Origin of the sequence: Streptomyces sp. NPDC018833, assembly GCF_044390825.1 — a bacterium.
Lineage (GTDB): Bacteria > Actinomycetota > Actinomycetes > Streptomycetales > Streptomycetaceae > Streptomyces.
On the sequence record NZ_JBIRZM010000010.1, the window covers coordinates 1 to 55,367 of the forward strand.

49 protein-coding genes and 6 pseudogenes are annotated in these 55,367 nt (G+C 71.9%); 19 read left to right on the forward strand and 36 right to left on the reverse strand.

The features are described from left to right. Nucleotides 1–173: 173 nt before the first annotated feature. Nucleotides 174–1,070, forward strand: coding sequence for a hypothetical protein (locus ACH5AF_RS20520; protein ID WP_398903290.1), 897 nt, complete (start codon nt 174–176; stop codon nt 1,068–1,070). Beyond that, a pseudogene (locus ACH5AF_RS20525) lies at nt 1,037–1,498 on the forward strand (MFS transporter); the annotation flags it as partial. The gene ACH5AF_RS20520 and the pseudogene ACH5AF_RS20525, both read left to right, overlap by 34 nt. Nucleotides 1,499–1,618: 120 nt before the next feature. Here the strand turns inward: ACH5AF_RS20525 and ACH5AF_RS20530 are convergent. After that, nucleotides 1,619–2,023, reverse strand: a pseudogene (locus ACH5AF_RS20530) (PP2C family protein-serine/threonine phosphatase); the annotation flags it as partial. A gap of 353 nt (nt 2,024–2,376) precedes the next feature. On the opposite strand from ACH5AF_RS20530, the pseudogene ACH5AF_RS20535 reads away from it, so the two are divergent. Then, a pseudogene (locus ACH5AF_RS20535) lies at nt 2,377–3,680 on the forward strand (MFS transporter). 14 nt (nt 3,681–3,694) lie between these two features. On the opposite strand, the gene ACH5AF_RS20540 reads toward ACH5AF_RS20535, so the two are convergent. Then, nucleotides 3,695–4,690 (reverse strand): DUF3048 domain-containing protein, encoded by a 996-nt coding sequence (locus ACH5AF_RS20540; RefSeq protein WP_398903048.1) that lies wholly within the window; start codon nt 4,688–4,690, stop codon nt 3,695–3,697. A 541-nt stretch (nt 4,691–5,231) separates the two neighbouring features. Further along, nucleotides 5,232–5,390 carry a hypothetical protein gene (locus ACH5AF_RS20545; protein WP_398903049.1) on the reverse strand — a complete coding sequence of 53 codons (159 nt, stop codon included), beginning with the start codon at nt 5,388–5,390 and terminating at the stop codon, nt 5,232–5,234. A gap of 713 nt (nt 5,391–6,103) precedes the next feature. Here ACH5AF_RS20545 and ACH5AF_RS20550 point away from each other — a divergent pair. After that, a complete protein-coding gene (locus tag ACH5AF_RS20550) occupies nt 6,104–6,916 on the forward strand; it encodes an SAM-dependent methyltransferase (protein WP_398903050.1) in 813 nt (270 codons plus the stop codon). Between the two features lie 43 nt (nt 6,917–6,959). On the opposite strand, the gene ACH5AF_RS20555 is transcribed toward ACH5AF_RS20550, so the two are convergent. The 4 genes from ACH5AF_RS20555 to ACH5AF_RS20570 form a co-directional block, all read right to left on the reverse strand. After that, nucleotides 6,960–7,862, reverse strand: coding sequence for a helix-turn-helix domain-containing protein (locus tag ACH5AF_RS20555; RefSeq protein WP_398903051.1), 903 nt, complete (start codon nt 7,860–7,862; stop codon nt 6,960–6,962). A gap of 88 nt (nt 7,863–7,950) precedes the next feature. Next, on the reverse strand, nt 7,951–8,214 hold the full coding sequence (locus tag ACH5AF_RS20560; RefSeq protein WP_398903052.1) for a DUF397 domain-containing protein: 264 nt from the start codon (nt 8,212–8,214) through the stop codon (nt 7,951–7,953). 560 nt (nt 8,215–8,774) lie between these two features. Further along, the gene (locus tag ACH5AF_RS20565) at nt 8,775–9,221 is read right to left on the reverse strand and encodes a VOC family protein (protein ID WP_398903053.1); all 447 of its coding nucleotides are present in this window, start codon (nt 9,219–9,221) and stop codon (nt 8,775–8,777) included. 60 nt (nt 9,222–9,281) lie between these two features. Next, entirely contained in the window at nt 9,282–9,746 is a 465-nt protein-coding gene (locus ACH5AF_RS20570; protein WP_398903054.1) for a helix-turn-helix transcriptional regulator, read from the reverse strand. 188 nt (nt 9,747–9,934) lie between these two features. On the opposite strand from ACH5AF_RS20570, the gene ACH5AF_RS20575 reads away from it, so the two are divergent. Further along, nucleotides 9,935–10,702: a class E sortase gene (locus ACH5AF_RS20575; protein WP_398903055.1), complete on the forward strand. Its 768-nt coding sequence runs from the start codon at nt 9,935–9,937 to the stop codon at nt 10,700–10,702. Between the two features lie 105 nt (nt 10,703–10,807). On the opposite strand, the gene ACH5AF_RS20580 is transcribed toward ACH5AF_RS20575, so the two are convergent. Next, nucleotides 10,808–11,536, reverse strand: coding sequence for an SDR family NAD(P)-dependent oxidoreductase (locus ACH5AF_RS20580; RefSeq protein WP_398903056.1), 729 nt, complete (start codon nt 11,534–11,536; stop codon nt 10,808–10,810). A gap of 241 nt (nt 11,537–11,777) precedes the next feature. Next, complete coding sequence (locus ACH5AF_RS20585; protein WP_398903057.1) at nt 11,778–11,993, reverse strand: hypothetical protein; 216 nt, start codon at nt 11,991–11,993, stop codon at nt 11,778–11,780. Between the two features lie 174 nt (nt 11,994–12,167). Between ACH5AF_RS20585 and ACH5AF_RS20590 the strand changes: the two genes are divergently transcribed. Then, on the forward strand, nt 12,168–13,040 hold the full coding sequence (locus tag ACH5AF_RS20590) for an LLM class flavin-dependent oxidoreductase (protein WP_398903058.1): 873 nt from the start codon (nt 12,168–12,170) through the stop codon (nt 13,038–13,040). Between the two features lie 41 nt (nt 13,041–13,081). On the opposite strand, the gene ACH5AF_RS20595 is transcribed toward ACH5AF_RS20590, so the two are convergent. Further along, a complete protein-coding gene (locus tag ACH5AF_RS20595) occupies nt 13,082–13,468 on the reverse strand; it encodes a VOC family protein (RefSeq protein WP_398903059.1) in 387 nt (128 codons plus the stop codon). Between the two features lie 179 nt (nt 13,469–13,647). Between ACH5AF_RS20595 and ACH5AF_RS20600 the strand changes: the two are divergent. Then, a pseudogene (locus ACH5AF_RS20600) lies at nt 13,648–13,959 on the forward strand (PRC-barrel domain-containing protein); the annotation flags it as partial. 190 nt (nt 13,960–14,149) lie between these two features. On the opposite strand, the gene ACH5AF_RS20605 reads toward ACH5AF_RS20600, so the two are convergent. Both ACH5AF_RS20605 and ACH5AF_RS20610 read right to left on the reverse strand, forming a co-directional pair. Further along, nucleotides 14,150–15,625, reverse strand: coding sequence for a hypothetical protein (locus ACH5AF_RS20605; RefSeq protein WP_398903060.1), 1,476 nt, complete (start codon nt 15,623–15,625; stop codon nt 14,150–14,152). An 81-nt stretch (nt 15,626–15,706) separates the two neighbouring features. Then, the gene (locus ACH5AF_RS20610; RefSeq protein ID WP_398903061.1) at nt 15,707–16,324 is read right to left on the reverse strand and encodes a dihydrofolate reductase family protein; all 618 of its coding nucleotides are present in this window, start codon (nt 16,322–16,324) and stop codon (nt 15,707–15,709) included. Between the two features lie 259 nt (nt 16,325–16,583). On the opposite strand from ACH5AF_RS20610, the gene ACH5AF_RS20615 reads away from it, so the two are divergent. After that, complete coding sequence (locus ACH5AF_RS20615; protein ID WP_398903062.1) at nt 16,584–18,050, forward strand: aminotransferase class I/II-fold pyridoxal phosphate-dependent enzyme; 1,467 nt, start codon at nt 16,584–16,586, stop codon at nt 18,048–18,050. 745 nt (nt 18,051–18,795) lie between these two features. Here ACH5AF_RS20615 and ACH5AF_RS20620 read toward each other — a convergent pair. From ACH5AF_RS20620 to ACH5AF_RS20630, 3 genes are all read right to left on the reverse strand, one after another. Beyond that, nucleotides 18,796–20,397 carry an alpha-amylase family glycosyl hydrolase gene (locus ACH5AF_RS20620; RefSeq protein ID WP_398903064.1) on the reverse strand — a complete coding sequence of 534 codons (1,602 nt, stop codon included), beginning with the start codon at nt 20,395–20,397 and terminating at the stop codon, nt 18,796–18,798. Between the two features lie 54 nt (nt 20,398–20,451). Next, the gene (locus ACH5AF_RS20625; RefSeq protein WP_398903065.1) at nt 20,452–20,604 is read right to left on the reverse strand and encodes a hypothetical protein; all 153 of its coding nucleotides are present in this window, start codon (nt 20,602–20,604) and stop codon (nt 20,452–20,454) included. Between the two features lie 606 nt (nt 20,605–21,210). Then, a complete protein-coding gene (locus tag ACH5AF_RS20630) occupies nt 21,211–22,347 on the reverse strand; it encodes a S1 family peptidase (RefSeq protein WP_398903275.1) in 1,137 nt (378 codons plus the stop codon). 320 nt (nt 22,348–22,667) lie between these two features. On the opposite strand from ACH5AF_RS20630, the gene ACH5AF_RS20635 reads away from it, so the two are divergent. From ACH5AF_RS20635 to ACH5AF_RS20645, 3 genes are all read left to right on the forward strand, one after another. Beyond that, a complete protein-coding gene (locus tag ACH5AF_RS20635; protein ID WP_398903066.1) occupies nt 22,668–24,317 on the forward strand; it encodes a protein kinase in 1,650 nt (549 codons plus the stop codon). Then, entirely contained in the window at nt 24,314–25,192 is an 879-nt protein-coding gene (locus ACH5AF_RS20640; RefSeq protein ID WP_398903067.1) for a hypothetical protein, read from the forward strand. The genes ACH5AF_RS20635 and ACH5AF_RS20640 overlap by 4 nt, the downstream gene beginning before the upstream one ends. 153 nt (nt 25,193–25,345) lie before the next feature. Further along, nucleotides 25,346–26,848, forward strand: coding sequence for a DUF6056 family protein (locus tag ACH5AF_RS20645; protein WP_398903068.1), 1,503 nt, complete (start codon nt 25,346–25,348; stop codon nt 26,846–26,848). Here ACH5AF_RS20645 and ACH5AF_RS20650 read toward each other — a convergent pair. From ACH5AF_RS20650 to ACH5AF_RS20670, 5 genes are all read right to left on the reverse strand, one after another. Further along, nucleotides 26,823–27,812, reverse strand: coding sequence for a glycosyltransferase family 2 protein (locus ACH5AF_RS20650; protein WP_398903070.1), 990 nt, complete (start codon nt 27,810–27,812; stop codon nt 26,823–26,825). The two genes, ACH5AF_RS20645 and ACH5AF_RS20650, sit on opposite strands and share 26 nt — an antisense overlap. Before the next feature lie 185 nt (nt 27,813–27,997). Continuing rightward, nucleotides 27,998–28,990, reverse strand: coding sequence for a lytic polysaccharide monooxygenase (locus ACH5AF_RS20655; protein ID WP_398903071.1), 993 nt, complete (start codon nt 28,988–28,990; stop codon nt 27,998–28,000). 325 nt (nt 28,991–29,315) lie between these two features. Next, entirely contained in the window at nt 29,316–29,876 is a 561-nt protein-coding gene (tpg, locus tag ACH5AF_RS20660; protein ID WP_398903072.1) for a telomere-protecting terminal protein Tpg, read from the reverse strand. Nucleotides 29,877–29,885: 9 nt separating this feature from the next. Continuing rightward, nucleotides 29,886–32,471, reverse strand: coding sequence for a telomere-associated protein Tap (tap, locus tag ACH5AF_RS20665; protein WP_398903073.1), 2,586 nt, complete (start codon nt 32,469–32,471; stop codon nt 29,886–29,888). An 89-nt stretch (nt 32,472–32,560) separates the two neighbouring features. Beyond that, a complete protein-coding gene (locus ACH5AF_RS20670; protein ID WP_398903074.1) occupies nt 32,561–33,292 on the reverse strand; it encodes a hypothetical protein in 732 nt (243 codons plus the stop codon). A 77-nt stretch (nt 33,293–33,369) separates the two neighbouring features. On the opposite strand from ACH5AF_RS20670, the gene ACH5AF_RS20675 reads away from it, so the two are divergent. Continuing rightward, nucleotides 33,370–34,290, forward strand: coding sequence for a LysR family transcriptional regulator (locus tag ACH5AF_RS20675; RefSeq protein WP_398903075.1), 921 nt, complete (start codon nt 33,370–33,372; stop codon nt 34,288–34,290). Here ACH5AF_RS20675 and ACH5AF_RS20680 read toward each other — a convergent pair. Then, nucleotides 34,280–35,290 (reverse strand): endonuclease/exonuclease/phosphatase family protein, encoded by a 1,011-nt coding sequence (locus ACH5AF_RS20680; protein WP_398903076.1) that lies wholly within the window; start codon nt 35,288–35,290, stop codon nt 34,280–34,282. The genes ACH5AF_RS20675 and ACH5AF_RS20680 overlap by 11 nt on opposite strands. Continuing rightward, nucleotides 35,283–35,975 carry a hypothetical protein gene (locus ACH5AF_RS20685; RefSeq protein WP_398903077.1) on the reverse strand — a complete coding sequence of 231 codons (693 nt, stop codon included), beginning with the start codon at nt 35,973–35,975 and terminating at the stop codon, nt 35,283–35,285. Before ACH5AF_RS20685 ends, ACH5AF_RS20680 begins: the two co-directional genes overlap by 8 nt. Nucleotides 35,976–36,144: 169 nt before the next feature. On the opposite strand from ACH5AF_RS20685, the gene dnaN reads away from it, so the two are divergent. Together dnaN and ACH5AF_RS20695 are read left to right on the forward strand one after the other, a co-directional pair. Continuing rightward, a complete protein-coding gene (gene dnaN, locus ACH5AF_RS20690) occupies nt 36,145–37,263 on the forward strand; it encodes a DNA polymerase III subunit beta (protein WP_398903078.1) in 1,119 nt (372 codons plus the stop codon). A gap of 186 nt (nt 37,264–37,449) precedes the next feature. After that, entirely contained in the window at nt 37,450–38,178 is a 729-nt protein-coding gene (locus tag ACH5AF_RS20695) for a carbonic anhydrase (protein WP_398903276.1), read from the forward strand. 48 nt (nt 38,179–38,226) lie between these two features. Here the strand turns inward: ACH5AF_RS20695 and ACH5AF_RS20700 are convergent, their stop codons facing one another. After that, nucleotides 38,227–38,952 carry a class I SAM-dependent methyltransferase gene (locus tag ACH5AF_RS20700; RefSeq protein WP_398903079.1) on the reverse strand — a complete coding sequence of 242 codons (726 nt, stop codon included), beginning with the start codon at nt 38,950–38,952 and terminating at the stop codon, nt 38,227–38,229. Nucleotides 38,953–39,445: 493 nt separating this feature from the next. Between ACH5AF_RS20700 and ACH5AF_RS20705 the strand changes: the two genes are divergently transcribed. Then, nucleotides 39,446–40,096, forward strand: a complete 651-nt coding sequence (locus ACH5AF_RS20705) for a DUF4360 domain-containing protein (protein ID WP_398903080.1) — start codon at nt 39,446–39,448, stop codon at nt 40,094–40,096. 162 nt (nt 40,097–40,258) lie between these two features. Here ACH5AF_RS20705 and ACH5AF_RS20710 read toward each other — a convergent pair whose 3' ends face one another. Genes ACH5AF_RS20710 through ACH5AF_RS20720 form a run of 3 tightly spaced genes read right to left on the reverse strand, consistent with a single transcriptional unit; the run spans nt 40,259 to nt 42,766 of the window. Then, a complete protein-coding gene (locus ACH5AF_RS20710; RefSeq protein WP_398903081.1) occupies nt 40,259–41,068 on the reverse strand; it encodes an amino acid ABC transporter ATP-binding protein in 810 nt (269 codons plus the stop codon). A 43-nt stretch (nt 41,069–41,111) separates the two neighbouring features. Beyond that, nucleotides 41,112–41,942 (reverse strand): amino acid ABC transporter permease, encoded by an 831-nt coding sequence (locus ACH5AF_RS20715; protein ID WP_398903082.1) that lies wholly within the window; start codon nt 41,940–41,942, stop codon nt 41,112–41,114. Next, on the reverse strand, nt 41,909–42,766 hold the full coding sequence (locus tag ACH5AF_RS20720; RefSeq protein ID WP_398903083.1) for an ABC transporter substrate-binding protein: 858 nt from the start codon (nt 42,764–42,766) through the stop codon (nt 41,909–41,911). The genes ACH5AF_RS20715 and ACH5AF_RS20720 overlap by 34 nt, the downstream gene beginning before the upstream one ends. A 303-nt stretch (nt 42,767–43,069) precedes the next feature. On the opposite strand from ACH5AF_RS20720, the pseudogene ACH5AF_RS20725 reads away from it, so the two are divergent. Next, nucleotides 43,070–43,651 (forward strand): annotated as a pseudogene (locus ACH5AF_RS20725) (SecDF P1 head subdomain-containing protein); the annotation flags it as partial. Nucleotides 43,652–43,688: 37 nt separating this feature from the next. On the opposite strand, the gene ACH5AF_RS20730 reads toward ACH5AF_RS20725, so the two are convergent. The 7 genes and pseudogenes from ACH5AF_RS20730 to ACH5AF_RS20760 all read right to left on the reverse strand — a co-directional run. Further along, a complete protein-coding gene (locus ACH5AF_RS20730; RefSeq protein WP_398903084.1) occupies nt 43,689–44,603 on the reverse strand; it encodes a LysR substrate-binding domain-containing protein in 915 nt (304 codons plus the stop codon). 37 nt (nt 44,604–44,640) lie between these two features. Next, the gene (locus ACH5AF_RS20735; RefSeq protein WP_398903085.1) at nt 44,641–45,840 is read right to left on the reverse strand and encodes a glycine C-acetyltransferase; all 1,200 of its coding nucleotides are present in this window, start codon (nt 45,838–45,840) and stop codon (nt 44,641–44,643) included. A gap of 42 nt (nt 45,841–45,882) precedes the next feature. Continuing rightward, nucleotides 45,883–46,911: an L-threonine 3-dehydrogenase gene (tdh, locus tag ACH5AF_RS20740; protein WP_398903086.1), complete on the reverse strand. Its 1,029-nt coding sequence runs from the start codon at nt 46,909–46,911 to the stop codon at nt 45,883–45,885. 319 nt (nt 46,912–47,230) lie between these two features. Beyond that, entirely contained in the window at nt 47,231–48,256 is a 1,026-nt protein-coding gene (locus ACH5AF_RS20745) for a dipeptidase (protein WP_398903087.1), read from the reverse strand. A gap of 427 nt (nt 48,257–48,683) precedes the next feature. Beyond that, the gene (locus tag ACH5AF_RS20750) at nt 48,684–49,685 is read right to left on the reverse strand and encodes a DUF6397 family protein (protein WP_398903088.1); all 1,002 of its coding nucleotides are present in this window, start codon (nt 49,683–49,685) and stop codon (nt 48,684–48,686) included. 98 nt (nt 49,686–49,783) lie between these two features. Beyond that, entirely contained in the window at nt 49,784–50,185 is a 402-nt protein-coding gene (locus ACH5AF_RS20755) for a roadblock/LC7 domain-containing protein (RefSeq protein ID WP_398903089.1), read from the reverse strand. A 120-nt stretch (nt 50,186–50,305) separates the two neighbouring features. Next, nucleotides 50,306–50,482 (reverse strand): annotated as a pseudogene (locus ACH5AF_RS20760) (ATP-binding protein); the annotation flags it as partial. Between the two features lie 133 nt (nt 50,483–50,615). Between ACH5AF_RS20760 and ACH5AF_RS20765 the strand changes: the two are divergent. From ACH5AF_RS20765 to ACH5AF_RS20775, 3 genes are all read left to right on the forward strand, one after another. Continuing rightward, entirely contained in the window at nt 50,616–51,221 is a 606-nt protein-coding gene (locus ACH5AF_RS20765) for a class I SAM-dependent methyltransferase (RefSeq protein WP_398903090.1), read from the forward strand. Nucleotides 51,222–51,487: 266 nt separating this feature from the next. Then, nucleotides 51,488–51,751 (forward strand): hypothetical protein, encoded by a 264-nt coding sequence (locus tag ACH5AF_RS20770; protein WP_398903278.1) that lies wholly within the window; start codon nt 51,488–51,490, stop codon nt 51,749–51,751. A gap of 74 nt (nt 51,752–51,825) precedes the next feature. Beyond that, nucleotides 51,826–52,662, forward strand: a complete 837-nt coding sequence (locus tag ACH5AF_RS20775; protein WP_398903091.1) for a hypothetical protein — start codon at nt 51,826–51,828, stop codon at nt 52,660–52,662. 233 nt (nt 52,663–52,895) lie between these two features. Here the strand turns inward: ACH5AF_RS20775 and ACH5AF_RS20780 are convergent, their stop codons facing one another. The 3 genes from ACH5AF_RS20780 to ACH5AF_RS20790 all read right to left on the reverse strand — a co-directional run bounded on the left by ACH5AF_RS20780 (nt 52,896) and on the right by ACH5AF_RS20790 (nt 54,989). Next, a complete protein-coding gene (locus tag ACH5AF_RS20780) occupies nt 52,896–53,438 on the reverse strand; it encodes an MOSC domain-containing protein (RefSeq protein WP_398903092.1) in 543 nt (180 codons plus the stop codon). Nucleotides 53,439–53,605: 167 nt separating this feature from the next. Further along, entirely contained in the window at nt 53,606–53,788 is a 183-nt protein-coding gene (locus tag ACH5AF_RS20785) for a hypothetical protein (protein WP_398903093.1), read from the reverse strand. Nucleotides 53,789–53,834: 46 nt separating this feature from the next. Further along, complete coding sequence (locus ACH5AF_RS20790) at nt 53,835–54,989, reverse strand: fatty acid desaturase family protein (RefSeq protein ID WP_398903094.1); 1,155 nt, start codon at nt 54,987–54,989, stop codon at nt 53,835–53,837. Nucleotides 54,990–55,367: the final 378 nt, after the last annotated feature.

The window sequence follows — 55,367 nt, forward strand, 5'->3', positions numbered from 1 at the left end:
CACCCCCAAGGACGTCGAGCTCGCCGCATAACCCCAGCGAGCCCGAACCGCCCCAAACCCGACAGGGGCGCCTTGACGCAGGACATAGAGGCACCCCGCCTTCGGCCCCCTGTGATCGCAAGCGCGGCTTCATTACGCTTCCCCGGACCGAAGTCCCCGAAGGAGGAGTGTCCGTGGAACTGCTGCGCCGTGAGCCGTTCGTGCTCGACCCCCAGGCCGACCCCGTCGCACAGGCCGGCGAACTGCGCGCTCTGGGCCCGCTCGTCGCCGTCGAACTGCCCGGCGGTGTCGTTGCCTGGACCGCGACCGACCTGGTCACCGCGCAGCAGGTGCTGGGCCACGAGGATCTGACGAAGGACGCGGCGCTCTGGCCCGACCTCGCCGAGGGCCGCATACCCGATGACTGGGAGCTCATCGCCCTGGTCCGCGGTGCCGCGATGCTCCACCAGGGTGGTGCCGACCACCGCCGGCTGCGACACCTGGTCAGCTCCGCGTTCTCGCGGGCGCCGATCGAGGCGCTGCGGCCGCGCGTCGAGGAGATCGCCGACGAGCTGCTGGACCGGGCGGAGGCCGGGGGCGACGGCGAGGTGGTGGACCTGTGGGAGCAGTTGCGGCTGGCCGGTCCCGGCGCAGCACGTCGTACAGGGCGTAGGGCGTGTCCGCCTCCGGCCCGTACAGCCGCCGCCGCCCCATCCCGCCGGACGCGTGCGCCGGACATCCCACGGGAGGAACGGCCTCAGGCGCACCCGACGAGTCGGAGAAAGGAGTGGTCACCACAACCTCCAGAGAAACAAGGAAGGAAACAACAAAGCCGAGACCCGCCCCGTCAAGCCCCGCAGCATACCCACGTGATCAACCGGCCCCGGCAGACAGCCCCGTCTCCAACCCGGCACCGGTCAAGGCCCGTTCGGGGTCGTCCGGCGCAAGGCCTTTGCCGGTGGACGCCGTTGCCGTACGAGCAGCCGTCCGGCGCACGCGCCGTCCGCGGAACTGCCCGGCCTTGCACCGGTCCGGCACAAAAACCTATGGTGGTCCAGACCTCCACGGCTCGGCGTCGTACGGGCTGCTGATGGCGGTGAACGGGGCGGGCAGCGCGGTCGGCGGTCTGCTGGCGCTGCGCACGCGTCCGGCCCGGCCACTCGCGGCAGGTGCGGTGGCGTTGCTCGGGGTGCCGGTGAACCTCGCCCTGCTGGCAGCCGGTGTCGGCGTCGCCGCGCTGGGGGTCGGCCAGTTCGTGGTGGGAGTCGCGTTCGCCTACTGGCTGGTGATGTGGTCGGCCTCGGTGCAGACCCATGTGCCGCAGCAGGCGCTGAACCGTCTGCACGCCTACGACGTCGCCGGCTCTCTGCTGATGCTGGCGGCGGGCAGGGCGCTCGCCGGTCCGGCGGCCGAGCTGCTCGGTGCACGGCAGGTGCTGCTGGGCGGCGTGGTGCTCGGGGCGGTGGCGGTGGGCGTGCTGCTCGTCATCCCCTCGGTGAGGAGGCTGCCGAGGGCGTAGTCGAAGGCGGCCCGGGTCATTACGGCGCTTCGCCGCCCCCCCTCCCGACTCGTCCGCGCCTGGCGGTGGCGGCGCGAGCACCTCGTGGGCCCGGGCGGAAGGGCGGCGGCGGACGCGGGCGGCGAGGACCGCGACGTCGTCCTCGGCGTGGTGGGCGTCGAAGCGGTCGATCACCGTGTCGAGGAGTTCCTCCACGCCGGCGCCGGGCCTGAGCCATGATCCGGCGAGGCGCGCCAGCGAGACGTCGATGTCCTCTCCCCTGCGCTCGACCAGGCCATCGGTGAACAGCAGCAGCGTCTGTCCCGGGACCATGGGGCGGGTGATGAGTTCGTATCCGCCGACGCCCGTGCCGAGGGGCGGGCCCACCGGCACGGGCACGATCTCGGCGGTGTCGTCGGCGGTGAACAGGACGGGCGGCAGATGGCCCGCACTGGCGAACGCGGCCACGCGCCGGGCCGGATCGACGCGGATGAGCAGGCACGTGGCCGGGCGGCGGTCTGCGCTGGTGGCGACGGTGGCGTCCAGTTGGCGGCCGGTCCGCGGCGATGTCCTCCGGGAGGAGGTCGACCGCCGCGGCGTCGCACAGGGACGGGCACAGGAACTGGGCGAGCTCGATGCAGATGGTCCGCTCGTCGAGCGTGGTGCCGATGGCCTCGAGGACTCGTTCGACCGCCTGAAGCCGTGCCCGTACCCGTTCCGGCCATTGCTGTTCTTCGGACAAGCCCACCTCCGTGCCCCCGATGCCGTGCCGCGCTACGCACGTCATCACATCAGCGAATCGACTGCGGGGAGGGCAACGACGCAGCACGGCGAACGGGTGTGCGCCGCAGGCCGGGGCCCGCGGTCCGGCGGATGTGTGCGCGGGGGCCGGGCCGGGGATGGTCGCGATCATGACAGAATCCGCACCCGTCCGGACCCTCGCTCCCCCTCCCCGGCGTCCGGTCCGGCAGTTGCTCGCGGCCTCGGTCGGCAACGCGGTGGAATGGTACGACTGGTACGCGTACACCTTCCTCGCCGCCTATATCGCCGATCAGGTGTTCCCCCGGAGTTCCGGCAACTCTCTGGTGCCCCTGCTGTCCGCGTTCGCGGTCTTCGCCGTGGGCTTCTTCATGCGCCCGGTCGGCGGGCTGCTCATGGGCGCGCTCGCGGACCGGCACGGCAGACGTGCCGCTCTCACCGTCACGATCCTGCTGATGGGCGGCAGCAGCCTGCTGGTGGGCCTGACCCCGACGTACGCGGCCGCGGGGACCTCGCCCCCGTGGTACTGGTCGCGGCCCGGCTGCTGCAGGGACTGTCCGTGGGCGGCGAGTTCGCCGCCTCGACCACGTTCCTCGTGGAGTCGGCCGGCCCGGGGCGGCGCGGCCTGTTCTCCTCATTCCAGTACGTCTCCACGTCCATCGGGCAGCTCGCGGCCTCCGGTGTCGCGGCCCTGCTGGTGAGCCGGCTCGGTGAGGGTCAGATGGAGGGCTGGGGCTGGCGGGTGCCGTTCGTGCTGGGGGCGCTGCTCAGCCTCGTGGGCTTCTGGATCAGGCGCAGCGCCCACGAGACCCGCAGCGCCGAACAGCAACGCGCCGAGCGGCCCGGGCTGTTCGACGCCCTGCGCCATCATCCGCGCGAGTCCCTGCTGATCTGCGGCATCACCGCAGGCGGCACGCTCGCCTACTACACCTGGACCTCGTACCTGCCGACGTACGCGGAGCTCAACACCGGCATGGACAAGGCCGACGCGCTGGTCGCGAGCACCCTGTCGCTGGCAGTCTTCACCGTGCTGCAACCGGTGGGCGGGCTGCTCTCCGACCGCTTCGGGCGCAAGCCGGCGCTGCTGTTCTTCGGGCTGGGGTTCGCGGTGCTGAGCGTTCCGCTGCTGAAGGCGGTGAACGGGTCCTTCGTGTCGCTGCTGCTCGTGCAGTGCGCGGGCATGGTGCTGTTGACCGGGTTCACCGCCGTCTCCGCGGCGGTGAACGCGGAGGTGTTCCCGGCCCGGGCACGAGCGGCGGGCATCGGCTTTCCGTACTCGCTCACGGTTGCCCTCTTCGGCGGCACGGCACCCTATGTAGGCACGCTCTTCAAGGAGTGGGACCGCCCGGAGCTGTTCCCGTGGTACGTCGCGGTCCTGTGCCTGGCGTCGTCGGCCGTGTACCTGCGGCTCCCCGAGAGCGCGCACAAGGAGCTCGAACGCTGAGCGCCGCCGGGTAGTCAGCGGCCGGTGAGGAGCAGCCACACCTGGCCGCGGGCGAAGTTCAGGCGCTCCCCCGCGGCAGTGGTGAACACCGTGTCGCCCGTCGCCGTCCGCCGCTCCCAGCGGGCGTCGAACGCGCGGCCGTCACGCAGCACGAGGGCGCTGCCCGAGCCGACCGTCTCGGTGTACGGGGACACGCTGCCCGACCGGTCGCGGAACTTCGAGGGGCGTACGTCGGTGTACTGGACGACCACCGTCGCCGGGGTGAGCGGCCCGCCGTCCGTCGTCCGGGCCGCGGTGCCGTCCATGGCGACGCGCCATCTCTTCTCGGCGGCGGACCAGGTGAAGGTGTAGCGGGCCGACGGGTAGCGCACGGTCCGCTCGGCGGCCGGCCGCCCGCCCTCGGGAGCGGGGCCGAAGCGCAGCCCTATGTCGGAGGCGTCGCTCGCGTCACGGGCGGCGGCCAGCGCCTGCCGGGGCCGCAGGTAGAGGTTGTGGGGAGCCGGACGGTCGTCGCCGCGTATGTACGCACCCGGTGCCTTGCCGGGCGGCAGGGCGATGACGGGGGCCGCGTCGATCAGCGGTCCGAGCGCGGACTGCGCCCCGGAGTAGGCGAGCGCGGGCCGGCCGAACTGGCGCAGCAGTTCGAGGTCGGACTCGCGGGCGCTGCGCACCGGGCCCACCTGCGCCGGCAGCCGGGACGAGAACACGGCGAGGATGCGGCTCAGGCCCGACTCGACCTGCTCGACATAGATCAGGTCGGCCGCGCCGAGCCCCGTGTGCGGGCGTGCGGGCCGCACGTTGTCGATCTTGACGGCGAGCACCGGGGCCGGGCCGCCCGGCAGACCGGTGAAATAGGAGGTGCGCTGCGGTGCGGAAGTGGTCGGGCGGGTCGGCCCGCCGCCGTCGCCCCCGCCCGAGCAGCCGACGAGCCCCATCGCGAGGGAGGCCGCGGTGAGCGCGGCGACGGCTGTGCCGCCCCGTCTCGGCTGCCGTCGTCGTCGCGTCGTCATCGCTCAGCTCCCCTGCGGCAGGTGGGCGCGGGTGGTCTCGTCGGACAGACCCTGTTCCCGCAGGTCCTCCACCTGGTACGTACACTCTGCGCCGCCCCCGGGAGAGGGGCAAGGCGAGGACGAGGAACCCCGTCGCGGCGGGCACGGTGGGGCCACTACAGCGTGGTCATCGTGGTGCGTTGTGTGGGACCGGCGGCCAACGGCACAGCTTGTGCCCACTCGCGCCGCGCGCCCGTGCCTCACGACGGCGGGGGCATTCCGTGATCTTCACTGTCACGTGGCCGTCGCCGCCGGAGCCGGGCGTGCAGCCCCATGAACGCCTGGCAGTACGAGCTGCGGCTCGGCGCCCCGGACCGGCTGGATGTGCGGCCGGCATGACCCAGCTGAAGGGGGGCGGACGGTGCGGGGTGCCCGTACGAGGAGCTCGACGGTGACGGGATCGTCACGCAGGGCGACGATGTACTGGTGGCGAGCCGGCAGATCTCGTGCCGCTGGCCGAGGGGGCCGTCGTCGTGGACCGCTGAAGCGGGTCCTCGGGAGGCTAGCCGCGCGCCGCGAAGCGCTGCAGCTCGAAGTCCAGCGTGCGCCCGACCTCGCGCAGCGTCGCCTCGGCCGTCTGCCGGACATCCGCGGGGACGTCGCCCCGCTCCTCGACCAGGCCGTCGTAGATCGGTGCGTCAGCCCTGTCTGCGGAGCTCACGATAAGTCCCTTCGTTCGGTTGCACGGGGCTTCACGCCCTTGCACAGTCCATGCGCGGCACGGGCTTCAAGCGGTTCTGACGGAAGCAGGGGCCGAGTGTACGGGGTGGGCCGGCCGCCCCTTTCCGGCGGGACCCCGCCCCGGCGCACCCCGTGAGCACGCCGGGGCGCGGCCGTACGTGCCCCTGTGGCCCGTGTCAGGGGGCAGTACGCGAGCCGTGCGCCGTACGGGTGCATTTGCGGACCGCGGAGGGCCCCGGTCCGTGCGATCGGAGTGGCCGTCGCGCAGGAGCATCGGCGGGGCGGGCGTGAAGAAGATCACTTACTCCGCCTGCGCGCTCACCCTCGCCGGTCACGTCGGCCGGCCGAGGAGTGCGGCGGGATCGGTCAGGTCTCGGCCTTCCGCCCCTTGGACACAGGGAGACTGAGACGGGTCCGGTGACGCTCCACGGGGGGCAGCCACTGCCTCGAACGGAACTTCCGCCCCGGCCTCCCCCATGGGGCCACCCGGCTCCATGTCCGCGATCGGGCCACACGGCATGCGGCGCGCCCGTCGGGCGCACGCGCCGTCCGCCGCTCATGAGATCGCGGTCGGCGCGTGGCCGAAAGACGACGTGCACAGTCCGTCACTTGACCGTTCATCTGTACCGCTGCCCATGCGCTCCCTAGCATGTCCGTCCCACAGCCTGATTCACGGACGCGGGTGAGGACTGGATGCAACGCGAGTCGTGGCGCCCGGATGCCATCGACACCAAGGTGCCCAGCGTGGCGCGCATGTACGACTACTTCCTGGGAGGCGACGACAACTACCAGTCCGACCGCGATGCGTGTGAAGAACTACTGAAACAGGTCCCCAGCACCAAGGTCCTGGCCGTCAACAACCGCAACTTCCTGCGGCGTGTGGTGCGTCTGCTGGCGAGCGAGTACGGCATACGCCAGTTCGTCGACCACGGTTCGGGTCTGCCCACCCAGGACAACGTCCATCAGGTGGCTCAGTCCGTCGACCCGAAGTCCTGCGTGGTCTACGTCGACAACGACCCGATCGTCCTCGCACACGGCCGGGCGCTGCTCGACGAGAACGACCGAACGGCCGTCATCCAGGCCGACATGCGCGATACCGACGGCATCTTCGGCCACCAGGAGACGAAGCGGCTCATCGATTTCAGCCGGCCGGTGGCCGCCCTGTTCGTCTCGGTGCTGCACTGCATCCCGGACAAGGACAAGCCGGCTGCGCTGATACGTCGCGTCGCCGGGCGGCTCGTCCCCGGCAGCTTCATGGTGGTGTGCCAGCTGGTGAGCGACCGGCCCGAGATCCGTACGTTCGTCACCGACTTCATGGCCGAGGCCACCGGCGGGAACTGGGGCCGCGTCCGCGAGGAGCACGAGGTCCGGCGGTACTTCGACGGTATGGAGATCCTGGAGCCCGGTCTTGTTGAGGTCTCCACCTGGCGGCCCGACAGCGACCTGGCGCCCGTCCAGCAGACGGACGAATGGATCGAGTGGGGCGGCGTGGGACGACTCCTCTGAGCCGTCCCCCCTTCACCGGGCACGGCCCGAAGGTCACCGAGGATCACATCGCTGCCAGACGCTCCTCAAGCGTCCTCAGCGTTTCCTTGGGAGTGAGTGCGCAGGCACCGAGCCGGTCGAGCATGTCGCGGTACTGCTCGACGATCCCCGGCTTCTGGGTGAAGGTGCTGTCGGTGAGGTGCTCGATGTACACGGCGTCCTTCAGATCGCGCAGTGCGAAGCGCAGATAACTCACGCCCGTCCCCACGCCCACGGCGGCCGTCACGTCCAGCGGGGCGATCTGCAGGGTGACCCGGGAGCGCCGCACCATCGTGACGAGGTGCCGCAACTGATCGCGCATCAACTCTCGGCCGCCGACCGAGCGCATCAGCACGGACTCGTCGATGACCGCCCACAGGCGAGGCGCGTCCGGCTGGTCCAGCTGCCGCTGCCGCTCCTGCCTGAGCTCGACGCGGCGCTGGACCTCCTGGGCGAGCAGATGCCCCGGCCCGGACTGGATGACGGCGCGGGTGTACGCGGGCGTCTGCAACAGACCGGGGATGTAGAAGGGTTCGTAGGTACGGATCGTGGCTGCGGCGCCCTCCAGGGCGACGAGCGGCGTGAAGAAGTCGGACAGGACGTCACTGAAGGAACGCCACCAGTCCGAGCGGCGGGACTGCTGCACCAGGCGCATGAACTCGGCTATCCGGACCTCGTCCTGCATCCGGTAGAGATTCAACAGGGCGAGTGCGTCGGACGGCTTGCAGCCGTGCCGGCCCAGTTCGATACGGCTGGTCTTCGACCGCGAGAAGCCGAGCTTGCCGTCGACATCTGCCGGGTCGAGACCCGCGCTCGTCCGCAGCTCGCGCAACTTGCCGCCCAGGATGAGCTTCAGGGCGGTCGGGTTGTCCTCGACCGCTCCCAGCGGCCGAACGAACAACGACGGGCTCGGATCGGCGGCAGTCATCACACACTCCTGCGGAGACTATGAGAAGATGTCAGTATCCCAGCACGTGCCTGCGCGCACCAATGGACCCAACACCCCGGCGGAGTTTTCAGCCGACCATGGCGTCGAAGTCTCCGTCACGGGCGCCCGCCACAAAGGCGGCGATCTCCTCGCGGGTGTAGACGAGCGCCGGCCCGTGCGGATCGCGGGAGTTGCGAACGGCAATGCCGCCGCCCGGCAGCGCCGCCATCTCCACGCAATTGCCCGTTGCGTTGCTGTGGCTGCTCTTGACCCATGTCACCGCGGTCAGCGCTCCGGCCCGCATGCCGTTGACGAACTCCACTCCCACACCAGCCCCTCGTCGCTCCAGCATCGCTCTCCATAGCCACACGAGTGCAATCCCAGATGCAATTACATCACCGGACCGCTCTCGACCATACTCGTCCGGCGTCGTCGTCGAACAGCGAATCGTGCACGGAGAGATGCCCCGAGGCGATTCACCCGCCAGGCCTCTCGGGCACCGGCAGCGCGCGCGGAGAGACGATTCGTCGTGCCGGGTCCGACGTGAAAAGTCGCCCGTTGGAACCTCCCTGTCGTTCCGCATCGGTGAGCCCGACTTCGGCCCCGCCGGCCACCGCCGCGCCTGACACCGTGCGGCTTCGCGGCCTGCGGCCTCGACGGCCGCCCGCAGAACGCCAACAGCGGCTCCCGGTCGCCGACGCAGCCACCGAGCGGTCCGGTCGCGGCGACGGCGACGGCCACTGCGGTGGTCACCGCGGTCGTGCCGGGGTGGGGACGTGCGGACGGTCCTCGCCGGCCCGGGACAGGGCGCGGTCGTCGCCGGCCGCGGACGGTGCGCGGTCGTCGTGGTGCATGGGCGGCCTCGCTTTCGGGGGAGGGCTCACCGGTGCAGGGGCCGCCGTGAAGGTCGCGTCAGCAGGCCCAGTCCTTGTCCATGTCGAGGCCGCCCTCGCGGGCCTGGGTGAAGGAGAACCAGTTGCCGGAGTCGTCCCGGAAGATCGCCTCGGTGCCGTACGGGCGCTCCTGCGGCTCCTGAAGGAACTGCACACCGCGTTCCTTGAGCTTCTCGTAGTCGCCGTGGATGTCGTCGGTCGTCAGCACGCCCGCACCGAGGATTCCCTTGGACACCAGCTTCTTCATGGCCTCGGCGGACTCGGGGTCCATGGCGGGCGGGCCGGGGACCATCAGGGTGAGCTCCACGTCGGGCTGGTTCGCGGCGCCTACGGTGATCCAGCGCATGCCGCCCTCACCCATGGTCATGTCCGTCCGCACCTCCAGGCCGAGCTTCTCGGTGTAGAACTCCTTGGCCCGGTCCTGGTCCAGCACCCAGACGGTGGAAATGGCGAGACCCTTGATCATGACGTGCTCCTGGGAGTGGGGTGGGTGTCCGTTGCCCTGTCACCGTAGGCAGCCGCCCGCTCAGACCGCTTCTTCAGAATTGCGCTCTCCCTCGGCGCTTCGCCCGGACGACTCCTTCGCCGGCGAGAAGCCGCCGGCCCACAGCATTGCGTAGCACCCTGGTATGAGCGCCGCGCCGCGGCCGACGTGCCGGGCACGGTATTCGCGGGGCGACAGACCGGTCTGCCGCTTGAAGCGGGACGAGAACGTGCCGAGGCTGGAGAATCCGACGAGCGTGCAGATCTCGGTGACGGACAGGTTCGCCGTGCGGAGCATCTCCTCCGCCCGCTCTATGCGGCGGGCCGACAGGTACTGGCCGGGTGTCTGCCCGTAGACCGCCTTGAACGCGCGCACGAAGTGGTACCGCGAGTACCCGGCGTGGGCGGCGACCGCGTCGAGGTCGAGCGGCTCCGCCCAGTCGCGGTCCATCGCGTCCTTGGCGAGTCTCAGCTGCTTGAGGTGGGACAGGTCTGTCACTTGTCTCATGCTGGCACGCGGCACTGACACAGGTCGCCTGACCTGCATCGATCCGGCGGGACACGGGCCCCGGCCGAGACGGGGAACATCTGGTCGAATGTCGTCGTTATGTTCCGAAAGAGGCCATTGGTGTGATCGGCGTGCCCCACGCCGGGCGCTGGCCGTCTCCCCGGCTACCGATCCCGGATTCCATTCCCATGACTGTTCTCCGAGCTGTCCCCCTCGCCATGGCGAGCGGGCTCGTCGTCGTGCTCGCCGGATGCACCGCTGCGGCGGACACCGGCGCGGCGGCGGCGCGCCCCACCGCAGGCAGCACGTCCCCCGCGCTCGACCGCGGCGTACCCTCCGCGCCGCCCTCCCGCTCCGCCCCCACGGTGACGCCATTGGAGCCCGCGGTCGAGCGGGTGTCCACGACGCCGGCCCCCGAGGCCTCCCGGCCCCGGACGGAGACGGCGTTGCTGTCCATACCGTCGATCGGCCTCAAGGAGCTGAAGGTCGTCCCGTACGAGGGCACGACCGACGACTGGCCGGGCACCCGGATACAGAACCGTGGCGTCGGCGCCAGCCCCTACGGCGAGAACGGCGGCGTCGGTCCCGGCGAGGTGGGCAACTACCTGGTCACCGCGCACCGCCTCTCCGCGGGCGGTCCGCTGCGCGACCTGCCGTCGCTCGACGAGGGCGCATCGGTGTTCGTCCGGGCGGGCGGCAAGGTGTACGAGTACGAGATCACGGAGACCAGGACGACCTCTTTCCGCTCCGAGCGCTCCCTCGCCGAGCAGCGGGCAGCCGTCCCCGGTCGTCCCGGCGAGCGGCCGACCAAGGCGATGATCACGATCTCGACCTGCGCAACCCCCGAGGACAACGCGGCGGGCAACTTCTGGCGCGACGACCGGGGCAACCCCGAGCACCGCATCGACAAGGTGGGCGTGCTGCGCGAGGCGGTGCCGGAGCAGGCCGCCCGCTGACGTCGCCCGCGCCGAGCGTCCCGTGGTCCGCGCGCACGCCGCGCACCGACCACCGACGCACCGCCGCACACCGAGCGTCCCAGCGTCCGTGCGCGACCCCGCCGGCTACATGCCGCCCGCGACGCGCAGCACCGCGCCCGTGGTGAAGGACGCGTCGTCGGACAGCAGCCAGGCGACGGACCCGGCTATCTCCTCCGGCCGTCCCGCGCGGCCGAGCGGAATGGTGCCGGCCAGCTTGGAGGGGCGCTCCGGATCCTCGTGGAACTCGGTCCGGATGACACCGGGCGCGACACAGTTGACGCGTATGCCGTCGGCGGCGACCTCCTTGGCCAGGCCGACTGTCATGGCGTCGACTGCCGCCTTGGTCGCGGCGTAGTGCACGTACTGGCCGGGGCTGCCGAGCGTCGCGGCCGCCGACGAGATGTTGACGATGGCGCCGCCGCCGGTGCCCGTCATGTCGCGGACGGCCCGACGCGCGCAGAGCAGGTAGCCGAGGACGTTGACGTCCAGGGCACGGCGCATGCCCTCGGCATCGGCGTCGGCCAGGCGGCCGTTGGGGCCGCTGATGCCCGCGTTGTTGACGAGGCCGGTCACAGTGCCCAGTTCGGCGGCACGGTCGAACAGCCGGTCGACGGACGCCTCGTCGGCGGTGTCGACAGGGATGGCGAGCGCACGCCGCCCGGCGTCGGCGACCGCCTTGACGACGGTCAGCGCGGCGGCTTCGTCGGACCGGTAGCCGACCACCACATGATGGCCTTCGGTGGCGAGGCGCTCGCAGACCGCGGCGCCGATTCCGCGGCTGCCGCCGGTGACGACAGTGAGGTGCTGGGTCAAGGAAGTCTCCGGGGTGCGTACGGGCTGCCCCCGACTCTAGTTGGGCGTCCGTGGCACTCAGTGGCGAGTGTTTGCCCCCGTCACCGGCGGACCGCGCGCCGCGGTCGGAGCGTCGGGCGCCCATCGACCGGTGACCGCTTGTGCCGCGGTGAACGGATCGGGACCGCCCGGCGTGCCGGCGCCCACGGCGAAGGGGCGCACCCGGGAAGGGTGCGCCCCTTCGTCTCATGTGACGCCCGGATCAGCTCCGGTAGCGGTCCTCGTCCTCGTCCAGCCTCTCCTGCCGGGGTTCACGGGCCTGTCCGCCGCGCTTCCGCTGCTGCCGGGCACGTTCCTCGGACTGCTGCCGGCCGCGCTCACCGGACTGCCGGCCGCGCGACTTGGCGTCCTCCATGCGCTTCTGCGCCTCGTCCTTGAGCTGCTCGGCCTTGTCCCGGAACTGGTCCTTGATACCCATCAGTCTCTCCTTCGAGGTGGGGTTCTGGGCGCGTTCAGCGTTGCACGACCCGACATGGCTCGCATGTCAGCCGAAAAACGGGCAGGTCGGGCCCGGTGCGGCCGGCCGCTGACACGGGCCCGTCGTGGGGCGCCGTCTTGTGGATGCCCGTGCGGGTCGGCTGGAATGGGCTCCATGACTAGTCTCGGCGCGGTGTTCCGGCCGCAGTTGCCACCCGAGCGACTCCGTGACATGGCCCGTGCGGCCGACGCGGCAGGACTCGAGGAGCTGTGGCTCTGGGAAGACTGCTTCCTCGAGAGCGGCATCGCCACCGCGGCGGCCGCCCTGGCCTGGACGGATCGACTGCGGGTGGGCGTTGGCCTGTTGCCGGTCCCGTTGCGCAATGTGGCGCTGACCTCGATGGAGGCCGCAACCCTCCTGCGGCTGTTTCCCGGGCGCATCACGCTGGCACTCGGGCACGGCGTGCAGGACTGGATGGGCCAGGTCGGTGCGCGGGTCGAGTCGCCGATCACGCTGCTGCGCGAGCATCTGGCGGCGATGCGCGCCCTGTTGGGCGGTGAGCGGGTGACGGTGGAGGGCCGTTACGTGAGGCTCGACGGCGTCGCCCTGGACTGGCCGCCCACGGCCGCACCTCCCGTGCTCGCCGGAGCGCTCGGACCCAAGTCGCTGCGCCTGTCCGGCGAAGTGGCCGATGGGACGCTGCTGGACGCGAGCGTGTCCGCCGACGGCGTGCGCCGCGCCCGGCGGCTCATCGACGAGGGACGCACCGCTGTCGGACGCACCGACCCCCATCGGGTGGTCGTCTACGTCCACGCCGCGACCGGACCCGGCGCCGAGGACCGGCTGAGGGCCGAACTTCTCGGCTCCCCCGGCGAGTCGGGGCCGGAGCTGGGTGTCGCCGGGGACGCGGGTGCGGTGGCGAAGGCCGTGCAACGGCTCGCGGACGCCGGGGCCGACACGGTCGTGCTCCAGCCGACCGCCGACGAGCCGGACCCGGAGGGCTTCGTACGGTTCGTGGCCGAGGAGGTCCGTCCGCTCGTGCCGTGACGGCCGACGCCAAGGGCGGTGCCGGACGTCGGCGGGCTGCCTCAGTCTGCGGCGTCCTGCGGATACCAGCGCAGTTCGACAGTGTTGCCGTCCGGGTCCTGCACATATATCGACTGCGCGTCGCCGCGCGCGCCGTAGCGTTCGACCGGGCCTTCGAGGACGGTGAACCGGCCGGAGTCGACGACCTCCTGCCAGTCGATCGGGTCGACGACCAGGCAGATGTGGTCGACGTTGGACTCGCCGCGCGGCCGGCCGACCAGGTCGATGATGGCGGTCGGGCTGATCCGCGCCGAAGGGAACGGCGCCTTGCCCGCCCGCCACTCCGCCACTCTGACCGGCTCCAGGCCGAGTGGTCCGCAGTAGAACTCCAGGGCGCGCTCGACGTCCTGGACGTTGAGCACGACGTGGTCGAAGTCCTTGACGCGCACAATGCCTCCTGTCGTGATTCCATTCCGTTCCGGATCGGAACTTACTGGCGCTGGGGCCGGCGTGGAAGGCCCCGGATCACTCCTCCCCTCAGGGCGATCATGTCCCTTTGATGGCTGTTTATTGCCATTTCTTATGGTTACCCGCGTCCGGGGAAGGCACGCCGCGAGGGAGGAAGCAAGTGATCACCCGAGACCAGATACCGAACGTGCTGGACCGACCGGTCTATGACGCCGAGGGCAACAAGGTCGGCAACGCGAAGCATGTCTTCGTCGACGACGCCACGGGGCAGCCGGACTGGGTCAGTGTGCAGACCGGTCTGTTCCGAACCAACGAGTCGTTCGTCCCGATCCGGGACGCCACCATGGTCGAGGACCACTTGGAGGTGCCCTACCCCAAGAACACCATCAAGGACGCTCCCCACGTCGACGTCGACGCCGGCGGACACCTCTCCCGCCAGGAGGAGGAGCGCCTGTACAGGCACTACAGCATCGGCTGAGACGCGGCATGGCCAGAACGCGCGTCACGGCCGCGCACCCCGTGGTGATGGACGGGTCCGGCTTCAGCCGAGGAGCGTTCCGAGGACGAGACCGTCACGGGCCGGGTCCCCAGGGAGCGGATCGAGGCCGACATATCCGATGACCGGGGCAGGAGGCGTCCGACCTGACGGTGCGCGGGAACGCTCAGGTCGCGACGGACGGCCCCGACTGCAGTTGCTCCAGTCTGCGCTGGAGCAACTGCAGTGCGCCGCGCTGACGGCCAGGCACCCGCCGGCGCAACCGCACGAGTTCCGGGGCGAGTCGGCGTGCACGCGCGGCATCGCGGATCTGCTCCCACTGGTGGTGGGCGCGGTCGACCGCGCCTTCGACGTCAGGGTCGTCGGCCGTCTGCTGCCGGCTCAGTCGGGCATCGGCCACGGCCATCCACAGTTCGCAGCTGCGCGCCGGGTCCTGGGCGAGACGCGCGAGGTCGGCCCGTACCTCCAGCCAGTGGAGAGCCTGTACCGAACCTGGCCCGTACGTACGCAGGGCATCGGCCTCGCAGGCCGCCGCGCCAGCGGCGGCTTCGGTGTGCCGGCCGGCGCGTGCCGCGGCGAGGATCGCCGGATGGGGGTCGCCGGCCGTGGCGGCCGTCGGCACGGTGGCCATGGGCGGGCGGACCACCGCGGCAGCGGCGGCTCCCGGCGGGGCCGCGGTAGGTCCCGGCGGGACCGTGCCCGGGAGATGGGCCGCGACAGCGGCAGGAGGCGCCGTTTCCTGCCGCTGGGCCTGTGCGGCCACCGGTTCCTGGGTCCAGGCGTGACCCCGCCGCTGGACGTCGGCGGCGGCAGGTCGCCCGGGGTCCTGGTGTCGGGTGGGCACATCGGCCGGCTGCGCGGCGCCTCGCCTCTCGGCCGCGACGGCGGCAGGCCGCGCCGGGCCCGGGGGCTGGGCCGGGGTCGGCATGTGCGGGTGGGGGGCCGGGGCCGGTACGGCGGACGCGGCGGTCGGGGCGGTCGGACTGCCGGGAGGGAGGGGGAAGAGCAGTGCGCCGTCGGCCGGTTCGGACTGCGCGGCGGCCTGCTCGTGCAACTGCGCGAGGGACGGCCGCGCGCCACTGCGCCAGATCGCGGCCATGGCCTTGAGGTACACGGGCGGCACAACCGTACGGCGCGCGGGGGCGGGTGCGATCCTGCCCTGGAACAGCGTGCCGGGGCCGAGGTCGGCGTGCCCTTGGCTCACCTGCTGCCACGCCTCGTCGTCAGCGACCAGATCGACCACCACCGTGGTCGTCCCCGGCCGGCGGGTCCTGAGTTCGCCGGCCAGCCAGTGCCAGGGCAGCGCCGTGTACCGCACGGTCGCCGGCGTCGTGCGGGCGAGTGCGAAGTGCAGCAGCTTCTGCCTGCGGTCGACGTGCAACTGCCCGGCCAGATAGAGGAACAGAGGCCCGGGAGCGGCGGCCGCGGCACGGATACGGGTCAGCACGGTCTGCGGGTCGAGCGGGTCGGCGAGCTCGATGACGGTGGCCGCCGCGTCCGTCGTGCCGATCAGCACCGGGGCCGGCACGGCGGCCAGCGCGGGCAGCACGGACGCCGCGTCGACAAGGCGGCCTTTGCCGGCCGGGGCCGCTGCCAGCAGCAACGCGGTACCCGGCGCCGAGTTCTCCCCACTGATCACCACCTCAGCACCGTAGCCCCTGACGGAACCTTCTGGCCAAGCGGTGCGCCGCGGGTCGCCCGGCCGAGCCGCCCGCCCGACCACCTATTTCATGACGCGGTACTTCAGGTGCGTCGCGCGCGGTGTGTCGACGACCCTGATCGGCTCCAGCTTCCGCTGCTCCGGCCCGATGCGATCGAACAGCCGCAGACCTTCGCCCAACAGTACGGGCACGACGTGCAGTTGGAGCTCGTCCACGAGTCCTGCGCGCAGGAACTGCCGCACGGTGTCGGCGCCGCCCGCGATGTCGACATTCCTTCCTCCGGCCGCCGCCCTCGCCTGCTCGAGCGCGCTGTGGATGCCGTCGGTCACGAAGGTGAAGCTGGTGCCACCCTGCTTGACCACGGGCCGCCGGGGCCGATGGGTGAGCACGAACACGGGCGCCCGGAAGGGCGGGTTGTCGCCCCACGGCTTCTCACCGGTGTCGTACATGAGCCGGCCCATGACCACCGCGCCGGTCGCGTCGAACCACTCGCGCATGATCTGTGAGTCGCGGTTCTCCTCGCCGCCGCTCAGGCCCTGGCGCTCCCGCCAGCTCGCAAGTTCGTGGATCCAGTGGAACAGTGCTTCCGCTCCGTGCCCGCCGGGGTTGTCGAGGCTGACGCCGGTGCCGGCGATGCAGCCGTCCAGTGACATGGCGAAATCCGCCGTGACGATGGTCATGTGCTCTTCCTCCAGGGTTCGGACGCGCTCGCACCAGGGCGGCGCCGGACGCGCGCGTTGTCACGCGTGTGACGCGCTGTTGTCACCTGTGTGGCGATCGAGGCAGGCCCGTTTCGACAGCGCCCGGCATCGTCTCGCAGGATTCTTCGGCGCTCTCGGCCCCACGCTGGGCAATCGGCGGTTTGAGCGCACCGCGCAGGGCAACCCGTCTTCCACAGCCGCACCGGCCGTATGCCGATCCGAGACCAGGAGCCGCACCATGGACCACTCCCGTGTGCCCGTGCTCGAAGCACTGGCGGATTTCCACCGTCGCGGGGACGTCGTGTACGGCCCGCCGGGGCACAAGCAGGGCCGTGGGGTCGACCCCCGGGTGCTGGAGGTGCTGGGCGAGGGTGTGTTCCGTTCCGATGTGCTCTCCCTCAACGGGCTGGACGACCGCCGCGAGTCCCAGGGCGTGCTGGACCAGGCGCAGGAGCTGATGGCCGACGCGGTGGGCGCCGAGCGTGCGTTCTTCTCAACGTGCGGCAGTTCCCTGTCTGTCAAGACGTCGATGCTGGCCGTGGCGGGTCCGGGCGAGAAGCTGCTGGTGTCCCGCAACGCCCACAAGTCGGTGATCGCGGCGGTCATCGTCAGCGGCGTCGAGCCGGTCTGGGTGCACCCCCGCTTCGACACCGAGCGGCACCTCGCCCACCCGCCGGAGCCGGACGCCGTCCAACGGGCCCTGGCGGAACACCCTGAGGCGAAGGGCATGCTGCTGATCACGCCGACCGACTGGGGCTCCTGCGCGGACATCAAAGGGGTGGCCAAGGTCTGCCACGCCGGGGACGTGCCGCTCATCGTCGACGAGGCGTGGGGCGCGCACCTGCCGTTCCACGACGCCCTGCCGGCCTGGGGGATGGACGCGGACGCCGATCTCGTCGTCACGAGCGTGCACAAGATGGGCAGCGCCGTCGAGCAGAGTTCGGTGTTCCACCTGCAGGGTGACCGGGTGTCGGCCGATGTGCTCAAGCAGCGCGAGGACCTCCTCGGCACGACGAGCGCCTCGTCCCTCGTCTACGCGACGCTCGACGGCTGGCGTCGCCAGATGGTGGAGCAGGGACACGAACTCATCGACGGCGCCCTGCGCCGGGCGCGGCGGCTGCGTGCGGCGGTGGACGGCCTGACGGGCCTGCGGCTGATGGGATGCGACGTCGTGGAGTCGGGCCTCGCGGCCGACCTCGACCTGCTCAAGATCGTGGCGGACGTCCGGGAGCTGGGCATCAGCGGCATGCGGGCCACCGAGTGGTTGCGCACGAACTGCCACGTGGACATGGGGTCCTCGGACACCTGTCGGATCAGCGGCGTGATCACGCACGCCGACGACGACCGGTCGGAGGAGGTGTTCCTCGACGCCCTGACCCGGCTGGTCGCCGCCGCCGAGGCCGGTGACATCGACGGCGGCCCGCCGGTGGACCTGCCCGCACCGGGCGCCCTGGAACTGGAGCAGGTGATGCCGCCCCGCCCGGCGTTCTTCGGGCCTGCCGAACAGGTCCCCGCGGCCAGGGCGGTGGGGCGGATCGCGGCCGAGATGGTCAGCCCCTATCCGCCCGGAGTGCCTGCGATGGCTCCCGGAGAGCTGATCACGGCGGAGGTCATGGACTACCTCCGCAGCGGTGCCGCCGCCGGGCTGCTGATCCCCGATGCCGCCGACCCGTCGATGGACAGCGTCCGGGTCGTGGCGGCCTGACGGGGCGTACGACCCCGAGACGCTGCCCTTGACGGAGCGTCCGGCCCCACCCGCCGCCCTTGACGGGGCATCCGGCCGCAGCCGCCGCTCCTTTCCGGCGCGAAGCCTCCTCGCCGCCGGTCGCCGTGCCGGCGTGATCACCTCACGCAAACACCGAACCGCGTGCCGGACCTGTACCGTTCCACGTCGGTGACGGGACCGTGCCGCGCCGGCGGTCGCGGCGGGGGTCGCTGGGCGACCGGCGTCCGCTCTCCGCTGTGCCGCCGATCAACGACGGGTGTCGCCCCACGTCCACCGACGACCTGGCCCCCGGCTGGAGATCGATTATCGCTACGCGCGGGTGCCCGCGGACCTGTTCACCTGCCCCGCCGCGCACGTCCCGGAACGGTGGCGCCCATGCTGCCCGCTGGCCGCACCCGCGCGGATGACCGCCGCGGCCCGCGAACTGTCCGCAGGAACCGGACTGGCCGGCGGTCAGGACGATGCTCGCCTGACGGAGCCGTCCCGGCACCCCGCGGAACGCCCGCCGGCCCGGGGCAGGACGACCGCGGTCCGGGGACATGATGGTGCCCTGAGGGGTGAGAGATCCGAGCTCCCGGAGCTGTTGGGGTGCGGGGCTGGAGGCGGTCCGGGGCGGGCTCCGTCCACGAGGTGACGCGCCGCGTGGTGGCCCGTCGCCGCCGGGCACACCGGTCCCCGCCCCGCACCGGACGATGCGGCGGGGCGGGGTCGTCGGCCGGGCGGGTCAGGCACCCGGGGCGAGGCTGTACACGCCATACGCGAAGCCCTCTGTGGTGATCGTGCCGTCCGCGATGCGGATGCCCCGCGCCTCAAGCGCGCGGGCGCCCGCGACGCGGGACTCGTCGAGCGTGATCGCGGCCGGGGCCGCGCCGGGGTTGACGATCACCAGGTACCGGTCGCCGCGTACGTGGACGAACGGGTAGCCGGTGTGCACGATCTCCACCGAACCGAAGGGGCCGAGCTCCGGCGAGCCGCGGCGCAGGGCGATCAGCCGGCGCACCAGGTTCAGCAGTGAGGCGTCGTCGGCGCGTTGGGCGGCGACTGAGGGCCGGGCGTGGTCGGGGTCGAGGGGCAGGTAGAGGTCCTCGGCCGGGGCCGCGGAGAAGCCGGCGTTCTCGGTGTCGTCCCACTGCATGGGCGTGCGGGACCCGGCGCGGTTGTAGCGCGGCCCGAGCACGCTGCCTTCCTTGTCGGGCAGGTCCGGGACGAAGCGCATGCCGATCTCGTCGCCGTAGTAGATCGCCGGCAGGGTCGGCCAGGTCAGCTGGAAGGCGAACGCGGCAGGGAGCTGTTCGGCGGTGCGGGGACCGCAGTTGAGCCGTGAGAAGTCGTGGTTGGCCGTGGGCAGCGCGGTGAAGCCGCCGTCCCCGATGGTCTCGGTGGCCGACTGCCACGCCTCCACGAAGTGCGTGGGGCTCCCCTTGCCCTCGGGATCGAAGAAGCAGTCGACGGGGTCCCAGTCGTCGTTGTCGGTGCCGGCGCGGTTGTTCCACAGGGAGCGCAGCGGGCGCCCGTTGGTGGGGCCGCCGAACTGGAGGAAGAAGTCGGCGTGGAAGCCGGCGGGCACGGAGACGGCCGGGTCGCCCCACTCCGACAGCAGCACCGCCTCCGGATGCGTGCGGTCCAGCCAGAGCCGCAGCTCGGCCCAGACAGCGGCAGTCTCCCGCTTGTCCGGGTCGTCCTTGACCAGTGAGGCGGCCATGTCGACGCGGAAGCCCGCGAGCCCGAGCCGCAGCCAGTGGTCCATGATGTCGCGCAGCGCCTGCCGGTTGGCGCGCGGCCCTTCGGCGCCGGGGCTCTGCCGCCAGGGTTCGGCCGGGTCGCTGCGGGCGTAGCCGAAGTTGAGGGCGGGCTGGGAATCGAAGAAGTTCGGCAGATATGCGCCGGGGCGGCGGCCCGGGGACGCGACGAATCCGTCGGGGCGCTGGCCGTCGGTCCAGATGTAGCGGTGGTCGGCCGGGTCGTCGGCCGAGGCCCGGAACCAGGGGTGGCGGTCCGAGGTGTGTCCGGCGACGAGGTCGAGCAGGACCCTGATGCCCCGGCGGGCCGCCTCCGCGACGAGCCGGGCGAGGTCGTCGTCGGTTCCGTAGCGGGGGGCCAGGGAGAGGTAGTCGTCGATGTCGTAGCCGGCGTCGCGGAAGGGCGAGGAGAAGCACGGGTTGAGCCAGACCGTGTTCACGCCCAGCCAGGCGAGGTGGTCCAGGTGGTCGGTGATGCCGTTGAAGTCGCCGATGCCGTCGCCGTTCGAGTCGGCGAAGGACTGCGGGTAGATCTGGTAGAAGACGGCGTCGGCCAGCCAGGCGGGGGCGGGTCGGAACGTGGTCATGAAGGGGATGCAGCCTTTCGTTGCGGGGCGCCGGTGTGTGGTGCGGAGGCCGGATCAGCCCTGGACGGCGCCGGAGGTCAGGCCGGAGACGACGGCTTCGCGGAAGACGAGCACGGGCAGGGCGACGGGCAGACGGAGACGGAGACGGTCGTGGCGGCGAAGATCGTGCCGTAGGGGACAGTCGTACTGGGCACCGAACAGGGCCATGCCGAGGAAAAATCGGGTGGTAGGCGTCGACACTGTTCAGCGTGACGGCTGTCAGGAACTCCGTCCAGCACGCGGTGAACGTGAACACGTCGGCCGTGAAAACGCCCGGCCGGGCCTGCGGCAGGACACCGAGACGGCGGTGCGGACCGGCGAGGCCACGCCGTCCATCCAGGCGACCTCCTCCATCTCCTTGGGGATGGCCCGGAAATGGTTCCGCAGGATCCCGGCACATTGAGCGCGTCGTAGACGTACTCCCCCAGTTGCGCGGACACGAACGTGATCTCGGCCAGGGCAGCAGGAGCAGCGCCGTCATCCAGCCCTGGCCGTTGGTCAGCCGCTCCAGGACGAGCGCGACGACCGTGCCGAGGACGACTTCGGCGAACATGGTGCCGAGCGTGTGTAGAGCACGGTGAACAGCAGGGCGTGGCACCGGCGTGCTGAGGCGAACAGCTCGGCGTGGTGGTCGCCGGTCGGGGCGCCGAGCCGGGACAGAGCCGTGGTGAATCAGGCGCGACCGTCCCGGATCTTGATTCGTAGAGCAATGGATCTGCTGCCGCCCCGGAGGAGCGGCAGCAGATCCATTGCCACAGTCGGCCCACCGCGCTGTCAGGCGGTGTGCAGCCTCAGCCCGTAGCGGGCCAGGATCTCGTTGACCGGCTGGTACCAGGTCTGTCCGCCGCCACTGCAGTTGCCCCAGCCACCAGACGTGACGCCCTGCGCCTGGTCGCCGCTGATGAACGAGCCCCCGGAATCACCCGGCTCGGCGCACACGCTGGTCTTCGTCATCTGATGGACGGCGCCCTGGCTGTAGTTGACGGTCTCGTTCTTCGCGAGAACGCTGCCGCAGTGCCAGTGCGTCGTGGAGCCCGAGCGGCATATCGAGGCGCCGACGGGGGCCTCGGCCGAGCCGCGCACCAGCCGGTCGGGGACCGTGCCCCAGCCGAGCACCACAGGGACGGTCCACCAGCCGCTGCCGACGCTCACCCACGCGTAGTCGTTGCCGGGGAACGACGATCCCTGGAACGTGCCGATGTGCGAGCCGTCCCAGCCGCGCACGGCCGCGCCCTGCTGACCGCAGTGGCCCGCGGTCACAAAGCCGCCGTGGACGGAGAACCCGATGGAGCAGCGGACGTTGGACGTGTAGTACGGGTCACCGCCCACCGTTCCCGCGGCGAAGGTCCGTGGCGCCGCGGCCACTTCCCGGACCTGGACCGGGCCGACCTCGTGGGCCTGGTCGAGGAAGGATGCGACATCGTTGTCCACGCGGTCGGCGGCGACGACGTTCACCACGACCCGATTGGCCTCGGGGTCGACGTGCCAGCTGCTCACCCCGCCGGGAGCGGGCAGCGCGTCGATCTTCCGCTTGGCGGCGTCCAGCCGGCTCGCGCTGTGCTCGACGATCCGGACGTCCGCTCCCGCGGCGCGTACGGCGCCGGCCATGCGGGCTTCGGTGACGGCGACGGTCAGGCGTCCGGTGTCCGCGTCGAACCAGGAGCCCGCGTACGCGCTCCGGGCTGCGCGGCGGGCCTGCGCCTCGATCCCGATGGCGGCCCGCTCGGCGGCGAGCCGTTGTCGTGCCTGACGTTCGGTGAGCCCCAAGTCCCTCTGCACAGCGGTGAGCAGGCCTGCTGACACCCGGTCGTTCGACGACGGGGACGGTTCCTGCACCGTGGCGGCGGCGGGGCCCCCGCCGGCCGACGTCCAGGCCCCGACGGCGAGGAGTGCGGCCAGACCGGCGCGCATGGTCCTCTTCGCGCGCACGGCCGGTCGGCGGGTGGGTTCCGTGTGGATGGCTGACGTGCGTCTCAAGGCGTTCGCCCCTTCGCTCGTTCCGACAGCACGGGATGGAACAGCGCATTATGAGAGCGCTCTCAGAATCCGCCGCCCGGAGCGTATCGGAGACAGCCAGCCAGGTCCATGCCAAGTACGGCCCCGGCGCGGAAATGTCCTGATCCCTGCGGGAACCGGCCGTGAGGGAAATGTGTCTGTGCTGGGGACAGTCCGTGAGCCGGGTCCGCGTCGATGACCTGGGCCGGGGAACGTCACCAGGCAGGGGGGACGCGATGAGCGCGTGGATGGTGCCGGGATACACGGAATCCCGGGAGCTCGGGTCGGGGGGCGGCGGGCGTGTCGTCCTCGCCGTCCACGACGCGACCGGCGTGCCGGTCGCGGTGAAGTACCTCAGCGAGCGGCTGCGCAGCGACGCGGCGTTCGTACGGGAGTTCCGGGCGGAGGCGCAACTGCTCGGTGGGCTGGATTCACCGCATGTCGTACGGCTCTACGAATACGTCGAGGGCCCGCGGGGTGCCGCCATCGTCATGGAGCTGATCGACGGAATCGCCCTGCGGGCACTGCTCCTGCGCGAGGGGGCGACCGGCCCCGAGGCGGCCCTGACGGTACTCAAGGGATCCCTGCTGGGACTCGCCGCGGCCCATGGCGCGGGCGTCGTGCACCGCGACTACAAGCCCGAGAACGTGCTCGTCTCGGCCGACGGCACGTCCAAACTCGCCGACTTCGGCATCGCGGCCGGCCGGGGCACCACTCCCGGCGTGGCGGGCACCCCGGCGTACATGGCACCGGAGCAGTGGAACGGTGAGCCCGCCTCCCCTGCCGCCGACGTCTACGCGGCGACCGCGACGTTCTATGAATGTCTGACCGGCCGCAAGCCCTACCGCGGCGAGAACTTCGCCGAACTGGCGCTTCAGCACATCGGCGCGCCGGTTCCCGAGGACGACGCGCCGGAGGCAGTGCGGCCGCTGATCAGGCGCGGGCTCGCGAAGTCGCCCGAGGACCGGCCGCAGAGCGCGGCGGCGTTCGTGGCCGAGCTGGAGGAGATCGCCGGGGCGGCGTACGGGCCCGACTGGGAGGAGCGCGGGCGGCGCAGGCTGGCGGCGCTCGCGGCGCTGCTGCCACTGCTGTTCCCGTCGGCCGGGGGCGGCGCGGCCGGGACCACGGATGTGGCGACGACCTCCCTGGGCGACGGTTGGGGCAGTGGGGCCGGCGGACAGCTGACTCCCTGGCTGCGGCGGCTGCTTGTCGGCGTCCTCGCGGCGGTGGTCGCCGGTCTCGTCACCGTCACCGCGCAGGCGGGCGGGGACACAGTTCGGCGGACCACCTCCGAGGCCGCGGCCACGACCAGTGCCCTGCCGACCGGATCCGAGGCGCCGTCCACGGGATCCGACGGGGCGGGCGGTCCGACGCCGTCGCCGGGTGTCTCGACGGGCTCGCCGCCCTCCCCCTCCGCGAGCGACACGCCCGACACCAGTGCCTCTCCCACGACTGACGCACCGCCGACCACTGGCGTACCCACGCCATGGCCGAGCACCGATCCGACCACCGAGCCGTCCTCGCAGCCGACATCGTCGATGACGCCGACGGCGGAACCGGTGAACGTGAAGTCCGTCTCCGTCACCAGCTTCCGCCAGACCGGCACAGCGACCGGATCCGCGTCCGTCGACGTGGCCACGGACGGCACGGATCCGGTCTTGATCGTCGTGTCCTGGTACACCGGCGACACCAAGGGACAGCTCGGCGCGCCGGACGGAAGCCAGACCTTCGAGCGCAGCGGCGCCACGCGGTACACGCTCACGCTCGCCCACACCTTCCAGGGCCCGGGCTGCTACTGGGCCGTCCAGGCGTCCACGGAACCCGGAGCCGCGAACGGCACATCCACGCAACAGCTACTGACCCGAAGGGGGTGCGCGGTCACATGAACGATCCCCGAACGCCCCGCCCGGGCACCGGACAGGGCGGTACCGATGACGAGGAGTACAGCGCGACCGCCCTGGGCAGCCACTGGTTCGAGCACCCCGAGCCGCAGGACGCCGTCGACACCCCCACGGCCGTGCCCGGTGGTCCCCTGCCGGACGCGACCGCCGTGCTCGGCCACTCCCTGCCGGACGCGACCGCCGTGCTCGTGGACCCACCACCGGACGCCACCGCCGTGCTCGTGGACCCACCACCGGACGCCACCGCCGTGCTCGTGGACCCACCACCGGACGCCACCGCCGTGCTCGCCCGCCCCCTGTCGGACGCACCGGACGCCGTGCCCGATCGGGCAGAGGGAGACGTCCTTCGGTTCGGGCCGGGGGTCACGGCAGCCGTGCGGCGGCAGGACGGTGCCCCGACGAACGTCGACGTATGGCACGGCACGCTCGCCGGGCACTCCGGGAGCGGCGGCCGTCCGCGCCGACGCGGCCGTGCCCTGCGCCGCGGTGCGCCGGTGGTCCTGGTGCTGCTGGCCGTGCTGGCGTTCCTGGCCTGGCAGTGGTTCGGGCCGGGTGTCGCCGTGCGCGGCGTGACCGTACGGACGCCCGCCGACGGGCCGGGGTGCGACGGCACCGCCGATGTCGTCGGCGTGGTGCGGACCGACGGCCGGCCCGGCACACTCACCTACCGATGGCTGCGCGGTGACGGAACGACGTCGGGGACGCTCCACGAGAAGGTGACGCGCGGCCAGCAGGAGGCGCGGCTGCGTCTTCGGTGGACCTTCCACGGTCGCGGCGAGTACCACGCGCACGCCGAACTGGAGGTCATGTCGCCGTCGCGGCACACGGCCTCGGCGCGTTTCGTGTACGCCTGCCGCTGAACCGGCGCGCCTTGGCAGGTGTGGCCTCGTACCACGCGAGACGCGGCATGTCGCCGACGATCACCGATCTCGCCCGGCGGAAGATGGAACGGCGCATCCGGGATTCACCTCTTGGTTGCCGGACCATCAGTTTTTCCGAAGGGCAGGGATGACATGGCCGTTGACGCGTCGGGCGTCAGCGCCGCGCGAACACCGGGCGGGCTCGGCGCTCCGGAGCGGCGGAGCGGCCTTCGCGGTCCGTGGGCGACCTGGTGGGCCGCCTGGCCGTTCGCCCTGGCGGCGCTGCCGCTGGGGCTGCTCGGGCTGGCGTCGTGGTTCGGGCGTCATGTGCGGCCCAGCGCCGACGAGTGGTGTTTCCTCCCCGTCGTCCGCGACCACGGCATCCCGGGCCTGATCGGCAAGTTCTGGTACACCGACAACGGCCGGCTCGGCAATGGGCTGCTCGTGGGGCTGTACGCCGAGTTCCCCGTCGCGGGGCACCAGTGGTTCGGCCTCGTCAGCGGCGTGCTGATGCTGGTGCTGCTGTGGGCCCTGACCGCGCAGGTGCTGCGCAGGACGGGCCAGTCGGTGCCGCGCGGGATTCCGCTGCTCGTCGCCGCCATGGTCATGGCGGTGTTCCTGTTCGCCACACCGAACACGTACAAGACGTTCTACTGGCCCGCCGCGTCCGTCTCGCACACCGTGGCGCCGGTCCTGGCCGGTGCAGCGCTGCTGCCGCTGCTGCGGGCCCGTGGCCGTCGCGGGCGGGTCGCCGCCCTGGTGACGGTGGCGGTGGCGGGCGTGTTCATGGGGACCCTGTCGGAGGAGGCGTCGGTCGTCGCGCTGGTCGTGCTCTCCGGTGTCGTGCTGTTCGCCCACCGCCTGTTCAGGGGCGGTGCACGGCGGTTCGGGCGCCTCTGGTCGCTCGCGGGCATGGCCGGTGTCGCTGCCGGCACCCTGCTGCTGGTCTTCTCGCCGGGGTCACGCAACCGGCGCGAGCGGTACGGCGCCGAGAGCACGTCCATGCTCGCTCCGGAATCGCTGCTGGGCTCCCTGCGCGGTTTCGCGCACATCCTGGTCACGGTGTTCTCGACGTGGCAGTACGTGGGCGCGGTCGCCGCGGGTGTGCTGCTGGGGCTCGTGGCGCGCCGCCGGACCACCCGGCCGTCGGTCCTCCTCCCGTGGCGGCCGCTGCCGCTCCTCTCGCTGGGCGCGGCGGCGTTCCTGGTCTCGGGCTATCTGTGCACCGTCATCACCTATCCCGTCTTCGGTGCGAGAGTGGTGACCACGGAACGGACCTGGAACGACTATCTGCTGCTGTACATCGTGCTGCTGGTGACCGCGGGGGGCTTCCTCGGCCGGAGGCTGCGGCGGTACCGGCCGGGCGCCGCGACGGCGACGGCCGCGGCGCTGTGCGCCGCGGCCGTGCTCGGGCTTGTGGCCCCGCTCGTCTCCCTCGGGCACGACATGCAGGTGCGGGCCGAGCGGTGGGACCGCCAGGACCGCTCGCTGCGGGAGGGCGCCGCGCGGGGCGCGAAGGAGCTTCCCTACACGCCGGTGTCCGTGGCGAGGATGCTGGAACCGTTCAGCAACGACGGGCGCCGGGTGTGGCCCGCTCAGTGCGTCGCCGACTACTACGGCCTGGAGAAGGTCACTTACTCGACACAGCTTCCCTGACCTGCGGATCCGGCTGCGAGGGGGCCGTCTCGTCGGTCTCGCGGATCACATAGTGGGGGCGCCGCTTGGCTTCGTGGTAGATCCGGCCCACGTATTCGCCGATCACCCCGAGCGTGGCGAGCTGGACGCCGCCGAGTCCGACGATCGCGGCGATGAGTGTGGCGTAACCCGGGGTCTCGATGCCGTGGATCACGGCGTTGGCGATGATCCAGGCCGCGTAGACGAGGGCCGAGAGCAGCAGCCACAGGCCCGTGTGGATCGCGAGGCGCAGCGGGCGGCTGTTGAAGGAGAGCAGGCCGTCGATGCCGTAGTTGAGCAGCCGCCGTCCGCCCCACTTGGAGCGGCCGGCCGCGCGCTGCACATTGGTGTAGGTGAAGCTGACGGTGTCGAAGCCGATCCAGGAGAAGAGACCCTTGGAGAAGCGGTTGGACTCGGGCAGGGACAGGATCGCGCCGACCGCCCGGCGGGAGAGCAGCCTGAAGTCGCCCGCCCCGTCTATGACTTCGACGTCCATGAAGTGCCGGACAAGGCGGTAGTACGTCTGACTGAGGGCGGTGCGCAGGACGCCTTCGCCGGTGCGGTCGCGCTGGGCGACCACCTGGTCGTAGCCGTGCCCGTGCAGTTCCAGCATGCGCGGGATCAATTCGGGCGGGTGCTGAAGATCGGCGTCCATCAGAACGACGACATCGCCCTGGGCCATGCGCAGGCCGGCGAGCATGGCGGCTTCCTTGCCGAAGTTGCGGCTGAAGGACGTGTACCGCACGCGGGGGTCGGCGGCCGCGAGGTCCTTGAGGTGCAGCCGTGTCCGGTCGTTGCTGCCGTCGTCGACGTAGCAGATCTCGAACGTCGTCCCGGTCGGCTCCAGTGCGGCGAGGAGGGCCTGGTGAAACGCCTCGATGACCTCGCTCTCGTTGAAGCACGGCACGACGACCGATGTGACGGGGGAAGCAGGGACCGTTGTCATCTCACTCCATGCGCTGTGATGCGGCCGGGCTGCGGCCCTTTGCACAGGAAGAGGATGAGCGGCGGCCCGTCGAGGTTGCCTCCATGGTGGGACGGGTCACGCGGTTCCTTGCGGGAGACTCCACCTTTCCGGCGCGTCGGCTGGGCCGTTCGGAGGCTCCGTTCGCGTGGCTCGTTGACGGTTGGTCAGAGCCTGCGGCGGCGCAGCGCCAGGGATCCGCACAGCGATACCAGGGCGAGTGCGGCGGCCCCACCGCCGACAAGGACGCCCGACGTGCTCCCCGTGTCGCGGCCTGCGGCCGCCGGGGCGGGGCGCGGAGCGGCGGAGGAGGGCGGCACCGGCGTGGTCGGTGGGGCTGCGTACTCCGGATCGGCCGGTGCGGAGGGGGCCTGCGGTTCTCCGGGCTCTGCGGCGCCGCTTCCCGTGCCGTTCGCCGACGGGTCCTCGGGCTCCGCGGGCTCCGCGGGCTCCGCGGGCTCCGCGGGCTCCGCGGGCCGGTCCGGCCGCCCGTCGTCCGCGGGGACGATGACCACGTCGGAGCAGGAATAGTAGGTGTCGGGTGTGTCGGTGTTGCGCCAGACGGTGTACAGCACATGACGTCCCGTCAGTCCGTTCGGCAGCCGGCCGCTGATCCGGTACGCGCCGTCGGTCGGCTGGAGGTCCGTTGCAGTGGCGAAGGGCTGATCCTGCAGGTCCGACCACCGCAGTGGCGCCGCCGGGTCGTAGCCCGCTTCGGTGAGGTAGAGGCTGAACGTCCCCTGGTGCGGGATGGTGGATCGGTAGGTGAGGGTGAACGGGGAACCCGCCGTCAGCGGCGTCGCGGGCCAGTCGGCGCGGGCGGTGTCGAGACCGCGGTACGCGTCGAGGCCCGCGCTGCACAGCCGCCCGTCGGGAATCGCCTCGCGGTCCCGGCCCCGCACATCGGGCAGGCGCAGGTTGTCCCATGCGTCGAAGGACACTCCCCCATTGGCCGCCAGGGCGGCCTGGCAGGCCGCCGACGTGCGCAGCTCCCCGCCCTGCGGACCGCAGGCCGCCGCCCTGCTCACGGGGTCGACCGGAGCTCCGTGCGCCTGCGCGGGGCCGGCGGCGAGCGCGGTGAGCAGGAGCGGGACGACACCGGCCAGTACGGCGGCGGTGGCGCCTGCTCGGGTTGCGTGGCGGCGGCGCTGGTCGTTCATCGGCGGCGTACCTCCTGGGCGGGCGCGGCGGCCGGCGTCAGTGGCGTCGGCACGTGGGGCCGGCGGGTCGGCTTGGTGCGGCCGGCGGGGCCGGCGGTGTGCGGCTGACGAGGAGTACGTCGGCGGCGGGCCGCGCGTTCACGCACGCCCCTGGGGTCCGGCGTTCCCGCACGCTCCGGCGCGTCCGCGGCCCGGCCGTTCAGCGCCCTGGTACCGGCTCCGCGCGGGGCGGTGGGGAGCCGACGGGGCCGCAAGCGGCGCCCAGACGACTGGCCGCCTGGCGTCATGAACGACTGCGCGACGCCCTCCGGGTCCGGGGGCGGGCTCAGCTGTAGTCGATCTCGACGTAGTCGATGTCGGTGAACTCCACCTGGAGGCCGTCCGCCCGGCGCCCGCTGTCCTTGAAGTAGATCTCCTGGAGGCCTTCCGCCGCGATCTGCTGCAACTGCCGCTCGCCAGCGCCCTCGTCCTGCGCGGCGAAGAGCCGGGCCGCGTAGTCGGGGGGCAGGTGCTGGGTGATGCGGCGGATACGGCTGTCGTCGGTGCTGCCGGGAGCCGCGGTGAAACCGAAGCGGGCCCGGGTCTCGATCACGAGGCCGCGCGCCGTCGCTGCCTGCCTGCGGGCGCGCTCCTTCACCCGCGGCTGCCACAGGCGGCGCACCTCCACGGCCATCCGGTCGGCGAGTTCCTTGCGGGGCCGTTTGATCTGCCCCTTCAGGTAGCGCTCGACCGTGCGCTGGGAGACGCCGAGTTGTTCGGCGACCGCCCTGGTGGAGCCCTTGGCCTTCTTGACGAGGAACCGCACACGCGCCTGTGCGCCCACCGGGATGGGGCGGGTGGAGACGTTCTGCGCGGCTCGGTCCAGGCTGTCGCCGACGTGACCCATGACCTGCTCCTACTCTCCGTCGTCCGAGGCGCTCGAACCCTTGATGTGCCGGGCGGGGTTGAGGCCCTGGTCGAGCAACTGCACCGCCCACATCATGGACTGCGTCCCCTCGTGCTTGACCATCCCCGGGCTCACGCCGAGGCGGAACGCGCCCGGTGCCGGCCGGCCGTCGGCCGTGTACGGCAGGAAGTCCAGCGGGCTCGGCCCGTCCGAGAGGTAGACGGCGCCGTCCGACAGCAGGGCGATCGCGCACAACGCGTCCTCGCCGAGCCTCAGATGCCCCACCGGAGCGGGCTCGCGCTGCGTGGCCAGTGCGGTCCGGAGGAGCTTGCGGTGCATGTTGACCCGGGCCGTGGCGATGACCGCGGCGCGGATGTCGGGCCGCCAGGTCGGCCGGGACAGCGCCGGCCACGGCTCCCCCGGCCGGTAGGACGTGCCCTGGGGCCGTTCCCGGAGCTTGCCGATGCCGCCCTTGACCGTTGCCTTGATCGCCGTGAGCACGGCGGCGACGGCCGGGTCGCTCTGCCGGTGCGCCTCCATCGCGGCGAGGAAGTCCGGCTCGCTCATGCCCGATTCCACCCCGAGGTCGGCCATCGTGGCCTTGTACGCCTCACTCAGGCGCTTGTACCAGGGATCGAGATACGGTGCGCTCGCGGTGCGGACCCACGCCTCGACCGGCGCGATCGTGACGGGCAAGCGGTAGGTGTCGACGAGTTCACGGGCGTAGGCGACGGTCGGCGTCGCGTACCAGGCGGGACCGTCGGGACGGACGCCGCCCGGGGTGAACGGGTTCGGCAGCCGCGGATCGATCTCGATCCCGGACAGGTCGACCAGCCAGCAGCCCGGAACCGACTTGTCGAACACGGGCGCGCGCACATGGACGGCCTCCCCCAGGCCGACGGCCAGGCGGTTGGCGGCCGCCAGGAACGCGGTGTTGACGTCGATGCCGACCGCGTACGCCTTCGCGCACTCGGCGTCCGTGAGGAGCTCGGCGTCCCGCGTCCACTCGAACGCCTCCTCGTCGAGGACCTCGTCGGGAGTCCGCAGGTGGCCCCGCGGATACAGCGAGGAGACGACGGGGTGCTCGTCCGGGGCCTCCGGCGGCGCGGGGTCCACGGGCTCGGTGAGCGATCCCGGCACCGGGCCGGACGTCCAGGCGCCGGTGCCGGGGTCCTGCACCGCGCGGGTCGGCGGCCGCAGCGCGGTCATCAGCTCCAGCCCGGAGACGGCGGCCGACCCACGCGGGGTCAGGACACGCGCGGCATACGTGCCGAGGACGCGGGCCAGTTCGGGCGGCGGCAAGGTGGCGGCGTCGCCCCACGTACGGGTGTCGAGCGCGCCCCACGGCAGGACCGCGAGCTGAACACACCTGCGCTGCCCAGCCTGGGCAGGACGGTAGATGCGCGGCCAGGGACCGAAGCCCCGCTTGGTCAGCCGCCACTTGGCGCGCGCAAGTCGGCGCACGGCCGGGTGGTCGTCCGGGAGCCGCAGCGAGCGGCGGTCCTCCAGCACGGCCGGCAGGCCGAGGCGCACGGCGGCGGCCTCGGTCAGCACGATCAGCGGGTCGGCGTCCTTGCCGTTGCGGTTCAGCCGGGGCGCGCCGAGCCGCGTCTCACCGAGCACCCACTCGACGAGGGCCGGCACGTCGGCGGCGGGGCAGTCGAGGATCAGGCCCCCCACGCAGTGGGCGTGGCCGTCACCGTCGAGCACGGCGAGCGGCCCGTCGGCGAACCGCGGATCGACGGCAGGTACGTGAGGTTCGACGGACCGCTTCTGCGCACGGTCCCGCGCGGCGGCCAGGCCGGGGCGTCCGGGGGACCGCCGACCCCCGCGATCGGGGGTGGTGGCGGGCGCGTGGGCGGCGCTCCGGCCGCCGCGGTGAGGGACGGCCCCGGGTACGCCGGCGGGGGCGTCGGCCGGGGACATCGCGGGTTCCGGGGCGTCGGCCGGGGACATCGCGGGTTCCGGGGCGTCGGCCGGGGACAGGCCGGGGGTCGCATCGGCCGCGGCGACCGTGCCCTCGACGGAGCCCACTTCCGGCCCTGGGGAGGTGGCGGGGGCCGGTGCGGGCGGGGTGGCGGCAGCGGCCTGCTCCGGCGCGGAGGGCGCGGCGGACGTGGTGGCCTGCTCTGGGACGGCCTGCTCCGGGAGGGCCGCGGCCAGGGCTGCTCCGGATTCGGGCGGCGGGTCCGGCGCAGCGTCGGGCTCAGGCGCGGAGGGCGCGGCGGACGTGGTGGCCTGCTCTGGGACGGCCTGCTCCGGGAGGGCCGCGGCCGGGGCTGCTCCGGATTCGGGCAGCGGGTCCGGCGCAGCGTCGGGCTCAGGCGCGGGCCGGGGCGGGTGGTGGGCGGCGAGGCCCTCCAGGAGCCGGGCGTAGGCCGCGCGCTTCGGGGGGCGCGGCTCCGTCCGGCCTGCTTCCCAGCTCGTCACGGTTTCCCGCCGCACCTTGAGCGCCCGGGCGACCTGCTCCTGGCTGACCCCGGCGGCCTCGCGAAGACGCTTACGCTCCGCGGGTGCGGGCAGCGTGTCCTGTGCCGCCGCCTGTTCCAGCAGCGCGTCCACCGCCGCGAACAGCTCCGCCTGCTCGTTGGCCACGCGGATCACCTCCAGCGTCCACCCTAGCCCCGAACACACCGCGGATCGCACGCCGAACACACGCCCGGCGCGCGACGGGACGACTACGGTCATCCGGTCCCGCGCCGGGCGTGCTCCGCGGCCGCGAAGGCGAGGGCGCGTACGACGGGGTGCGGGCGCGTCCCGTCGCCGGCGAGTTCGGGCTGGAACAGCGTGGCAAGGAAGAAGGGATGGCCTGGCAGTTCGGCGATGCGAACGTCACCGGTCCCGTCCCACCCGCTGAAGCGCAGGCCGTGTTCCCGCAGCACATCGAGGTACGCCGGGTTGGTGCCGTACGAGCAGTGGTAGCGCTCCACGGTCCGCTCGGCACCGAGGACCCGTTCGGCCAGCGAGCCTCGCTCCACCTCGACCGCGCCCTCGCGCCCCACCAGCGAGCAGGCCAGGGGGACGATTACGGCGTCCTCGGCGCCGGGTCCGTTCTCCGCGTGGGTGGCCTCGCCGAGCGCGCAGACGGACCGGGCGTACTCGAGGACCGCGTGCTGGAACCCTCCGCACGTTCCCAGGAACGGGATGCCCCGCTCGCGGGCGGTGCGCACCGCGGCGACCGCGCCCGCCTCGCTGGCGTACGGGCTTCCCGGGACAAGCCACACGGCATCGAATCCGGTGAGCGCGTCGGGTTGTCCGGCGTCGGGAGTGGCGATCCAGTAGGCATCCAGGGCGAGTTGGTCCCGCTCGGCGAGCGCCGTGAGCAGCGCGGGGATGCGTGCGTGGGCGTGGACGCCGGGCGAGCGGTCGCCGACGAGGGCGAGACGGGGCGACAAGGTGGGGTGTGACGAAGACATACGAGCATCCTGGCCCGACCGACATGTTCAGCACCAACGATGATTCGTGACCTTTCCATCAGCGATACTGATGGACCATGGATCCGCATCTGCTGCGCACCTTCGTCACCGTGGCCGGCGTCGGCTCGTTCTCGGCCGCGGCACGCGAATTGGGCTACACCCAGTCCGCGGTGTCGCAGCACATCGCCGCGCTGGAGCACGACTTGGGCGCCACGCTGCTGCTGCGCCGTCCCGTCGCGCCCACGGAGGCGGGTACACGTCTGCTGGAGCACGCCGGGCCGCTGCTGCTGCGGCTTGATGCCGCACGCGCCGACATCGCCCGGCTGCTGTCGGCGACGACGGGCCGGCTCGCCGTCGGCGTCACCCCGCTGGCCATGTCGTCGCGTCTGAGCGGTGCGCTGGCCGACGTGCGCCGGGAGCAGCCGGGGCTGGCGGTCTCCCTGCGCGTCGTCGGGCAGTCCGCCGTCGTACGGGGGGTCGCCACCGGTGAGCTGGACCTCGCGCTGGTCGCCGGCCCGGCCGCGCCCAGTGACCCCCTCCACCTGCCCGAAGCAGGTCCGCTCACGACGATCGGTGTGGCCGAGGAACCGCCGGCCGTCGCGCTGCCCATCGGGCATCCGCTGGCCGGCCGGGACGGTGTCCGGCTCGCCGACCTCGGCGACGCACGATGGATCGACGCTCCGGAAATCACGGTCGGGCAGGACCGGCTGAGAACCGTCTGCGGGTACGACGGCTTCCCTGTGTCGCTGCGGTACGAGGGGACCGACGTACGGAGTCTGGTCACCCTGGTCGCCGCCGGTCACGGCCTCGCGCTGCTGCCGGCCTCGGTGCTGGAGGAGGCCTGCGACGTGGTGGGCGTCGCGGTGACGGTGCCGCGCATGGTCCACCGGATCGAGGCGGTGCACGGCGGAACGAGGGCGGGGTCGGAGGCGGTGGCACTGCTGGCCGACCGGCTCACCGACCCGGCGCGCGGGGATGCCGCCGCCGTCAGAGCCTGATGCGGGCGGCGACGGGCAGGTGGTCGCTGCCGGTCGCGGGCAGCGATCGGACATCGACGACGGTCGCGGACCGGGCCATGATCTGGTCGATCCGGGCCAGGGGGAAAGCCGCGGGCCAGCTGAACGCCATGCCTGGCCCCGCGACGTCCAGTTGAGAGCTCACGGGATCGAGGCCGCGGTCGTCGACGGTGGCGTTGAGGTCGCCGAGCAGGACCACACGCTCCGCCTGTTCGGCAGCGATCGCCGCCCCCAGGAGCGCGGCGCTCTCGTCCCGCCGGCCGGAGCTCAGGCCGTGCGGCACACCGAGCCGCACCGAGGGCAGATGGGCCACGTAGACGGCGACCTCGCCCGTGGGCGTCAGCGCGGTGGATCGCAGCCCCCTGTTCCATCCCGGGCCGATGTCGCGGGGCCTGATGTCAACGGGCCGTACGTTCTTGAGGGGATGGACCGACCACAGGCCCACGCTGCCCACGACCGCATGGTGGGGGTAGCGGGCCGCGAGTGCCCGCGCGTACACGGGCAGCGCGTCGGGGGTCAGTTCCTCCAGGGCCAGGATGTCGGCGCGCGCCCGCAGCAGCGCCTGTGCGGTGCCTGCCGGGTCGGCGTTCACATCACTGACGTTGTGCTGCACCGCGACGATGTCGTGGGGCCCGTCGCCGGCGGGCAGCAGGAGCGAGCCGAACTGGGCGAGCCAGGCCACCGCCGGCAGCAGCAGGGCGACGAGGGCGGTCAACGACCTCCGCAGCAGTGCGGGGACCAGCAGCACCGGCACGAGGACGCCGAGCCAGGGCAGAAACGTCTCCAGCAGACTGCCGAGCCGTCCAGGGGTGTTCGGGACGGCCTGGTGGAAGGTGAGCAGGAGCGCGGTGACGACGGCGCACGCGGCGACAAGCCGGCCCCGTGCCCGCGTGGGGGCGGGGGTGTCCGCGCACCGGCTTCCACCGCGGCGGAGGCGACGGATGCGCCGCAGCGGGTGCATTGCAGAGTGCGACTCAGACATCGAAGGCCTCGAGGGTGACGAGCGCCGTGGTGCCGTTCTCGTAGCGCACGGTCAGCCGGACGACGTCGGCGCCGGTGGCCGCCTCGGCGGCGCCGGCGCCGGTACCGGTGGCTGAGGCGGTGGGAGTGGCTGAGGCAGTGGGGGTGGCTGCGGCTGCGGGAGTCTCACCTGCGGGGGTCCCGGCACCGGCGGCCGAGGCGGTGGGGGCCGTGGCGGAGGGCGTCGCTTCAGTGAACGGCCACGCGGGATCGTCGCTCTCGCCGAATTCGATGCAGACGTCCTCGGCGCAGTGCTCCTTGGGCCGAGCGTCCGGGAAGGCCGACTTCAGCCACTCGTCCACATCGGCGCGCGGCATCCGGAACGTTCCGCGGACCACGTCGTCCATCCACTGGTCGATGGTGCAGTCCTCGTCGGTGCTCTTCTCCGGGAGGGTGCCGTGGGCGAACTCCATCGCGGTCGAGCAGCTGATCTCCGAACGCGTGCCGAACGGATCGTCGCTGACCATGAACGAGCCAATGGCCCACACAAACCACGCGACCACGGACCCGCACACGGCCAGGGGCACGGCGAGCAGCGCCCACAGCGCCCGGCGCGGCCATCTCGCCCGCTGCCCGGACGGCGGGTGCTCACCCGCCGTCCGGGCATCCGCCGCTACGACCGGACCGCCGTGCTCCGTGTCGTTCATGACACCCCCCTCCCCGTACCTGCTGGAGCCCGTTCGGCCTCCTCGTTCACAAGATCCTGCCAGGTGCCTGTGACAAGGGCGTTGTCAGTAGTGACGGATAGCTTCGAAGCATCGCGAACATCGCCGGCGCCGCCGACATCGCGACTGCCGTCGCAGAAAAGGGGATCGTATGGAGTTCCGGATCGTACGCGGTGAGCTGGCCGAAGCGGTCGCCTGGGCGGCCCGTGTACTGCCCGTCCGCTCACCGGTGCCCGTGCTCGGCGGCCTCCTCCTGGACGCGGACTCCGGGAGGCTGCGCATCTCGGGGCTGGACTACGAGGCGGCCGCGCGCATCGAGATCGAGGCGGACGTGGTGCGGCCGGGCCGGGTGTTGGTGATGGGGCGCCGGCTGGTGGACATCTGCAAGGTGCTGCCCGCGGGCACGGTGGAGTGCTCGGTCGACGGGTCGCGGTTCTCGGTGGTGAGTGACGGCGCGCGGTTCGGTCTTTCGGTGCTGCCGTTCGACGACTTTCCCGCCCTTCCTCCGCTGCCGGATCTCCGCGGCGTGGTCGACGCCGAGGTGTTCGCCGCGGCGGTGGGGCATGTGGCGGTCGCGGCAGGCCGTGATGACGCGCTGCCGGTGCTCACGGGCATCCGGGTGGCCTTCGACGGCGAGTCGATGACGTTGGCCGCGACCGACCGGTACCGGTATGCGGTGCGCACGCTCGGCTGGAAGCCGCAGACACCGGACGCGTCCGGCGATGCCGTCGTGTCGGCGCGCAGGCTCATGGACATCGCGAGCTCCCTGGCCCGCTCGGGGATGGTCCGGATCGCGCTCGACGCAGGCACGATCGGCTTCGAGAACGGAGGCATGCGGATCACGACGCGTCTGCTGGAGGGGCAACTGCCGCGTCGCGACAAGCTGTTCGCCCTGATATCCGCTGCTGTCGCGGTGACGGATCGCGAGCCGCTGCTGGAGGCGGTGAAGCGGGTCGCTGTCGTCGCCGACGGCGACAGCCCTCTTCAGCTGGACTTCACCGGCGGCTCGGTGCAGCTGCGGGCCGGGTACGAGGACGATGTGGCCTCGCAGCGGCTGCCGTCGACGCTGGAGGGTGCGTCGGAGATGACGGTCGCGTTCAACCCGGCGTACCTCGTGGACGCGTTGTCGTCCTTCGACGCGCCCGTGGTCCGCTTCGATCTGCTGGGCCCGGGGCAGAGAGCCCTGCTGACCGGCCTGGCGTCGGCGGACGACACGGACCGGAACGCTGCGCACCGTCATCTGCTGATGTCGGTGAAGCCCCTGGTGTGACACCGGATCGTCAACGAGGTCATACCAAGCGGGCGATCGCGCGCCGGGTTCATGTACGCGAACGCCTTCTCGGCGCGGCTTCCATCCCTGGCCAAGCTTTGTCCAAACAGGCGCAAAGAACTGGGTGATGGGCGCTCTTGAGGCTGCGGGCGCTTTACGTTCACGTGCGTGACAGTCATTCCACAGATGAACACATCGGTGCGCAAGAGCCGCCGCGCCCTGCTCCGCGCAGCCGTCGCCGGCGGAGCCATCGCCACAAGCGGCCTCGCTCTCGGAGCCGTGCCGGCCTCCGCGACCTCCCTCACCGCGCACGCACCGGCGCGCACGCGCCCCGGCACTCCGGCCACCGCCCTGCGTCAGCTGGCTGCGGGCAACCGCAGGTGGCGCACCTTCCACCAGCAGCATCCGCACGAGACGCAGGCCCTGCGCGAGACCATGGTCCGCGGGCAGCACCCCTTCGCCCTGATCCTCGGATGCATCGACTCCCGGGTGCCGCCGGAGCTTGTCTTCGACCAGGGGCTGGGCGACCTGATGACGGTGCGCTCCGCGGGCGAGGTGCTGGACGAGGCGGTGCTCGGCAGCGTGGCGTACGGCGTCCTGGAGCTGGACATACCCCTGGTCATGGTGCTCGGGCACCAGTCCTGCGGGGCGGTGACCGCGGCGGTGCGGGCCGAGGAGACGGGCGAGGAACTGCCCGCCCACATCCAGTACATAGCCGATCGCATACGCCCGGCCATCGACCACAGTCAGCAGGGGCAGGCACGGATAGATTCCACGATCGACCGCAATGTCGCCATGGTCAGCCGACTGCTGGCCGGGGAGCCCGACCTCGCGGCCAGGATCTCCACCGGCGCACTGGCCGTCGTCGGCGCGCGCTACGAGCTGACCTCGCAACGGGTGCACACCCTCACCTGACGCACCGCCCGGGCGGGCGGGAGGCGGGCTCGGTCCCGGCTCGCCCGTTCAGTCGCGCCGCGCGACCACGAGCCGGGCGCGCGGCGCGCCGCCGGGCAGTTGTCCCAGGTCGGCGAGCGGCCTCAACTCCACCGAGAACCCGGCTCGTTCGAGGTCGGCGCGCACTCCGGAGAGCGGGAAGGTGCGGTAGTACATGATGAACCGGGGGCGCCACACGGCGTTGCGCACCCGCATGGCGACGTCGAAGCCGAGCAGCGCCCAGTAGAGCCAGGTCTCCGGCCCCGGCGGGGCGAGCACCGGGAAAGCGAACCGGCCGCCGGGCCGCAGGGCGGCGTGGGCCTGAGCGAACAGCAGGGGCCGTTCCTCGGGCAGGAAGTGACCGAAGGCGCCGAAGCTGACGGCCAGGTCGAAGTCGCCGTCGAAGGGCAGGGCCCGCGCGTCCGCCCGCACCCAGGAGACGGCAGGCGGCCCGCCGGCGGGGACCGTGGCGCGGGCGGTGGCGAGCATGCCGGCGCTGAAGTCGACGCCGGTGACGCGGTCGGTGCACAGGTCGCGCAGCATGCCGACGCCCGCGCCGGTACCGCAGCAGATGTCCAGCCCTGCGGAGAACGGGCCCAGCGGCCGCAGGGCCTTCGCCACGGAGTCGAGGACCTGGTCAGGGGTCCGGAAGGGCGTCAGGTCGAACTTCGGCGCGAGCAGGTCGTAGCCGCGCTGCGTCGAGGACAACGCCTGGACGGCGAGCTCTTTCAGGGATGGCCCGTGTGCGGTGAACATCGCTGATCAGCCTAACGGCAGCGGCCGCACCAGGCACAGGACTCGTCGCCCCGGCCCAACAGGGTGGGTGTGGCACGCGCCGATGAGCGCCACGGGCCGGCCGCGTGCGGTCCGGCGGAGCGGGGCAGCGGGCAGCGGGGCCAGCCTTCAGGCAGCAGACTCATCCTGGCATGGTCGCAACCAGGCCATGAACGGGCCGTTCCGCGCGCCGTTAATGGCCGGTCGTCGCCCTGGCCGAATGCGCTATTGGTTTGTACCATTCGACCACTCCCGGTCCTCAGCGACCGTGCAGCCGCAGGCATGGCGACTGTCATGTGCATGACCCTTCAACGTCGCAGTCGCATGCCGTCGTTCGACCCGTTCCTGCACAGATCGATCCCACGCAACTGGTCCGTGACGGCCGGCCCGCACCACGGCCGGCCGCACCCCCCACCTCGCGCCAGGCGCTCACCCGCGCCCGGTGCCCGGCACCGAAGCAATGGATGGGAGAACCATGAACGCCGGTCTGCTGGTGAGTGGAGCGGTCGCCGCTCTGTTCGCCTCCGCGTTGCCCGCGCAGCACAGCCCGTCGGGGATCAGCGACCCACCGCCCGACAAGATCGTCATCGATGTCGCGACGGTGAACGGCTCCGGATGCCCCCTGGGCACCGCCGCCGTCGCCGTCTCCGAGGACAACACCGCCTTCACCGTGACGTACAGCGAATACCTCGCCCAGGTGGGCGGGGGTTCCTCGCCCACCGCGTCGCGCAAGAACTGCCAGCTCAACCTCATCGTCCACGTCCCGCAGGGCTTCACCTACGCCGTCGCCAGCGCCGACTACCGCGGCTACGCCTCGCTGCAGCCCGGCGCGAGCGGAACGGAGAAGGCCTCGTACTACTTCCAGGGCTCGCCGAACACCGCTGCGCGTACGCACACGTTCCAGGGCCCGTACGACGACAACTGGCAGGCCACCGACGAGACGGACTGGGCACAGCTTGTGTGGGCACCGTGCGGGGTGCAGCGGAACTTCAACATCAACACCGAACTCCGCGTCAGCGCGGGCGCCTCGGCCCCGTCGGCCACGAGCTACATGACCATGGACTCGACGGACGGTGACATCAGCACGATCTACCACCTGGCGTGGAAGGAGTGCCCCCGGAACTGACCGGGCGAACGGACCACTGCGAAGGCCCCGGCCGGGCATCCCCCTCCCGGCCGGGGCTGACCGGCTTCATGGCCGGCCTCGTCCGACGTCTCCGTCCGGGGCGACCACAGGGGGGACCGGGCATCAGCCGTCCCGCGACGCCTTCCGGCAGCGTGCCGGACCTCAGCTCTCCTTGTCCGGGCCTTCCGCCGCGCCGCCGGTGCCGGGCTGTTCGGCCGCGGCCGGGTCGAGGAGTCGCATCAGGAAGTTGCGGGTGCGCTCGTGCCGGGGGGCACCGACGACCTGCTCCGCCGGCCCCTGTTCGACGATCACTCCGCCGTCCATGAACACCACCCGGTCGGCGACCTCCCGGGCGAAGCTCATCTCGTGCGTGACGACCATCATGGTCATGCCCTCGGCGGCCAGCTGACGCATCACCGCGAGGACGTCGCCCACCAGTTCCGGGTCGAGCGCCGAGGTCGGCTCGTCGAAGAGCATGACCTCGGGGTCCATGACCAGGGCACGGGCGATCGCCACCCGCTGCTGCTGACCGCCGGACAACTGCGCGGGATACGCGTCGGCCTTGTCCGCGAGCCCGACCCGCTCCAGGTTCCGCAGGGCCACCTCGGCGGCCTTCGCCTTGTCCCGGCGCAGCACGCGCCGCTGCGGCAGGGTGAGGTTCTCCGTCACGTTCACGTGCGGGAACAGGTTGAACTGCTGGAAGACCATGCCGATCCGGCGGCGTACGGCGTCGATGTCGACGTCGAGGTCGGTGACCTCGGTGCCGCCGACGAACACCTGGCCATCGGTCGGCTCCTCCAGAAGGTTCACACAGCGCAGCAACGTCGACTTCCCGGACCCCGAGGGCCCGATGACGCAGACCACCTCGCCCGCGGCGATGTCGAGGTCGATGCCGCGCAGGACCTGGTTGTCGCCGAAGGACTTGTAAAGGCCCCGGATCTCGATCTCGGGACGGCCCGTGCCGCCGCTCATGCTCCCAGTTTCCGACTGTGCCGTCTTCTTGGGCATCCGTTCCTCACTTGGCCTTTTCGGCGCGGGCTTCGAGGCGGCGCACCACGAAACTCAGCGGCACGGTCACCAGCAGATAGCACAGGCCGGCGACCAGGATCGGCGTGGAGTTGGCCGTCTGGCTCGCCAGGTCCCTGCCGAACTTCGTCAGCTCGCGCTCATTCAGTGTGACGCCGAGGAACAGGACGAGGGACGAGTCCTTGAACAGCAGCACCAGTTCGTTCGTCAGCGGCGGGATCACGATGCGGAAAGCCTGCGGGATGATCACCGAGACCATGGCCCTGGCGTGCGAGAAGCCCAGGGAACGGGCCGCCTCCATCTGGCCCTTGGGCACGGCCTGGATGCCGGCCCGGATGGTCTCCGCCATGTAGGCGGCGGCGACCAGGCCGAGGCCGAGGGCAACCTTCCCGTACGTGCCGCCCGGGATCTCCGTGCCCGGGAAGGCTAGCGGTACCGCGACACCGACGAAAATGAAGATCAGCAGCGCGGGCAGCCCGCGGAAGATCTCGATGTAGACGCTCGCCACCCACCGGTAGGGGGCCACGGACGAGAGCCGCATCAGCGCGATGACCAGGCCGAGGACCAGGCCGAAGACGAAGCCGGACAGGGTGTACACCACCGTGTTGCGCAGTGCGGTGGTGATGATGTTCGGGAACAGTTCCCTGGCGAGGTCCTTCTGCGCGAACTGGTTCTGCAGACGGTCCCAGTCGGCGAGCAGGCCGATGACGACGAGGGCCGCCACGAAAACCGCGTACTGGATGCCCTGCGAGACCCGGCGCCGCTGGCGCCGGGTGAGACGTGAGGTCACGACCGGCCCTTGGGCAGCGGGCCGATCCACTGCTGGTAGAGCTTGTCGTACGTGCCGTCGGCGCGGGCGTCCTTGATCGCCTTGTCGATCGCGGCGCGCAGCTTGTCGTTGCCCTTCTTCACCGAGAAGCCGTACTGCTCTCCGGTGTCGATGTTCTGGCCGAGGACGAACTCGGCGGCATTCGCCTTGTCCTTCAGCCAGCCCTGAACGACCGGGTAGTCGATGACGACCGCGTCGACCTGGCCGGTGCGCAGGCCGTTGAGGACGGCGTCGGAGCTTTCGAAGGCGACCGGGTCGAAGCCCTGGCTCTTGGCGAAGCTCTCGCCGGTCGTCTCGGCCTGCGCGCCGAGCTTCTTCTTCTGCGATTTGACGTCGGCGAGCGTCTTCACCCCGCTCTTCTTGGTGGCGAGCAGCGCCTGGGTGGCATCGAAGTAGGGGACGGAGAAGTCCACGTTCTTCTTGCGATCGTCGGTGATCGTCATACCGGCCGCGGCGAGGTCGCATTCGCCGGAGTTGAGGAAGGCACCGGTCTTGAAGTTCTCGAACGGGGTGTCGAGGATCTTCTGTTCCACGCCGAGGTTCTTCGCCACGAGGTCGATCAGGGCGACGTCGAAGCCGACGACCTTCCCGCTCTGCTCGAACTGGAAGGGCGGGTAGGGCAGGTGCGTGCAGGTGGTCAGCTTGCCCTTCTCCACCACGGGAACGCCGCCTGCCGCCTCACCGGGTCCGTCCTCGGAAGAAGTACAGCCGGCGAGGATCACGCCGGCCGCCACGGCAGCTGCGGTGGCGCGGAAGCGGAAGCTGCTTCGGTGGGTGCGGTGTCCTCGGGCCGTCCCGAACACGGTGACCTCCATGGGTGTGGGGCTGGCGACCGCCAGAGCGCGGCCGCCCGCCGTGATCGTAAGCCAATCGGGCCGTGGTGCGCCGCAGCCGTCCACGACGCGTTCACCCCCCGTCCGACGGGCGGACACGCCGGGCGCCGCCCCGGGCCCGCCCTCGTCGCCCACGCTGGGCCGTGACAGGGAAGGTGGGATAACCGGAACCTGAGGGGGCGAGGATGCGAGGGCGCACGCATCGGGTCCTCGCGGCAGCCCTGTCGCCCGTGCTCCTCGGCGTCCTGTCCCTCTTTTCCCTCTTTGTGACGCTCGGCGGTACGACTGACCACCCCTGCCCGCCTCGGACTCGACCGGCGCGGTGGCACCCGCATCATCCTCGAAACCGAGGACTCCCCCCGTCCGTGCCGACCCGGCCGCCACCGACCGCGCGCTTGAAGTGCTGCGCCGCCGCGTCGACGGTCTCGGTGTCGCCGAACCGTCCCTCGCCCGCTCCGGGGAGCGGCGCATCGTCGTCGAACTGCCCGGTGTGCAGGAACCCCGCAAGGCCGCCGACGTCATCGGCCGCACCGCCCAGCTGACCTTCCACGCCGTCATCGGGGCCGCACCGCCCAGCTGACCTTTCACGCCGTCATCGGGGCCGCGCCGGGAGGGCGGACCGGCCCCGCCGCCGGCGATTCGCGCGTCCTGGCCGACCCGGACACACCCGGCGGCCGACTGCGGCTCGGGCCGCCCGCCCTGACCGGCGACGGCGTGCAGGACGCCGAGGCGGTGCTCGACACGCAGACCGTCAGGGGCTGGAGCGTCGATCTGTCGTTCCGCGGCGACGCAGGCGACACCTGGGCCCGTCTGACGGGCGAGGCGGCGTGCGCCGCCCCTTCGGATCCGGCGCGGCGCGTGGCGATCGGTGCGGGCGCGGCGCCGACGTGCGCGAGGACGCCCGTCAGCCGGTGGACAGGCCCCCGGCGGTGAGGGCGAGGGCGTCGAGGACCGGGCGGATCAGCGGATGGCTCTCCGCGCCGCGGCGTACGGCGGCGAAGACGCGGCGCGTGGCGGCGGGTCCGGACACGGCCCTGACCACCGTGTCGCTCAGCTCCATCCCCCGCAGCGCCGAACGCGGTACGAGTGCGACACCCGCGCCCGCCCCCGCGAGTGCGACAACGGCCCGGAAATCGTCCGACAGGTGCACGAGCCGGGGCTGGAAGCCCGCCAGTTCGCAGGCGAGCAGCACCATGTCGTGGCACGGGTTCCCGGGGTACGGGCCGATCCAGTCGCTGTCCCCGAACCGGGCCAGCTCCACCGTGTCGCCGGCCGCGAGCGGATGGTCGGCGCGCAGCACCGCGTCGAACGGCTCGGCGTAGAGGGGCACCCTGGCCAGCCTCCGGTCGTCCGCGCCGGGAGCGCCCCGGTACTCGACGGCCACCGCGAGATCGGCCTCTCCGTCGAGGACCAGCGGCAGGCTCTCGTCACCCTCGGCGTCGCGCACGCGCACACGGATGCCGGGGTGGTCCGCGGCCAGGCGCCCTATCGCCGGGGCCACGACCTCGGCGATGCCGGTGGCGAACGCGGCGACGGTCACCTCGCCCGCCGCCCCGCCCGCGTACGCGGCGAGCTCCGCCTCGGCACGCTCGAGCTGGGCGAGGACGGCGTGGGCGTGGGCGAGAAGGATCTCGCCCGCGGCCGTCAGGGCCACGCCCTTGCCGCTGCGGATCAGCAGGGCGTGACCCGTCTCCTGTTCCAGCGCGTTGAGCTGCTGGGAGACGGCGGAGGGGGTGAGGTACAGCGCGGAGGCCGCGGCGGTCACCGTACGGTGGTCCGCCACGGCCCGCAGGATGCGCAGCCGCCGGGGGTCGATCACCAGGCCATTTTGCCAGCCTGGACGGCCCTCTTCGGCGTCAGCCCTTCAGGGCCCGGCGGGCGTCGGTGAACGCGGCGACCGCGCGCTCGACGTCCGCGGTGGAGTGTGCGGCGGACAGCTGGACCCGGATGCGTGCCTGCCCCATGGGCACGACGGGGTACGAGAAGCCGATCACGTAGACGCCGCGCTCGAGCAGCAGCTCGGCCATCCGGCCCGCCTCCGCGGCGTCGCCGATCATGACGGGCGCGATGGCATGGTCGCCGGGCAGGATCTCGAAGCCGGCCTCCGTCATCTTCGTACGGAACAGCTTGGTGTTCGCCGCCAGCTTCTCTCGCAGGTCGCCGGCCGACTCCAGCAGGTCCAGGACCTTGAGCGAGGCGGCGGCAATCACCGGAGCGAGGGAGTTGGAGAACAGGTAGGGGCGGGAGCGCTGGCGCAGCAGCTCGACGATTTCGGCGCGGGCCGCGACATAGCCGCCGGACGCACCGCCGAGCGCCTTGCCGAGGGTGCCGGTGATGATGTCGACGCGGTCCATGACGCCGTGCAGTTCGGGAGTGCCGCGGCCGCCGGGGCCGACGAAGCCGACGGCGTGCGAGTCGTCGACCATGACCATGGCGTCGTAGCGGTCGGCGAGATCGCAGATCTCGGCGAGAGGCGCGACGTAGCCGTCCATCGAGAAGACGCCGTCGGTGACGATGAGGCGGCGGCGGGCGCCGCCCTCGACGGCCTTCTTCAGCTGCAGTTCGAGGTCGGCCATGTCGCGGTTGGCGTAGCGGTGGCGGCGGGCCTTGGACAGGCGGATGCCGTCGATGATGGAGGCGTGGTTGAGGGCGTCGGAGATGACGGCGTCCTCAGGACCGAGGAGGGTCTCGAACACTCCGCCGTTGGCGTCGAAGCAGGAGGAGTAGAGGATCGTGTCCTCCTGGCCGAGGAACGCCGACAGGCGCTGCTCGAGCTCCTTGTGGATCTCCTGCGTTCCGCAGATGAAGCGGACGGAGGCCATCCCGTAGCCCCAGCGGTCGAGCGCGTCCTTGGCAGCGGCGACGACGTCGGGGTGGTCGGCGAGGCCGAGGTAGTTGTTCGCGCAGAAGTTGAGCACGTCGCCGGGGGCGCCGCCGGCCGTGACGGCGACGGACGCGCTCTGCGGGGTGCCGATGACCCGCTCGGGCTTGTAGAGACCGGCGCTGCGGATCTCGTCGAGAGTGGTGCGGAGTTCGTCGCGGACGGACGCGTACATGAGGGTTCTCCTTGAGGCGGTGACGCGGTGCGAGATCGGGGCTCAGACGGTCCAGTCGAGGATGATCTTGCCGCTGCGGGCGGTCGCTGCCTCGTCGAAGGCGGCGTCGAAGTTCTGGTAGCCGTAGCTGCCGGTGATGACAGGGCTGAGGTCGAGGCCGCCCTCCAGGAGCACCGTCATGGCGTACCAGGTCTCGAACATCTCCCGGCCGTAGATGCCCTTGATGGTGATCATCGAGGTCACGATCTTCGACCAGTCGACGGCGAACTCCTGCGCGGGCAGGCCCAGCATCGCGATCCGCCCGCCGTGCGTCATGTTGTCGACCATGTCCCGCATCGCCTCGGGGCGGCCGGACATCTCCAGGCCGATGTCGAAGCCCTCCTTGAGACCCAGCTGCCGCTGGGCGGCGGCGATGCCGGTCTGCGAGACGTTCACCGCGAGGGTGGCGCCCACCTTGCGGGCGAGCTGCAGGCGGGACTCGCTGACGTCGGTGATCACCACATTGCGCGCGCCGGCGTGCTTGGCGACGGCGGCGGCCATGATGCCGATCGGACCCGCGCCCGTGATCAGCACGTCCTCGCCGACGAGCGGGAAGGACAGCGCGGTGTGCACGGCGTTGCCGAACGGGTCGAAGATGGCGGCGATGTCCAGGTCCACCTTGGTGCGGTGCACCCAGACGTTGGAGGCGGGCAGCGCCACGTACTCGGCGAAAGCGCCGTCGCGACCGACACCGAGACCGACCGTGCTGCGGCACAGGTGGCGCCGGCCTGCCAGGCAGTTGCGGCACTTGCCGCAGACGAGGTGGCCCTCTCCGCTCACCACGTCGCCGACGGCGATGTCCGCCACGTCGGCGCCGACGGCCGCGACCTCCCCGACGAACTCGTGCCCGAGGATGCGCGGCGTCGTGACGGCCTGCTGCGCCCAGCCGTCCCAGGACCTGATGTGCAGGTCCGTGCCGCAGATGCCGGTCCGCAGCACCTTGATGAGCACATCGCCGGGGCCGGTCTCCGGCTCCGGCACGTCCATGAGCCACAGCCCGGGCTCGGCGTGCTGCTTGACAAGCGCCTTCATCAGTGCGGCTCCAGGCATGGTGACGGGACTGGCCGGATACCGAAAATACGGCCCCGCTCAGTGGACGCGCTCCAATCTGCCCAGCTCGGAGCGTCGCGTCCATCGAGGATTTCTTAAGCGGGCCCACAGCCCAGCTTCATGCCCGTCCCTGCCGGAGCCATGGGTACTGGGTGGTCTGGTTGCCTGCCTGGGGCCCGGGGGCCGAAGAGCCTGGGAGGCCGGAGGGTGGGAGCGCCTGGGAGGACGGAGGGCCAGCGGGCCGAAGCGCCTGGGGGCCGTCCCGGCCTGCCGGTCTGGGTTCGCAGGGCGAGGGAGCCGGTCAGGCGGGACGGCCCAGCTCCTTGCGGAACAGGTCGAGAAGGTTGCCGCCGAGGATCGCGCGCAGCGTGGCCTCCGGCACGCCCCGCCCGTGCAGCGCCTCGGTGACCAGGGGCAGTCCACGGGGGCCCTCCAGACCGGGCAGCGCCCAGTCGTACTCGTAGCTGTCCTCGCAACAGGGCGGCGTGATGTCGTCGTTGACCTCCTGGATGAAGTCGGGGCCGAGGCCGACTCGGTCCGCGCCGGCGATGTCGGTGATGTGCAGGACATGGTCGACCAGCACGTCCAGTGTGGCCTCCGCTGGGTGGGCGGCGAGGAACTCGGGCAGGAAGTTGACGCACACGGTGCCGCCGGTGGCCGCGATGCCCCGTATCTGCTCGTCCGTGAGGTTGCGGTGATGGTCACGCAGAGCGCGCGCCGAGGAATGGGTGGCCATGACGGGCCGGGTCGCGAGCTCCAGCACATGGGCGACGCCCGCCGCGCCCAGATGCGACACGTCGAAGATGATGCCCCGCCGCTCCATCTGCGCCAGCGCTGCCACTCCGGCTCCGGTGAGGCGGCTGCCGGTCGCGTCCTCGCCGCTGCCGTCGGCCAGCGGAGTGCGTCCCCAGTGCGCGATGGAGGCGATACGCACGCCCAGCCGGTGCAGGGTGGAGAACAGTTCCACGTTGGCATCGACTCCCGGCGCGCTCTCGAGTGCGAGCACGAGCGCGATCCGGTCCTCCCCGAGGGCCGCGTCGATGTCGGCGCCGTCGAGGCAGAGCCGTACCGCGTCCGCGTTGCCCTCCGCGATGACATGAGCGCATTCGATCATGCGCAGCGTCTCCCGCAGGGCCCCGTCGGGGCGGAACCGATCGCCGATGAACACGGGCAGCACCTGCAATCGGACGCCCCCGTCACGCAGTTGGGGCAGCCAACGCCGGCGGAAGAACTCGGCCGAGCGGTGCGGCGGCCGTGCGGCCGCGGCGATCAGGAGGTCGTTGTGGGCATCGGCGACGACGCTGGCGCGGTGCAGGGCATGGGTCACGGTGCGGCCTTCCTGACAGGGGGGCGGAGAGGAGAGGGGGGTAGGAGGGACCGGGCCGAAGGTGGCGACCGCGGCCCGGAATCGACGCCCCGCTGTGGCAGGGCGGGTCGAGACGTGTGCTGCGGCCGCCGAGGATATGCACGCGCGGAGTGTGCGGCGAGCGCTTTTTCCGGGGTCCGGGGCCTGTTGACGGGCAGCGCAGCGGGCGGGCCCGGGTCCCGCCGGTCGGGGAGGCGAGGCGGTCGGCGGACCGCGCCTGCGCGAGCTGGCGGGGCACTGACCATGTCGGGTCAATCGGCCGAGGGGCCCGGCCGGTTCGGGTCAGGGCAGACCGACGCCGCCAAGACGGCTCCGGCGAAGACCGTCGCCGCGCGCCTGCCGCCGGATCGGGTCAGCCTGCCGGATCGCTTGCGCCGACCGCGTCAGGTCAGTCGGCCGGATCGGGCTTTCGCCGGCGGAGACGGTCCAGCAGCGCACGCCGGCCATGCGGCGGGCGCGGAGTACGCAGTGCGCGCGGAGTACGCCGCGACAGCAGCCGGGTGGCCGGCCCTCGCGCCGTCTGCCTGGACGCCCCCGGCCCGGCTGCCTGCGCGGGCCGGGGCGCCGGGCTCAGCCGGCGTGCCTCGTGCAGTGATTCGGCCAGGCTCATCCGGTGCCACAGGATCTCGTCGGGGTGGTCCGCGAGCAGCAGGCGGTCCACCAGCTCACGGCCAGCCGGGGATTCGGGTCTGCCACCGGGCAGCAGGTCCGGCCGGAGCACACGCAGACGGGAACGCTCGTAGGGATCGGGGACCACCTCGGCGACCGTCACCGGATCGAGCACCGCCGCGATGGCTGCGGCTCGCGACCACGGGTCCGAGGTCGCCCGCAACAGCATGCCCAGCTTTCGCCCGCGCCAGTTCCTCGGGCGGCGGTCCTCTCCCGAATCAAGCGCTGCGCGCACCGCGGGCGGCGTCCGGCCGGTCAGCAGATCGGCGTGGTCCTGGGCAAAGTCACGCAGCTCGCAGGTGAGATACATCCATACGACTGCGCGATAGCGGTTGAGGTAGAAGCGCACCGGAATGAAGTGGCCCGTGCGGGCGAGGCACGTGAACCGGTGGCTGGTGATCGAGAGGAGCTCGGCCCCCTCCCGAGTGCCGACCGCCCGGACCCGCTCCCGCAGCGCGTCCGGGAAACCCTCCGCCGCTCGGAGCCGGTCGATCTCATGCCGAGGGATCCGGGGAGGGCCACCGCGCGCGTCCGATGCCGTACCCACCAGTCCCAGCTGAACGGCAAGCTCCAACTCGCCGCTCCTCAGTTGCAGTTCGCGTGCGGCCCTGCTCAACGCCGGACTCGGCGCCCTGTCGCGGTCCGCCGCATCCCGGACCGCGTACCGCGTCGCGAACAGCGTGTCCTCTGTCACCTGCGACGACGTGTCCTGCGTAGTCATGATGTCTCCCCCGTAGAGCTGTGAACACTCACCGGTGATGACCGTAGCCCGCCGCAGCGACATCCCGCCGGGCCTGTGGATAACCCTGTCGCCGCAGGTCAGAGGGGGTTGTCCGGCTGACGCGCCTCGACGCCCAGGTGCTCACCGACCCGATTGACCATCAGCGTCATCTCGTAGGCGACCTGGCCCACGTCGGCCTCGGCGTCGCTGAGGACGCACAGGCAGCTGCCTTCGCCCGCCGCCGTCACGAACAGCAGTGCCTCGTCGAACTCGACCATCGTCTGGCGCGCGCGGCCGGCCCGGAAGTGGCGGCCGGAGCCCCGGGCGAGGGAGTGCAGCCCGGAGGAGACCGCCGCCAGGTGCTCGGCGTCCTCCCGTGCGAGACCCGTACTCGCGCCCGTGACCAGGCCGTCGTTGGAGAGCACCAGTGCGTGCCGTATGTAGTCGATCCGCTCGGTCAGGTCGTCCAGCAGCCAGTCGAGTCCCTTGTCCAACGCCATGGCCGGTCCCTCCCCGCTCGTACACCCCGTGGTCTCGCGTACGCCCGTAAGCCTTTCGCACGCCTGGGCCCACGGCAAGGTGCCGCCGGGAGGGCCGCGGCGGAACCGCATGCGCCGGGCTCAGCCGACCGAGGCCGGCTTCCGGGCAGTGCGCACCCGGCCCGCGTATTCGACCGAACCGGACCAGGACCTACTCGCCGGAGTGGCGGTCGCGCGCATCGCACAGGACGACAGGGGTGCGCCCTGGTCGAGATGGAGGGCGCGGGCGACTTCATGGGCACCGGTCGCCCCTGCCCCGGGCCCGCGTCCTCTGCCCCTGCGCCGGCCCGCGTCCTGTCCCTGCCCGCGTCACCCACCGCGACCGTCCGTCCGTTGAGGCGTGACCGGTACGCGCGTGACGGGCCGCCCTCTCTTGGCGGATCATGGGAACATGGCCGACGACCACACACACGTGCAGGAATTCTTCGGCGCGCGTGCTGCCGACTGGGACAGCCGCTTCTCCGACGACGGACCCGCGTACGCCGCCGCCGTCGCGGACCTCGGGCTGCGGCCCGGCGGCCGGGTGCTCGACGCCGGCTGCGGCACGGGGCGTGCGCTGGAACCGCTGCGCGCCGCCGTGGGCCCACATGGCAGCGTGCTGGGCATCGACCTCACGCCCGAGATGCTGGACGAGGCCCAGCGGGCGGGGCGCGGCAGGAGCGGGATGCTGCTGCTCGGCGACGTCGCCCGCCTCCCGCTGCGCTCCGGATCGCTGGACGCCGTCTTCGGCGCGGGGCTGATCTCGCACCTGCCGCAGCCGGCTGCCAACCTGCGCGAGCTGGCACGCGTCGTGAGGCCCGGTGGCGCGCTCGCCCTGTTCCACCCCATCGGCCGCGCCGCACTCGCCGCCCGCCACGGCCGCACGATCAGCGATGACGATCTGCGGGCCGAGCCGAATCTGCGTTCCCTCCTTGCCGGTTCGGGCTGGCGGCTGACGTCGTACACCGACCGGGACGACCGCTTCCTCGCCCTGGCCGTGCGCGAAGGCGACGAGTGACAGGAGTACGGGAAGGACGAGAGGGCGACGAGCGCGGCAGGACCCGAACGCCGCCGGCGCGCACATCGCGACAGGCGAGCCCGCAGACCGAAAGGGGCGGCCCGGCCGCCGCCTTCCATTAGGACACGCTCCATCCCGTTCGAACCACGTGCCAGGGTGGGAGACTTGAGGAGTCGGCGGCATCCGCCGCTCCCTTTTCACCAGGGAAGGTGGTCCGAGTGTTCGCCCGGCTCGTCAAGTTCTTCACCGCCCGTCCGGCCCGCCCCGTGCAGCCGCCCGGCCACGACCGCCCGCCACGGCACAACGTCTTCGAGGCCGCCGCGACCTATGTGGCGGCGAGCGTCGACGACGACTGGGACCGGATCGACGAGGCGGCGGGGTGGGTCGCGCCCGACGCACTCGTCTTCGGGATCAACGAACTCGCCTGCCGCGCGGTCATAGCCCTCGCCCGTGAGCGGAACGAGCCGGTGGAGTCGGTGGCCCGCGGTCTCCTGGACCTGCCCGGAGCGGAACCCTCCCGACCGATTTAGCTTCGCTCACCCTCGACGTGCGGGTTACTCACTGGTTAAGGTGCGCCGACGAACGATCGGATGGGGAGGTTGCCGTGGCCGGGGCGGAAGAGGCCGTGGACGACGACGCGCTCTATGTGCTGACCGCGGTGCTGCTCACGCCCGCGCAGTTCCCCAGCGTGCTCGGCGACGATTATCCGGCGGCCTGCCGGGCGCTCGCCCTCGAACCGTATGAAGAGGGGTACGGACTGGTCCTCGGCCAGGACGGCGAAGGCGCCCGCTGGACCGTGGTGGTCGACGACGTGTCCCTCGTCGCCGTCGCCATCGCCTCGTGGGACTGCGGCATGGAGTACGACCTCTCCCCCGACGAGCGCTCGATGGTCGCCGCGCTGCCCGGCTGGCCTCTGGCCGTCGCTGTGGCCGCACCCAACCTGCCCGCGCCCCACGACCCGGCGCCCGTGGAGGGCGACCCCACGCCGCTCGCCCCGCCGGACACGGGCCGCTGGGGTCCGGCGCAGCGCCGGCTGGGGGCGGACGAGGTCGCCCTGCAGTGGGCGCAGTGGCGCGATCGGACCGGCCTCGACGGGCCGGACGCCGACGGCACCGACACCGGCCTAGCGACCGGTTCCGGCGAGTTTCCCGCCGGTACGAGGTCGGGCGGGCTGAGCGAGGGCGTACGCCGCGCGCTCGGGGAAGCCCGTGCCTACACGGAATCGGCTCCGCCGCCCGGACGGGTCCGTTCGTCGTTCGCCCCCGGAGGGGCTCGCATGATCCGGGCCGACGGACCCGGCTGGTCCATGGTCGCGAGGACGGACGACATCGCGTTCCTCCTGCTGGACGAGGAACCGGGCGAGGTGATCCCCGTGGGCCGGGGCCCGGAGCTCCCGGGGCTGCTGGAGGCGTTGGAGAAGATGGCCGTCCATCCGGCGTGAGCGCCGGCCGTTGTTGCCGAGCGCGATGGTTGCGGGCGGCGATGGCTGCCGAGGACGATGGGTGGTGCCCGCGAGGTTGCCGGAGGTGCCGGTCGGGCTGCCGCTCGCTGCGGTCCCACCCTGTTGAGCGGGGCTCTCGGCCCCCTCCCGAGGGCGGTCCTCGGCCCCGTCGAACGGGCGGCCTCAGACCTCTTCGGCCCGCGGCCTCTTCGGTTCCTCGCTCGGGGCGGTCCTCAGACCCGTTCGAGCCGGCGGTGCGGGCCCGCGGGCAGTTCGACCGTGATCGGATCGCCCGGGCGGACCACCCCGCCCGTCCTCACCACACTCATGATTCCGGCCTTGTGCACGATCGCACCCGAAGCGTCGCGGCCGACGACCTGCCTGAGCAGGCCGTCCTGGAAGGCGTCGATCTGCACGCAGGGGTTCCGCAGGCCGGTGACCTCGACGACCGCTTCCGCACCGAGCCCCAGCAGTGTCCCCACGGGGAGGGACAGCAGGTCGATCCCCGTGGTGGTCACGTTCTCCCCGAGGGCTCCGGGGGCGACCTCGAAACCGGCGGCCGCCACCTCGGCGAACAGCTCCTCATGGATGAGGTGCACCTGACGGAGATTGGGTTGGGCCGGGTCCCGAGCGACCCGTGACCGGTGCTTGACCGTCACGCCCGCATGGACGTCGCCCTCCACCCCGAGTCCTGCGAGCAGCGTGATGCTCTTGCGGTTCGGCTTGGTGAACGCGTACACCCCGTTGCTGCTGACCGCCGTGACTGCCGCACTCATCGTCCGAGCTCCCCTCCCGTGCCGGTGATCATCCACGACCCTACCTCTGCGGGAAGAACACGCGACGCGCGCACGGAAGGCGGGCCGCACAAGGTGCGGCCCGCCCCCGCCCCTCGGGGCCCTCCGAGACCGATCAGCGGCCAGTCAGCGACCGGTCGGCGACCGGGTCAGCGACCGATCTCGCGGCGGGAGACGCGGCGCAGCCTGCGGCGCTGGCTCGGGTCGAGCATCAGATACGCCACGGTCGGCACACCGATCACCACCAGCAGCGAGAGCCAGAATCCGATGAACGGCATGAGGAGCAGGCCGACAGCCACTCCCCCGATCATGATCTTTGTGCGTGCCGACATGTCCGTCGCCTCCTCCGCGGCCGTGGCCGCTCCACTGGAAGAACGCTCACGCCCGCCCGCCGGTTCCCGTGGCGTCCTCGCGCAGAGATCCGCCGACGTCGTGCAGATGGGCCAGGGCCTGGCGGTACGAGTCGAGCAGGCCGGTCTCGGTGTACGGAACGGACAGCGCGCGGCAGTGGGCCCGGACCAGGGGGCGGGCGAGCGCGAGATGGGGCCGCGGCATGCTCGGGAAGAGATGGTGCTCGATCTGGTAGTTGAGGCCGCCCAGGAACCAGTCGGTGAGGGGACCGCCGCGGATGTTGCGCGAGGTGAGCACCTGGCGGCGCAGATGGCCCCAGTCCTTGCCGTGTTCGCCGTCGGGCATCTCCATGCCCTTGTGGTTGGGGGCGAACGCCATGCCGAGGTGGAGCCCGAGGACCATCTGGTGCAGCAGAGCGAAGACGAGCGCATGGGCCGGCGGCAGGGTGGCCAGCAGCAAGGTCGCGTACGCGGCGACGTGGGCGAGGAGCAGGACCGCTTCGACGGCCCGGTCGCGGCCGTTCTGTCGGACCGAGGGTGTACGGGAGAAGACCGCCCGGAATCCGTAGACCTTCAGCGCGATGCCTTCGAGGGTGGTGAGGGGAAAGAACAGCCAGGCCTGGTGCCGGGTGAGCCACCCGTACATGCCCTTGCGCCCGGTGGCATGCCTGCTGGTGAAGACCAGGACGTCGGGCGCGACGTCGGGGTCCTTGTCCACATGGTTGGGGTTGGCGTGATGCCGGTTGTGCTTGTCGTTCCACCATTCCTGGCTCATGCCGAGGAGCAGGTTGGCGTGGACGAGCTGGATGAGGCGGCTTCTGCGTCGATCGCCGGTGATCTGCGCGTGGCCGGCGTCATGTCCGAAGAAGGCGCCGCGGGCGGAGAACAGGGCGAGGAGCGGTGCGAGCAGGAGCACCCACCAGGATCCGCCCGCCAGCGCCATGCCGGTGATCACCACCGCGAGGGCCAGCAGGTTCACGGTGATGCCACGGGCGTACCAGCCGGGTCGGCGTTCCAGGAGTCCCTGCTCCTTGACGGTCCGCAGCAGTGGCGCGAACTCGCTCCCCGCACCCGCACGCCCAGGCGCTTGCGGTCCGGCCCCGCCGGCGGGCGCTCCCGATCCGGTGCCGCGGGCGGGTGGCTCGGCGGCACGGGCCGTGAGGGTGGCGGTGGCCTGAGGCATGGCGATCTCCGGTTTGTAGGAGCTTGGATGCAGGGCTTGGAACGCAGGACCTGGGATGCGGAACTTGGAACGCAGGACTGGGATGCGGCACTGGGGATCGGAGCTGAGGGCCGCGGCCGGACCGGCTGCGGGGCCCGGGCCGGCAGTCAGTGCCGGGTGGTCGTCCGTGCCCTGCTGCGCGTGGGCCGCGACCTGTACACAACGTAAGGATCTCGGTACTGCGGGGCCATGACGCCACCACCCGGATCCCTCGGGGGCAGACCCGCCCGCCGGGGGTGGTGCCGGCCGCACCCTCCCGCCACGCCGGTCGGGCGCAGTGGTGCGCATCACACCCTGATCGCGCGCGCGAAAGGACGCGAGTCGGGTACCCTCGGCGAC

What these genes read in the sequence shown, in the direction of transcription:
- ACH5AF_RS20640 (WP_398903067.1), top strand. Translation starts at nt 24,314, where the DNA reads ATGAACGATCCCCGAACGCCCCGCCCGGGCACCGGACAGGGCGGTACC.
- ACH5AF_RS20700 (WP_398903079.1), bottom strand. Translation starts at nt 38,952, where the DNA reads ATGTTCACCGCACACGGGCCATCCCTGAAAGAGCTCGCCGTCCAGGCG.
- tpg (WP_398903072.1), bottom strand. Translation starts at nt 29,876, where the DNA reads ATGGGTCACGTCGGCGACAGCCTGGACCGAGCCGCGCAGAACGTCTCC.
- ACH5AF_RS20560 (WP_398903052.1), bottom strand. Translation starts at nt 8,214, where the DNA reads ATGCTGGAGCGACGAGGGGCTGGTGTGGGAGTGGAGTTCGTCAACGGC.
- ACH5AF_RS20620 (WP_398903064.1), bottom strand. Translation starts at nt 20,397, where the DNA reads ATGACCACGTTCCGACCCGCCCCCGCCTGGCTGGCCGACGCCGTCTTC.
- ACH5AF_RS20650 (WP_398903070.1), bottom strand. Translation starts at nt 27,812, where the DNA reads ATGACAACGGTCCCTGCTTCCCCCGTCACATCGGTCGTCGTGCCGTGC.
- ACH5AF_RS20590 (WP_398903058.1), top strand. Translation starts at nt 12,168, where the DNA reads ATGACTAGTCTCGGCGCGGTGTTCCGGCCGCAGTTGCCACCCGAGCGA.
- ACH5AF_RS20615 (WP_398903062.1), top strand. Translation starts at nt 16,584, where the DNA reads ATGGACCACTCCCGTGTGCCCGTGCTCGAAGCACTGGCGGATTTCCAC.
- ACH5AF_RS20585 (WP_398903057.1), bottom strand. Translation starts at nt 11,993, where the DNA reads ATGGGTATCAAGGACCAGTTCCGGGACAAGGCCGAGCAGCTCAAGGAC.
- ACH5AF_RS20625 (WP_398903065.1), bottom strand. Translation starts at nt 20,604, where the DNA reads ATGGCCCTGTTCGGTGCCCAGTACGACTGTCCCCTACGGCACGATCTT.
- ACH5AF_RS20750 (WP_398903088.1), bottom strand. Translation starts at nt 49,685, where the DNA reads ATGACTACGCAGGACACGTCGTCGCAGGTGACAGAGGACACGCTGTTC.
- ACH5AF_RS20635 (WP_398903066.1), top strand. Translation starts at nt 22,668, where the DNA reads ATGAGCGCGTGGATGGTGCCGGGATACACGGAATCCCGGGAGCTCGGG.
- ACH5AF_RS20555 (WP_398903051.1), bottom strand. Translation starts at nt 7,862, where the DNA reads ATGACTGCCGCCGATCCGAGCCCGTCGTTGTTCGTTCGGCCGCTGGGA.
- ACH5AF_RS20680 (WP_398903076.1), bottom strand. Translation starts at nt 35,290, where the DNA reads ATGTCTGAGTCGCACTCTGCAATGCACCCGCTGCGGCGCATCCGTCGC.
- ACH5AF_RS20540 (WP_398903048.1), bottom strand. Translation starts at nt 4,690, where the DNA reads ATGACGACGCGACGACGACGGCAGCCGAGACGGGGCGGCACAGCCGTC.
- tdh (WP_398903086.1), bottom strand. Translation starts at nt 46,911, where the DNA reads ATGAAGGCGCTTGTCAAGCAGCACGCCGAGCCCGGGCTGTGGCTCATG.
- ACH5AF_RS20755 (WP_398903089.1), bottom strand. Translation starts at nt 50,185, where the DNA reads ATGGCGTTGGACAAGGGACTCGACTGGCTGCTGGACGACCTGACCGAG.
- dnaN (WP_398903078.1), top strand. Translation starts at nt 36,145, where the DNA reads ATGGAGTTCCGGATCGTACGCGGTGAGCTGGCCGAAGCGGTCGCCTGG.
- ACH5AF_RS20790 (WP_398903094.1), bottom strand. Translation starts at nt 54,989, where the DNA reads ATGCCTCAGGCCACCGCCACCCTCACGGCCCGTGCCGCCGAGCCACCC.
- ACH5AF_RS20570 (WP_398903054.1), bottom strand. Translation starts at nt 9,746, where the DNA reads ATGAGACAAGTGACAGACCTGTCCCACCTCAAGCAGCTGAGACTCGCC.
- ACH5AF_RS20610 (WP_398903061.1), bottom strand. Translation starts at nt 16,324, where the DNA reads ATGACCATCGTCACGGCGGATTTCGCCATGTCACTGGACGGCTGCATC.
- ACH5AF_RS20780 (WP_398903092.1), bottom strand. Translation starts at nt 53,438, where the DNA reads ATGAGTGCGGCAGTCACGGCGGTCAGCAGCAACGGGGTGTACGCGTTC.
- ACH5AF_RS20710 (WP_398903081.1), bottom strand. Translation starts at nt 41,068, where the DNA reads ATGAGCGGCGGCACGGGCCGTCCCGAGATCGAGATCCGGGGCCTTTAC.
- ACH5AF_RS20550 (WP_398903050.1), top strand. Translation starts at nt 6,104, where the DNA reads ATGCAACGCGAGTCGTGGCGCCCGGATGCCATCGACACCAAGGTGCCC.
- ACH5AF_RS20645 (WP_398903068.1), top strand. Translation starts at nt 25,346, where the DNA reads ATGGCCGTTGACGCGTCGGGCGTCAGCGCCGCGCGAACACCGGGCGGG.
- ACH5AF_RS20670 (WP_398903074.1), bottom strand. Translation starts at nt 33,292, where the DNA reads ATGTCTTCGTCACACCCCACCTTGTCGCCCCGTCTCGCCCTCGTCGGC.
- ACH5AF_RS20565 (WP_398903053.1), bottom strand. Translation starts at nt 9,221, where the DNA reads ATGATCAAGGGTCTCGCCATTTCCACCGTCTGGGTGCTGGACCAGGAC.
- ACH5AF_RS20735 (WP_398903085.1), bottom strand. Translation starts at nt 45,840, where the DNA reads ATGTACGCGTCCGTCCGCGACGAACTCCGCACCACTCTCGACGAGATC.
- ACH5AF_RS20685 (WP_398903077.1), bottom strand. Translation starts at nt 35,975, where the DNA reads ATGAACGACACGGAGCACGGCGGTCCGGTCGTAGCGGCGGATGCCCGG.
- ACH5AF_RS20575 (WP_398903055.1), top strand. Translation starts at nt 9,935, where the DNA reads ATGACTGTTCTCCGAGCTGTCCCCCTCGCCATGGCGAGCGGGCTCGTC.
- ACH5AF_RS20630 (WP_398903275.1), bottom strand. Translation starts at nt 22,347, where the DNA reads ATGCGCGCCGGTCTGGCCGCACTCCTCGCCGTCGGGGCCTGGACGTCG.
- ACH5AF_RS20720 (WP_398903083.1), bottom strand. Translation starts at nt 42,766, where the DNA reads ATGGAGGTCACCGTGTTCGGGACGGCCCGAGGACACCGCACCCACCGA.
- ACH5AF_RS20765 (WP_398903090.1), top strand. Translation starts at nt 50,616, where the DNA reads ATGGCCGACGACCACACACACGTGCAGGAATTCTTCGGCGCGCGTGCT.
- ACH5AF_RS20695 (WP_398903276.1), top strand. Translation starts at nt 37,450, where the DNA reads ATGAACACATCGGTGCGCAAGAGCCGCCGCGCCCTGCTCCGCGCAGCC.
- ACH5AF_RS20675 (WP_398903075.1), top strand. Translation starts at nt 33,370, where the DNA reads ATGGATCCGCATCTGCTGCGCACCTTCGTCACCGTGGCCGGCGTCGGC.
- ACH5AF_RS20705 (WP_398903080.1), top strand. Translation starts at nt 39,446, where the DNA reads ATGAACGCCGGTCTGCTGGTGAGTGGAGCGGTCGCCGCTCTGTTCGCC.
- ACH5AF_RS20785 (WP_398903093.1), bottom strand. Translation starts at nt 53,788, where the DNA reads ATGTCGGCACGCACAAAGATCATGATCGGGGGAGTGGCTGTCGGCCTG.
- ACH5AF_RS20655 (WP_398903071.1), bottom strand. Translation starts at nt 28,990, where the DNA reads ATGAACGACCAGCGCCGCCGCCACGCAACCCGAGCAGGCGCCACCGCC.